This is a genomic window from Dyadobacter sp. 22481, from assembly GCF_052044875.1.
In the GTDB taxonomy this organism is placed as follows: domain Bacteria; phylum Bacteroidota; class Bacteroidia; order Cytophagales; family Spirosomataceae; genus Dyadobacter; species Dyadobacter endophyticus.
Window position 1 is genome coordinate 576,715 of the sequence record NZ_JBQENV010000003.1, and the last position, 57,671, is coordinate 634,385.

General features: G+C 47.7%; 48 protein-coding genes, 1 other RNA gene and 1 pseudogene (1 of these 50 running past the window's edge). 25 read left to right on the forward strand and 25 right to left on the reverse strand.

All coding sequences use genetic code 11. The annotated features are described in order from the left end of the window. Positions 1 to 484: 484 nt before the first annotated feature. Both ACTJJJ_RS21170 and ACTJJJ_RS21175 read right to left on the reverse strand, forming a co-directional pair. Positions 485 to 3,391: a S8 family serine peptidase gene (locus ACTJJJ_RS21170; RefSeq protein WP_440702961.1), complete on the reverse strand. Its 2,907-nt coding sequence runs from the start codon at positions 3,389 to 3,391 to the stop codon at positions 485 to 487. Positions 3,392 to 3,772: 381 nt separating this feature from the next. Next, positions 3,773 to 4,090: a hypothetical protein gene (locus tag ACTJJJ_RS21175; protein WP_440702962.1), complete on the reverse strand. Its 318-nt coding sequence runs from the start codon at positions 4,088 to 4,090 to the stop codon at positions 3,773 to 3,775. Between the two features lie 75 nt (positions 4,091 to 4,165). On the opposite strand from ACTJJJ_RS21175, the gene ACTJJJ_RS21180 reads away from it, so the two are divergent. Next, positions 4,166 to 5,244 (forward strand): IS3 family transposase gene (locus ACTJJJ_RS21180; protein WP_440702963.1). Its coding sequence is split into 2 segments (ribosomal slippage): positions 4,166 to 4,412 and positions 4,412 to 5,244, totalling 1,080 coding nucleotides; the frame shifts between segments, so codons are not numbered across the junction. 352 nt (positions 5,245 to 5,596) lie between these two features. On the opposite strand, the gene ACTJJJ_RS21185 is transcribed toward ACTJJJ_RS21180, so the two are convergent. Next, complete coding sequence (locus ACTJJJ_RS21185) at positions 5,597 to 6,049, reverse strand: hypothetical protein (protein ID WP_440702964.1); 453 nt, start codon at positions 6,047 to 6,049, stop codon at positions 5,597 to 5,599. Between the two features lie 117 nt (positions 6,050 to 6,166). Then, positions 6,167 to 12,163: an SBBP repeat-containing protein gene (locus ACTJJJ_RS21190; RefSeq protein ID WP_440702965.1), complete on the reverse strand. Its 5,997-nt coding sequence runs from the start codon at positions 12,161 to 12,163 to the stop codon at positions 6,167 to 6,169. Positions 12,164 to 12,801: 638 nt separating this feature from the next. On the opposite strand from ACTJJJ_RS21190, the gene ACTJJJ_RS21195 reads away from it, so the two are divergent. Then, positions 12,802 to 13,443 carry a response regulator transcription factor gene (locus tag ACTJJJ_RS21195; protein ID WP_440702966.1) on the forward strand — a complete coding sequence of 214 codons (642 nt, stop codon included), beginning with the start codon at positions 12,802 to 12,804 and terminating at the stop codon, positions 13,441 to 13,443. Here ACTJJJ_RS21195 and ACTJJJ_RS21200 read toward each other — a convergent pair. The 3 genes from ACTJJJ_RS21200 to ACTJJJ_RS21210 form a co-directional block, all read right to left on the reverse strand. Then, positions 13,412 to 16,579, reverse strand: coding sequence for a two-component regulator propeller domain-containing protein (locus tag ACTJJJ_RS21200; RefSeq protein WP_440703475.1), 3,168 nt, complete (start codon positions 16,577 to 16,579; stop codon positions 13,412 to 13,414). The two genes, ACTJJJ_RS21195 and ACTJJJ_RS21200, sit on opposite strands and share 32 nt — an antisense overlap. A gap of 273 nt (positions 16,580 to 16,852) precedes the next feature. Then, positions 16,853 to 17,041, reverse strand: coding sequence for a helix-turn-helix transcriptional regulator (locus tag ACTJJJ_RS21205; RefSeq protein ID WP_440702967.1), 189 nt, complete (start codon positions 17,039 to 17,041; stop codon positions 16,853 to 16,855). A 246-nt stretch (positions 17,042 to 17,287) separates the two neighbouring features. After that, entirely contained in the window at positions 17,288 to 17,686 is a 399-nt protein-coding gene (locus tag ACTJJJ_RS21210) for a hypothetical protein (protein WP_440702968.1), read from the reverse strand. Here ACTJJJ_RS21210 and ACTJJJ_RS21215 point away from each other — a divergent pair. From ACTJJJ_RS21215 to ACTJJJ_RS21245, 7 genes and pseudogenes are all read left to right on the forward strand, one after another. Then, entirely contained in the window at positions 17,672 to 17,872 is a 201-nt protein-coding gene (locus tag ACTJJJ_RS21215) for a hypothetical protein (protein ID WP_440702969.1), read from the forward strand. The two genes, ACTJJJ_RS21210 and ACTJJJ_RS21215, sit on opposite strands and share 15 nt — an antisense overlap. Positions 17,873 to 18,151: 279 nt before the next feature. Then, positions 18,152 to 18,370 carry an AraC family transcriptional regulator gene (locus ACTJJJ_RS21220; RefSeq protein ID WP_440702970.1) on the forward strand — a complete coding sequence of 73 codons (219 nt, stop codon included), beginning with the start codon at positions 18,152 to 18,154 and terminating at the stop codon, positions 18,368 to 18,370. Positions 18,371 to 18,728: 358 nt separating this feature from the next. Continuing rightward, a pseudogene (locus tag ACTJJJ_RS21225) lies at positions 18,729 to 19,006 on the forward strand (chromate resistance protein ChrB domain-containing protein); the annotation flags it as partial. 261 nt (positions 19,007 to 19,267) lie between these two features. Continuing rightward, a complete protein-coding gene (locus tag ACTJJJ_RS21230; RefSeq protein WP_440703476.1) occupies positions 19,268 to 19,507 on the forward strand; it encodes a helix-turn-helix domain-containing protein in 240 nt (79 codons plus the stop codon). An 84-nt stretch (positions 19,508 to 19,591) separates the two neighbouring features. Next, complete coding sequence (locus ACTJJJ_RS21235) at positions 19,592 to 20,578, forward strand: DUF1259 domain-containing protein (RefSeq protein ID WP_440702971.1); 987 nt, start codon at positions 19,592 to 19,594, stop codon at positions 20,576 to 20,578. A gap of 2 nt (positions 20,579 to 20,580) precedes the next feature. Then, entirely contained in the window at positions 20,581 to 21,027 is a 447-nt protein-coding gene (locus tag ACTJJJ_RS21240) for a chromate resistance protein ChrB domain-containing protein (protein WP_426293499.1), read from the forward strand. Continuing rightward, positions 21,015 to 22,202 (forward strand): chromate transporter, encoded by a 1,188-nt coding sequence (locus ACTJJJ_RS21245; protein WP_440702972.1) that lies wholly within the window; start codon positions 21,015 to 21,017, stop codon positions 22,200 to 22,202. Before ACTJJJ_RS21240 ends, ACTJJJ_RS21245 begins: the two co-directional genes overlap by 13 nt. Before the next feature lie 163 nt (positions 22,203 to 22,365). Here the strand turns inward: ACTJJJ_RS21245 and ACTJJJ_RS21250 are convergent, their stop codons facing one another. After that, on the reverse strand, positions 22,366 to 23,001 hold the full coding sequence (locus ACTJJJ_RS21250) for an FISUMP domain-containing protein (RefSeq protein ID WP_440702973.1): 636 nt from the start codon (positions 22,999 to 23,001) through the stop codon (positions 22,366 to 22,368). A 554-nt stretch (positions 23,002 to 23,555) separates the two neighbouring features. Here ACTJJJ_RS21250 and ACTJJJ_RS21255 point away from each other — a divergent pair. Genes ACTJJJ_RS21255 through ACTJJJ_RS21265 form a run of 3 tightly spaced genes read left to right on the forward strand, consistent with a single transcriptional unit; the run spans position 23,556 to position 25,578 of the window. Beyond that, positions 23,556 to 24,215 (forward strand): plasmid mobilization protein, encoded by a 660-nt coding sequence (locus tag ACTJJJ_RS21255; protein ID WP_440702974.1) that lies wholly within the window; start codon positions 23,556 to 23,558, stop codon positions 24,213 to 24,215. Further along, positions 24,212 to 25,057: a relaxase/mobilization nuclease domain-containing protein gene (locus ACTJJJ_RS21260; RefSeq protein WP_440702975.1), complete on the forward strand. Its 846-nt coding sequence runs from the start codon at positions 24,212 to 24,214 to the stop codon at positions 25,055 to 25,057. Before ACTJJJ_RS21255 ends, ACTJJJ_RS21260 begins: the two co-directional genes overlap by 4 nt. Positions 25,058 to 25,113: 56 nt before the next feature. After that, positions 25,114 to 25,578 carry a hypothetical protein gene (locus ACTJJJ_RS21265; RefSeq protein WP_440702976.1) on the forward strand — a complete coding sequence of 155 codons (465 nt, stop codon included), beginning with the start codon at positions 25,114 to 25,116 and terminating at the stop codon, positions 25,576 to 25,578. Between the two features lie 63 nt (positions 25,579 to 25,641). Here the strand turns inward: ACTJJJ_RS21265 and ACTJJJ_RS21270 are convergent, their stop codons facing one another. After that, the gene (locus ACTJJJ_RS21270; RefSeq protein WP_188935302.1) at positions 25,642 to 26,025 is read right to left on the reverse strand and encodes a helix-turn-helix domain-containing protein; all 384 of its coding nucleotides are present in this window, start codon (positions 26,023 to 26,025) and stop codon (positions 25,642 to 25,644) included. A 140-nt stretch (positions 26,026 to 26,165) separates the two neighbouring features. On the opposite strand from ACTJJJ_RS21270, the gene ACTJJJ_RS21275 reads away from it, so the two are divergent. Beyond that, positions 26,166 to 26,789 (forward strand): hypothetical protein, encoded by a 624-nt coding sequence (locus ACTJJJ_RS21275; RefSeq protein ID WP_188935308.1) that lies wholly within the window; start codon positions 26,166 to 26,168, stop codon positions 26,787 to 26,789. An 81-nt stretch (positions 26,790 to 26,870) separates the two neighbouring features. Here the strand turns inward: ACTJJJ_RS21275 and ACTJJJ_RS21280 are convergent, their stop codons facing one another. The 4 genes from ACTJJJ_RS21280 to ACTJJJ_RS21295 all read right to left on the reverse strand — a co-directional run bounded on the left by ACTJJJ_RS21280 (position 26,871) and on the right by ACTJJJ_RS21295 (position 31,537). Continuing rightward, positions 26,871 to 27,095 carry a hypothetical protein gene (locus tag ACTJJJ_RS21280; protein ID WP_440702977.1) on the reverse strand — a complete coding sequence of 75 codons (225 nt, stop codon included), beginning with the start codon at positions 27,093 to 27,095 and terminating at the stop codon, positions 26,871 to 26,873. Between the two features lie 149 nt (positions 27,096 to 27,244). After that, the gene (locus tag ACTJJJ_RS21285; RefSeq protein WP_426295698.1) at positions 27,245 to 28,465 is read right to left on the reverse strand and encodes a site-specific integrase; all 1,221 of its coding nucleotides are present in this window, start codon (positions 28,463 to 28,465) and stop codon (positions 27,245 to 27,247) included. 245 nt (positions 28,466 to 28,710) lie between these two features. Beyond that, positions 28,711 to 29,082, reverse strand: a transfer-messenger RNA (tmRNA) gene (ssrA, locus tag ACTJJJ_RS21290). A 163-nt stretch (positions 29,083 to 29,245) separates the two neighbouring features. After that, a complete protein-coding gene (locus tag ACTJJJ_RS21295) occupies positions 29,246 to 31,537 on the reverse strand; it encodes a TonB-dependent receptor (protein WP_440702978.1) in 2,292 nt (763 codons plus the stop codon). Between the two features lie 135 nt (positions 31,538 to 31,672). Here ACTJJJ_RS21295 and ACTJJJ_RS21300 point away from each other — a divergent pair, with 135 nt between their 5' ends. The 4 genes from ACTJJJ_RS21300 to hemF all read left to right on the forward strand — a co-directional run bounded on the left by ACTJJJ_RS21300 (position 31,673) and on the right by hemF (position 35,033). Then, positions 31,673 to 32,047, forward strand: a complete 375-nt coding sequence (locus ACTJJJ_RS21300) for a BlaI/MecI/CopY family transcriptional regulator (protein ID WP_188935428.1) — start codon at positions 31,673 to 31,675, stop codon at positions 32,045 to 32,047. Next, positions 32,040 to 33,509: a M56 family metallopeptidase gene (locus ACTJJJ_RS21305; protein WP_440702979.1), complete on the forward strand. Its 1,470-nt coding sequence runs from the start codon at positions 32,040 to 32,042 to the stop codon at positions 33,507 to 33,509. Before ACTJJJ_RS21300 ends, ACTJJJ_RS21305 begins: the two co-directional genes overlap by 8 nt. Before the next feature lie 73 nt (positions 33,510 to 33,582). Continuing rightward, the gene (locus tag ACTJJJ_RS21310) at positions 33,583 to 34,017 is read left to right on the forward strand and encodes a PepSY-like domain-containing protein (protein WP_426295701.1); all 435 of its coding nucleotides are present in this window, start codon (positions 33,583 to 33,585) and stop codon (positions 34,015 to 34,017) included. A gap of 104 nt (positions 34,018 to 34,121) precedes the next feature. Continuing rightward, a complete protein-coding gene (gene hemF / locus ACTJJJ_RS21315; RefSeq protein ID WP_440702980.1) occupies positions 34,122 to 35,033 on the forward strand; it encodes an oxygen-dependent coproporphyrinogen oxidase in 912 nt (303 codons plus the stop codon). On the opposite strand, the gene ACTJJJ_RS21320 is transcribed toward hemF, so the two are convergent. After that, positions 35,001 to 36,101 carry an o-succinylbenzoate synthase gene (locus tag ACTJJJ_RS21320; RefSeq protein WP_426295702.1) on the reverse strand — a complete coding sequence of 367 codons (1,101 nt, stop codon included), beginning with the start codon at positions 36,099 to 36,101 and terminating at the stop codon, positions 35,001 to 35,003. The genes hemF and ACTJJJ_RS21320 overlap by 33 nt on opposite strands. 67 nt (positions 36,102 to 36,168) lie before the next feature. Between ACTJJJ_RS21320 and lpxK the strand changes: the two genes are divergently transcribed. From lpxK to ACTJJJ_RS21340, 4 genes are read left to right on the forward strand one after another with little or no spacing between them, the layout of a single operon-like run. Further along, positions 36,169 to 37,209 carry a tetraacyldisaccharide 4'-kinase gene (gene lpxK / locus ACTJJJ_RS21325; protein ID WP_440702981.1) on the forward strand — a complete coding sequence of 347 codons (1,041 nt, stop codon included), beginning with the start codon at positions 36,169 to 36,171 and terminating at the stop codon, positions 37,207 to 37,209. A gap of 23 nt (positions 37,210 to 37,232) precedes the next feature. Next, positions 37,233 to 39,218: a putative porin gene (locus ACTJJJ_RS21330; protein ID WP_188935439.1), complete on the forward strand. Its 1,986-nt coding sequence runs from the start codon at positions 37,233 to 37,235 to the stop codon at positions 39,216 to 39,218. 19 nt (positions 39,219 to 39,237) lie between these two features. Next, positions 39,238 to 39,834 (forward strand): tRNA-(ms[2]io[6]A)-hydroxylase, encoded by a 597-nt coding sequence (locus ACTJJJ_RS21335; protein WP_440702982.1) that lies wholly within the window; start codon positions 39,238 to 39,240, stop codon positions 39,832 to 39,834. A gap of 17 nt (positions 39,835 to 39,851) precedes the next feature. Further along, entirely contained in the window at positions 39,852 to 42,758 is a 2,907-nt protein-coding gene (locus ACTJJJ_RS21340; protein ID WP_440702983.1) for a PD-(D/E)XK nuclease family protein, read from the forward strand. 296 nt (positions 42,759 to 43,054) lie between these two features. Here the strand turns inward: ACTJJJ_RS21340 and ACTJJJ_RS21345 are convergent, their stop codons facing one another. From ACTJJJ_RS21345 to ACTJJJ_RS21365, 5 genes are all read right to left on the reverse strand, one after another. Then, complete coding sequence (locus ACTJJJ_RS21345) at positions 43,055 to 43,534, reverse strand: hypothetical protein (protein ID WP_188935445.1); 480 nt, start codon at positions 43,532 to 43,534, stop codon at positions 43,055 to 43,057. Positions 43,535 to 43,653: 119 nt separating this feature from the next. Beyond that, positions 43,654 to 44,607 (reverse strand): threonine ammonia-lyase, encoded by a 954-nt coding sequence (locus ACTJJJ_RS21350; protein ID WP_440702984.1) that lies wholly within the window; start codon positions 44,605 to 44,607, stop codon positions 43,654 to 43,656. A 96-nt stretch (positions 44,608 to 44,703) separates the two neighbouring features. Next, positions 44,704 to 45,591, reverse strand: coding sequence for an OmpA family protein (locus tag ACTJJJ_RS21355; protein WP_188935449.1), 888 nt, complete (start codon positions 45,589 to 45,591; stop codon positions 44,704 to 44,706). A gap of 195 nt (positions 45,592 to 45,786) precedes the next feature. Continuing rightward, the gene (locus tag ACTJJJ_RS21360; RefSeq protein ID WP_229222755.1) at positions 45,787 to 46,536 is read right to left on the reverse strand and encodes a GLPGLI family protein; all 750 of its coding nucleotides are present in this window, start codon (positions 46,534 to 46,536) and stop codon (positions 45,787 to 45,789) included. Positions 46,537 to 46,554: 18 nt separating this feature from the next. Continuing rightward, a complete protein-coding gene (locus ACTJJJ_RS21365; protein WP_440702985.1) occupies positions 46,555 to 49,362 on the reverse strand; it encodes a TonB-dependent receptor domain-containing protein in 2,808 nt (935 codons plus the stop codon). Between the two features lie 282 nt (positions 49,363 to 49,644). Between ACTJJJ_RS21365 and ACTJJJ_RS21370 the strand changes: the two genes are divergently transcribed. Next, positions 49,645 to 50,154 (forward strand): metallophosphoesterase family protein, encoded by a 510-nt coding sequence (locus ACTJJJ_RS21370; protein WP_188935451.1) that lies wholly within the window; start codon positions 49,645 to 49,647, stop codon positions 50,152 to 50,154. Between the two features lie 21 nt (positions 50,155 to 50,175). Here ACTJJJ_RS21370 and ACTJJJ_RS21375 read toward each other — a convergent pair whose 3' ends face one another. From ACTJJJ_RS21375 to ACTJJJ_RS21385, 3 genes are read right to left on the reverse strand one after another with little or no spacing between them, the layout of a single operon-like run. Next, positions 50,176 to 51,399 carry a M20/M25/M40 family metallo-hydrolase gene (locus ACTJJJ_RS21375; RefSeq protein ID WP_440702986.1) on the reverse strand — a complete coding sequence of 408 codons (1,224 nt, stop codon included), beginning with the start codon at positions 51,397 to 51,399 and terminating at the stop codon, positions 50,176 to 50,178. Beyond that, positions 51,400 to 51,711: a MerR family transcriptional regulator gene (locus ACTJJJ_RS21380; protein ID WP_188935454.1), complete on the reverse strand. Its 312-nt coding sequence runs from the start codon at positions 51,709 to 51,711 to the stop codon at positions 51,400 to 51,402. A 40-nt stretch (positions 51,712 to 51,751) separates the two neighbouring features. Next, a complete protein-coding gene (locus tag ACTJJJ_RS21385) occupies positions 51,752 to 52,180 on the reverse strand; it encodes an SRPBCC domain-containing protein (RefSeq protein ID WP_426295709.1) in 429 nt (142 codons plus the stop codon). A gap of 181 nt (positions 52,181 to 52,361) precedes the next feature. On the opposite strand from ACTJJJ_RS21385, the gene ACTJJJ_RS21390 reads away from it, so the two are divergent. Further along, positions 52,362 to 53,513 (forward strand): acyltransferase family protein, encoded by a 1,152-nt coding sequence (locus tag ACTJJJ_RS21390; protein ID WP_440702987.1) that lies wholly within the window; start codon positions 52,362 to 52,364, stop codon positions 53,511 to 53,513. Position 53,514: 1 nt separating this feature from the next. Here ACTJJJ_RS21390 and ACTJJJ_RS21395 read toward each other — a convergent pair whose 3' ends face one another. Both ACTJJJ_RS21395 and ACTJJJ_RS21400 read right to left on the reverse strand, forming a co-directional pair. Continuing rightward, complete coding sequence (locus ACTJJJ_RS21395) at positions 53,515 to 54,630, reverse strand: alpha/beta hydrolase (RefSeq protein WP_440702988.1); 1,116 nt, start codon at positions 54,628 to 54,630, stop codon at positions 53,515 to 53,517. Positions 54,631 to 54,788: 158 nt separating this feature from the next. Next, positions 54,789 to 54,998: a hypothetical protein gene (locus ACTJJJ_RS21400; RefSeq protein WP_188935458.1), complete on the reverse strand. Its 210-nt coding sequence runs from the start codon at positions 54,996 to 54,998 to the stop codon at positions 54,789 to 54,791. 141 nt (positions 54,999 to 55,139) lie between these two features. Here ACTJJJ_RS21400 and ACTJJJ_RS21405 point away from each other — a divergent pair, with 141 nt between their 5' ends. Further along, positions 55,140 to 55,313: a hypothetical protein gene (locus ACTJJJ_RS21405; RefSeq protein WP_188935460.1), complete on the forward strand. Its 174-nt coding sequence runs from the start codon at positions 55,140 to 55,142 to the stop codon at positions 55,311 to 55,313. Between the two features lie 3 nt (positions 55,314 to 55,316). Here the strand turns inward: ACTJJJ_RS21405 and ACTJJJ_RS21410 are convergent, their stop codons facing one another. Continuing rightward, positions 55,317 to 55,781, reverse strand: coding sequence for a response regulator (locus ACTJJJ_RS21410; RefSeq protein WP_019940883.1), 465 nt, complete (start codon positions 55,779 to 55,781; stop codon positions 55,317 to 55,319). 387 nt (positions 55,782 to 56,168) lie between these two features. Here ACTJJJ_RS21410 and ACTJJJ_RS21415 point away from each other — a divergent pair, with 387 nt between their 5' ends. Beyond that, positions 56,169 to 57,671, forward strand: the 5' portion of a protein-coding gene (locus ACTJJJ_RS21415) for an Rv1355c family protein (RefSeq protein WP_440702989.1). It continues 780 nt past the right edge of the window; 1,503 of the gene's 2,283 nt are visible here — the first part of the coding sequence; its start codon is at positions 56,169 to 56,171; the stop codon falls past the right edge of the window.

A 57,671-nucleotide genomic window follows, 5' to 3' on the forward strand; every position in this document is an offset into this window, starting at 1 on the left:
AAGACCGGTTTGAGACTCGCTAACTGTTAATATTAAACAACAATGAAAATATTTTATAACACGAAGGTTAGAAATGTTTCTATTATATTGACGATAGTACATTTTATGGTGATGATTTTTACACCTGGTCTTAGGTGGAGCAATAATCCACAAGAATCCGGGTTTTGGCTAGCAGCTTTGAGCGCCATATTTTCCACGCTTGTAATAAACTGGATTTTGATTTTAGTCTTTACAAAGAAGATTAGTGAAAAGAATTCTTGAACGCAGCCTTTGCTTAATGTGTTCCACCATATATCACGAGTAATCCGGCATCTTTTCTATATCTCAGAATCCTAATAATTGCTTAGTTAACCTGAAGATACGCTCTCCTGTCCCATTTCTATAAGTTATCTATGTTAAATAGAAGTTACACTTTTTCCTTTAAATAACTTTGCAGCAACTTCCAGCTACTCTTCACGTGGGCGACCCACAATAATGTCAACGATTACCGACAGTAATCGAAAAACACTTGTGGTATAATCATGTCACCACCCCAAAGGTGACGATAAAATCCCGGCACTTTAACTGATCTTGAAAGGTTCTCATTCGTATTACATCTTATGGGAAATGACTGGATTGCCATCCAATCAACTATTTTATTTCCGGAAACATTCGTTAGCTCGAATTTAACCCAAGGATGAACTCTTGTATATGCACGATAACTTTCAAAGCGTACACTCATATGGATATTATCATCAGACGTTAAAACTAATGAACGATTTTTCATCGCCGCGGCATTACCAAAGGGATAGTCAAGCCAGGTCCATATTGTACGCTCAATCTCTTTTTGATTATTGCTCACCCAATTTGGGGAATGCGAAGCAACTGTAAGAATTTGATGTAATGGAAACAACTTATGCGATCGTGGTAACTTACTAATTGCGGGGCTAAAGAAGTCCGTATTGTGCCATTTTGTGTCCAAAAACCAGCCATCAAAGTTGCTTGGGCTCTGTAGCTGATAAAGATCTCTTGGTAAACCTCCCCCACCCTCATAATTCATTCCTCGGTAGTAATAACACTTTTCAAAGCTGAACGAATGGCCCCTACCAATTAAAGCGCCACTATAAGATTGCCTAGAAATCGTTGAAATCGAATAGCAATGTTTAAGCCGACAATCTCTGACAACACCGAACAAACCACCCAAGCTCGAAGCGCCATTTATCACTCCTTCTGAATATGAGTAAGAAACCAAACCCCCAAAAAGTATCCCCACAAGCCCGCCAAGCTCCTTATCTCCACTTATAGAAACATAGGAATAACATTCAGTTAAATTACCCTCGGCTCTTCCAGCAATCCCGCCAATCTCTTTGGCTCTTTCTCCTGCTTTTATTTCGGCCTGAACATGACAATTGAAAAAATTGGTTTTGAGAGCAGAACCTGTTATGCCGCCAATCTGAGACCCAGAAAGGTTACGATTCGTGTTTTCTTTTATTGTTCCTTCATAATAGCAGTTGGTGAATTGTCCCAAAGTGCTTTCACCCACTAAACCCCCAGTATCTGAACGGCCAGTCACAGTTCCCTCAACATGGACATCGTTGATCTGGCTACCTTGCATGGAAGCTGCTAAGACTCCGACTCTTCTACTCCCCTTAATGTTTGCCTCGGAAAATCGCAAGTGTTCAACTATCGCATTTGAACCGAGTTTTAGAAAAAGGCCACAAGGTAATTCAGTAAGCAATTCGAATCCCTTAATTGTGAATCCATCTCCATGGAGCACACCATTGAACGTCTTTGCAATTGTATGCTTGTCATTTGGATGCAAACTATTCCAATCTAAATTGTTCATAATCCTGAAGTGCGAATTCAAGTCCTCGTCTCTAATATCTATTAGTTGTTTCATAGTTGTAATACGAAACGCAGTCTGATATGTCTTTCCATCGATACCAGGGTCATTACTATTAGCGTATGGGTTCAGTGAACTTCGAAACCGTCCATTTACAATCTCGTCCTTATAAAAAACTCCGTTATGTTTTATTTCAGATGGCTGAAAAAGTGTTCTATATACGTTGAGACGCTGACCATCTAACACTCGATTTCTAAGCGTTCCCAATCTATCCGCACCATTGTCAAGTTTTCTGATGATGTCTAATAAAGCTATTTGCGGATCAATGCCTTTCAGCAGAGCAATAGTTGCCGTAACAAAAGGAGCAGACATGGAAGTACCACTTTTGTAGCCATAATTATAATTAGGCAAAGTTGAGTATATGTCATCTCCTGGTGCCGCTATGCGACACATTGAAGGGCTATAATTTGATGTATTAGAAAAATTGTCGAAACGGTCACTATTTGCGACCGCAATAACTTTGTTTAGTGTGGCAGGATAAACAGGATTCTGCATGATATCTAAACCATCATTACCAGCGGCAGCGACCAATGGTATGTCGGCATTTATAAGCTCTTCTACTGCATCTTTTAAGGTAATAGAATAATCGTATGATCCTAATGACATATTCACAACCTTTGCTCCCATTCTTTTAGCATATTTTAGCGCTTTAACGATCGCCAACGTCTCATGCTTAGAACCACCGGTCTTACACATCATTATTCGAGCATTTTGAGCCAGACCAGTGGCCCCCCCACCCTTCTGTTTGCGCGCTGATATGATCCCAGACACATGGGTTCCGTGCCCGTCGTCTTCGGGGCTAACATTTGCGCTATTATCTCGAAAATTCCAGGCGCTCACATCATCAATAAAACCGTTTAAATCGTCATCTTTTCCATTTGAAGGGATCTCGCCGTTATTGATCCATATGGCACCGTTAAATGCTTGATGATATAGGTTGATTCCTCCGTCCAGAACCGCTACTGTCACGTCGTTAAGTCTAGAACCTGAATACCTTAATGCACTTAACGTTTCCAACGCGTCAATGTCTGCATCAAATTTCCCGCTTACGCGATTTATCGATCCGTTAAATAGTGCCCATTCTTGGGCTTCGACTGAATACTGATATTGATTCGGCTGATTTCCTTGGTTAAACAATGAGTAATTGGGTTCCGCATATCTAAATAACCCCAAATTCATCAGCTGCTTAGCAAGCGTTTTCGATGAAACAATACCGGAACTGTCAAGGGCTAGAAGAAAGATCTTATCACTTAAGATACTATCCTTAATGATAAGCTTTCGTCCTAAGGTATTTAGTGAATCCAAAGAGGTAGTCAAATCGCGAATAGACTTTTGTTGCTGAAGCTGCACTATGAGTTCATTCGCCTCATAAGAGGACTGAATTGTCACGATCTTGCCAGTAGACCGCATAATATGTCTGACGAAATTCAGTGTTCGTTTTCCATTGGTGTAATCAACACTGCAGCCATCAAATGTGGATGAGAAATGCTGAATTTCACCCTCGGGCACATCTTTACAACTTATACATACTAGCAGAAGAAAGATTAAGAAGCGATCGGACAAATAGTAAAGGATGCACATGTGACTATTTCGAGGATAAAAGCGTTATGGAATTGTGACTTGATGACTAATTTCAAATAAACAAAAATTTCTGACAACTGTCCGCTGAGAAGTGCGTTCAAATCAAATCGATAGCTGTGTTGTATATCGGTCTACTAGCCCACATTTCGTACCACAGAACCTAACTCTACATGATTACAATGCATTGTAGTCCCCATCGCCCACAAAATATGATATTTGAAATGTTGGAGTAAAACATATGTAAGCTCTATTTTCATTTCAGGGTAACTAGGGTACTTAATCTTTTAATATCGTTAATTTCTGGCATAATTAGATTTCAATCTTCTCTTCAATCACTTTCAACCGTTGCAAAATCTCAGTAACCGCATTGGAAATATGCTGCACCTCCGAAACGCGCTCGGGCACATCCTTGGAAAAATAGCTGTGAAACTTCCAGATTTCCAGCACGTCTCCTGCGCTGACCTCGTAAGGCTTATATGCCCGGTTCAGTGATTCCAACAGCATTTTATTCCCTTCTGGTAAAACAGTGACCTTCTTAAATACAAAGTCCTGCTCGCCATCCAGGATCACGATGCACAGCGTGCCCGCCTTTAGGGCCGTCCAGTCCTCTACGTACCGGCAGATCACGTTGTCAGCTTCCCCTAAAAGTGATCGTTGAATAAATGGAGCTTTCCGATTATATTTTCATAAAAGGAGGGGAACATGAAAAAGAATCGATTCAGCGAGGCCCAGATCGTGGCCATTCTAAAGCAGCAGCAAAACGGGCAAACAGTTGTTCAGATTACCCGTGAGCATGGAATCAGCGAAGGTACTTTTTACAATTGGCGGCAACGATATGGTGGTATGGAGGTTTCAGAGTTGAAACGGATGAAGGATTTGGAAGAGGAAAACAGGCGGTTGAAAAAGATGTATGCGGAGTTGAGTTTGGAGCATGAAGTGGTAAAAGAGGCTTTGAAAAAAAAGTGGTAGGGCCTGCGCAGCGTCGTCAGCTTGCGCATTGGATTGTTAAAACAAAAGCTTTTAGCAAGCAGCGAGCTTGCCGATTAGCAGGATTAAGCCGACGGATGTTTGCTTATCAATCCAAGCGTCAACCCGATAATGAAGTTGAACAGGCCATTCAAGCTATTGCACACCGCCATCCTGGTTGGGGGTTTTGGAAGATTCGTTACAGACTGCGCCGACAAGGATATTCTTTCAATCATAAGCGGATTTGGCGTATTTATCGCTTATTAGGCTTGAATTTACCTAGGCGTAAGAAAAAGCGATTACCAGATCGGATTCGACAACCCTTGGCAAAGCCAACAGGGCTCAACCAAGTTTGGTCGCTTGACTTTATGTCTGACGTATTGAAAGATGGACGTCGTTTTCGTACCTTAAATGTATTGGATGATTACAATCGGCAAGCACTGGGGATAGATATTGACTTTTCCCTACCTGCAAAGCGGGTTGTCCGGCTTCTGGAACAGGCAATTGAAACACATGGCAAACCGAACTGCTTACGATGCGACAATGGACCTGAGTTTATCAGCATTGCGTTGACAGAATGGTGTGAATCAAATGAAATAGAACTGTGTTGGATACAGCCTGGCAAACAGACACAGAATGCGTACATCGAACGATTTAATGGCACTTTTCGTCGCGAGGTTCTTAATGCTTATTTATTCCGAAGTTTGCCACAAGTTCGAGAAGTGGTTGAACACTGGATTAACGACTACAATACTCAAAGACCACATCAAGCACTTGGCTTTTTAACACCAGATGAGTTTAAACAAACGGGATAGGCTCTATTCAACAATTGATCATCAAAGAGGGAATAACACAAGAAAATCTCCCTAAAGTTGTACCCCTACTCCTTTCGCACTTCAATACTTAACTTGAAAGTCAACATTCCCCCTTTGTTGTTCTTCAATCATGTCGATCGTTCGTGTTGTATTCCCCGTTTGGTAACTGATCTTTCGCGAGCAGTCAATACCCGGAAGCAGCTAAAACGGTCATTACACAGGTTAGCCGGTCTGGTTGGGTTAACTTGGTATATGGTTCTATCCATCGTTTGAACTTCATGTAGTAGAGTCGGCGACGCTTTCGCCGACCACTTTGCGTGACCTCAAATAAATACCTTGACCATCCATTTCTTTAATTAGTAATTTTGTGCTTGCCTCTTTTTGCAAACCACGCTTTCAGCAATTTTTGACTGGTTTCTTCACATATATAAATTTGATGCTTCAAGACACTTTGCACACAATCATATAGTTCGTCCGGAATCATATTTGTTGAAATAAACCCTAGGGCGCCTTGTCGGGAAAAGGAAATAATGGATTTGAGTACAACATGGTCGTAATAGATAATGATGGGAACGGCCGGATAAGCCTGGAAAATTTTTTCCTTGATATAAGCGCGGTTCATGACTGGCACTTTACGAAGTCCAAGAATTACCAGGTCCGGTTTGAAGTTACCAGTCAACTTGTCAAAAACCTGGCTTGAACTGGCAACCTGAATTTTAGACTGTTTTCCCAATGCTGTTTTCAATACAGCCAGAACGCCGATAAAGCTAAGCGAGAGGTCATGAACGATTAAAGCCTTGATCATTTTTCAAATTTGAATAGCGGGTTGATAGAGGGATAACCTACAAAGACACCTGCCCGCCAACCGGCCAAAATTGGCAAGCTGACGGGCAAGTGCATTTTTGCGTGCCTAGTTCACCTTTTATTTAATGTGAACCAACTTGTGGCTATAAAAGGATCCATCCACATGAGTAACAACCAATATATATGTTCCCTGTGGCAGGCTTTTCACATCGATCACCTCAGAGGTAATCCGGCCTGACTGGTATACATTCACACCAGCCAGATTGTTGATTTTGACCGATGCTACCTTTTTCCAGTCTGTCACTTTCAAGTTTACCTTGTCAGCTGCCGGATTAGGGAAGATGCTGGTTTCAAAAGCAACTTCAAAGCTCACCGAGCGGATACCGCTGTAAGTGAAAGTCAGGTCGCGGTCGATCATTTTCAGACGATAATAATTGTCTGAGCCCGCAGGGGTAAGATCTCTGAAGCTGTAATCAACAGTCGCTGCGCTTTCGCCCTGGGCATTGACCGTTCCGATCTTCTCCCATTTCTTGCCATTCAAACTGCGTTCCACTTCAAAACGGTCGCTATTGGATTCGGCAGTGGTCGTCCAGCTGAGCTGGGCTGCATGCTCAACCGCCTTGGCTTCAAAGCGCACCAAGGTAACCGGAAGCGGCTTGCCCCAACTGATCTTGTAGGTGGTAGGTGGCGATTGTACACCTGCCTGATCTTTATAGGCATATTCATAGGTGATATTGGTATAACCCAAGCCCGTGGCTTTGAATATCATCAGTGCAGGGTCATAGTTAGGGATCACCTGTCCTGTTTTGACCAGCACTCCGTTATACCATAGCTCACCACGGTCTGCCAAAGTGATGATTACCACCGTTTTGTCCTTGTTAGCCCCAGTCAAAATGCCATCCTCAGGGTCAGTGCCTGTCATCTGGGCGGGTGAGGAAGTACCCGCACCTGTGCTCACGAGCGTGCTGTTCAAAGGAATTTCTTGGTTTACGACAGGCTGGTCGATGATATAGATTTTGGGCTCGGCCAGAGGAGGCTGCTGGATACCGAAGTTCGCATCGGTAACATCCACGTTCCGTACCGTTACCGTGGTCAGGATACCATTTACACCTGCGTCGCTTCCCACGCCTGCACCCAGGTTTTCACCTGTGTTCATCCATCCTGCCGGAAGATTCGGAGTTGCCGATCCTGCCAGATTCTGGTGCAATGCGATGTTGTAGGTACCAGCAGCCGTCAACCCGAAGTCATAGCTCCCGTCGGCATTCACCGGAACCGTTTCCAGTACTGTTCCAATAGTATCCAAAAGCGACACATACAGGGTTGGTATCGGGGTCGGCACTGTCTTATTGACGGTCACATCTTTCAGCGCATTGGCATCATGAAAAACATTTCCCCTCAAAGCAACCGGTGGAAGGCATTCAGTGCCAGGGCGAACGGTTACCGGTACCGACAATGCCAGCTGGCATTGTGACTGTGTGTCGGTGATCACGACATTATAATTTTTGTTAGTGGATGTGGTCACCGTCGGAGTAGCCACGAATGCATTGGAAAGACCTGTGGAAGGACTCCATACATATTGGTAACTACCTGTCGAAATCACTGTCAACGGAAGCGCAGTAGCCACCCCGTCACAAACCGCAAGCGGCGTAGTGCTGGCCGAAATCGTGTTGGGTTTTACAACCACTACCACTTCTTTGAAGTTACTGCAGCCGGTTGTCAGGTTGGTCTGCGTCAGACGGTAAGTCTGAGTCTGCGCCGTTGTAACCGTTGTGGATGTACCTGTTGGATTACTTACTCCGATTGTTGGGCTCCATTGCCAGGTCGTATTGGGTGCCGGGGAGCCTACCAGGCTAAGTGTGGTACTGCCGCCAACGCAGATCGTTGTATTACCTGAGATGTTGAAAGCAGCAGGCGTGTTGACCGTCACGACGACTTGGTCGGTTCGAGGACAGCCGTTCAATGTTACCGTAACCGAATAGGTTGTCGTTACTGCCGGCTTCACGGTGGGCTGGGCCACGTTTGCCGCTCCGACGATGCCTGCACCGGTCCAGGCGTATGTGGCACCTGGTATAGCAGGGTTGCCAATCTGGGTAGCCTCACCGGAGCAGATAGCCGCGTCGCTGCCTGCTGACGCCGAGGTTGGGATCACATCCAGCTCATCAGTGAAACTACATCCGCTTGGTAATGTCACTACGACCGCGTAAGTGGTGTGCACGGTTACGTTGGCCGTCGGGTTAGCCGCAGTTGCGCTGCTTAGTCCCTGAGAAGGCGACCAAAGGTAGGTGGCTCCTGCGGGTGCTGCCGGGTTGCCGCCGGCACCAAAACCGATCGCTACCGGACCCGCTGCACAGGCATAAACATCCTTCAAAGCCACCTCAGGGATTTCATTGACTGTCACGGTGACCGCATCCATCATCGGGGCCGAACAGCCGGGGTAGCTTATCTGCAAATTATAAGTGGTAGTAGACGTAGGCGTGGCAACCGGATTGCTACAAGTCGTGCAGCTCAGCCCTGGACCAGTCCACAGATAAGAAGCGCCCGGTATAGGGTCTTTGCCAAGCTGTATTTCTTCCCCTTCACATATCGTTACCGAGCTGCCAGTGTATTCACCAGGGGTCAGATCGTTTTTAAGCGTCACCGAATCCATGGCCATACAACCCGAAGCAGGATCAGTTACCGTCAACCTGAAAACCTGGTTTCCGGTAGCCGAGAATTCAACTTGTGGCTGTGGCATAGTTGCATTGGTCCCATTGGTCCAGGCGGCACCAGAGGGTTGCCAGCTGTAAGTCCAGTTGGTATTTGCCGGTGCGGGAGCACCCAAGGTGACAGTTGCACCGTTACAGATCGCGCGGTCTATGCCCGCATCGGCTACAACCTGCGCAACTGTGACTTTAACCGTATCGATCATTTTGCAGCCAAACTGTGTGTCCTCAATCTCTACGATGTATTCCTGGTCTTCGGTCAGTGTAGCCATAGGGTTATTCACTGACGTGCTGCTCAAACCGGTAGAGGGTGTCCAGGTGTATTTAAAACCGCCACTTACAGGGCTGCCAATAGCAGTCGGGGTGTTGAAGCAAATGCTTTTATCATTGAGAACAATGGTCGGCTGGGTAGCACCGGCCGGATTCAGGTCAATAGATTCAGAGCACGTGAGCGAAGCATCGAACTTGTTGGTGATAGTCAAGGTAAGTGTAGCAGGACTGCTGGTCAATACATTAACTTCCTTGGCTGTCGGATTGTCGACCAGGTGGGCAGGAGACCATTGATAGTTCCATTCATCCGGATGGACGACGTTCTTTGGTGCCAGACGCAGCTGCTCGCCAGGGAACACCTTAGGGCATCCTTGGGATGAGATCGTCTCGATCTCCACATCGCAGCCATCTCCGCAGATATAAATATCTACATCCGAAAAGCAGGTGACGCCGTTAAGTGTTACCGAGCGGCGGAACTTAGTGGTACCTACATTGCTTTTCAGGTAAGCGTCTTCGCCCCCGTTGCGGGTGCTTAATATGACACCGTTACCGCTAACAATGCTCCATGTGTAAACTGCCTCAGGGCAGTTAGGGAAACCTTCATGGGTTACCCAGCGCGGTCCGCATTCGGTGTCGCCCGAATCGGCAGTTTCAGAGTTGATCACAGAAACTTTGACTTCGTCCACGAAAGCACAGCCACTCTTAACAGCTGTCACAGTGTAGTTGACTGAGCAAGGATCTATACCGGATGAACCGGCTGTGAATGTAGGTTTGGCAATGGCAGTATTGTTCAAAAACTGTCCTGGTGACCAGGTATAAGTATATGTGGCGTCGGTAGCAACCCCTAATACGGTATTTGAATTGACGCAAATGGTCTTATCGGGTCCACCAAAAGCCAATACGTTGCCTGGCGCAGTTACCGGGGTGATGGTTACGTCGTCCGTGGTCGTACAGGTAGTCCCATCTTTTTTAGTGGTCGTTACCGTCAAACGATATATTGTCACAGCTGCGGGATCAGCGATCGGTTGCGCGCAGGTAGTACAGCTTAGACTCGCAATGGGATCACCCGAAACACGTGTCCACGCATATTTGACAGACGGGCTTGCGACAGGCGCCGTTCCAATCTGTACGCCACCACTGCCCTGGCAGAATGATACGTTAGGACCTGCGTTGGCAACAGCAGGGACGATAGTCACCTGGTCTGTATCGATACAACCGGCCGCATCGGTTACTTTCAAGGTGTAGGTGGTCGCCTGGGTAACGGGTGTTGTCGTGTAATTAGCTGTACTGGCCACGAGCGTTCCGCCATTGGTGCTGCCCTGGTACCACTGATAAGTAAAGCTTCCTGAGCCTCCGGCCGCAGAACCGCTGAGAGCGACCGTGTTGGTGCCTGCTGCGCAGACAAACCACTGGGGGCCGTCGGCATTGGCAGATGGGGCCGTGTTGGTGCCGATCGTTACCGAAGCGACCGCAGAAGAATCCATCGTTTGAAACACGCCGCAGAACTTGGTTTCAGCCTTGATCAGACGTCTGTAAAAAAGGGATTCACTGGAAGCCAGCGGCTGCAGGTCTTTGAAGACTTCTCCCGGCATATCCTCCCAGGGCCCTGTGGCGCTGGTTGATTTCTGCCACTGATAACCGATGGTGGTATTGTAACCTGTAGGAGCTGTAATTCCCACCGCGCTACCCGTAATCACATTAGGTATTCCTAAGCTGCACGCCTGCTGTGTCAAAGGCGCGATTGTGCTTGAAGCCACGGCAAAATCAGGTGGTAAGGCGTTGCTGGTAAGCTTGAAAACATAGCCCCCCCAGTCGCCCGGAGTTGATGTAGTCGTCAAATTAAAAACACATGAGCTGGGATCAAAATCAACAGTCTGCTGGAAGTTGCCCGTTACGAGTACCTCCCCAGACACGTCTGCGGACAGATAATATGATAGATCTTCTCCAGCTCCACCAAAAGGCTTGGCCCATAGAACATCCCCCGCGGCATTCAGCCCGGCTGCAAACACATCTTTATCACCAGTGGCAGGCAAGGTAAACGAACCGAAGTTAGTGGCCGCTCCGTCATAATAACCAGTGGTGTACACATTGTTGTCCGGGCCAACTTTTAACTTATATACCCAGGTGCCGAGTTTCTTGGCCCACACCCTGGTGCCGCTGCTGTTTAGCTTGACCACTTTGTCCGTCCCTGTTCCAGCGGCGTACACATTTCCGTCGCTATCCACAGCAACTCCGCGGTATCTGCCCGGATCAGGAGCTGAATAGGACCACTGCGTCGTTCCGCTGGTATTGAGTTTGATTACAAACCCGCCGGCGCCCAGGGTCGCCATACCAGTGGTGTTTCCTGCTAAGGGCCCACCGATGTAAACATTTCCTGCGGCATCAACATCCACAGCGTCTACTGTATCAAAGCCAGTACTTCCGATTCTTCTGACCCATTGGAAAGCACCCGATGGGTTTAGTTTAGCAGCGAAGCCATCATTACCGCCAGCCGATGTCACGCTGAAAGTCGTACCCGGGCCAAAAGTCGATGTCCCCGAACCGATATAGCCAACAACAAACACGTTTCCGGCCGCATCTACATCGACATCGTAGCCAGATTCACTAGCACCACCACCCATACGCTGGGCCCATACGTAATTGCCATTGGTGTCCAGCTTTAAAATATAGCCGTCAGCACTACCTGCTGCCGAAGTCAGGTTATTAACCCCTGCGTTTGGATTGAAGTCTATTGTTTGACCAAATTCCCCAACTGCATAAATGTTACCCGCCGCATCGACTTTAATCGCATAAGCAGTCACAGAGCTTAGAGCAGCGCCAATTTGCTTTGCCCAGATAAAGTTGCCGTACTTGTCAAGCTTTACAAAGAATGCGCTTGCATTGAATATTCCTGCGGCTGATGGCGAAGTTAAATTGAACACGCCCGCCCCGGGGTTAAAATCTGCGGTCCCATTGAAATGCCCGCTCACATACACATTTCCGTTTGCATCCGTTCCGACACCGTAGGGGCGTACATCTGAGGTAGTATTGGCAGGTTGAAAAGCCTTAGCCCAATCCAGCCCCACATCCTGGGCTCTAACGCCAAAACCAGCCAGCATCAGCATGGCCAGCAGCATAGATTTTAAAAGTCTAATTGTTTTCATAAACCGTCGGGATTAGGTTAAAAATCAGTGAGTACGGCATCGTATAGCCTGCCTCCTCTAAGTGAATAGTGTTTTTTTTCATATTGGGATTTGTTTAAAAAAAATAACCGGTACTCTCATTTGGGGGATTCTGCATAGGCAACCAGGTTTAAATGGACAATGAGGTAGTGTGTGTATAGAAGGCCCCAGCGTGTGTGTAGTGTAAGGATCCGTGCAGAACCGGAAAGGACATAGCTATCCTGTTCTGCATTCCATGGCTAATGGAGCAGTTATGTGACTGATCTTCTTTGGTAGGTGTCGTCTAGTGCCGGATGGCGTCTATCCCTAGGGAAAAACCTAATCTATTTTCCATGGAAAGCAATTGAAACTGCCCTTAGGGGTAAGGGCCGGGAAAAAGCTGGTTAGGTAGTTGTTTTTCATAGCGTCGATATATGTGATCAAAGAGGTAACCATCTGGCAGGCCTGATGCTTACTGATGTAACCGCTAGTTTAAAATTGATGCCCGAACAAACCTACGCAGAGTTAAATGCAGAATTTATAGAGGTTTAAACTAATATTATAGAACTATCACTACAATTGTAGATGAATTCCATTAAGATAAAATACCTTTAATTGAACATTGAAAAAGCCTCTCAGAAGTGAAGAAAATATTGATTGTTGAAGACCATTTTATGGTAAGAATTAGCCTGAAAATCATGTTAAATGAGGTATATGGTCAGGCGGTCCCATTTGAGGCGGAGAATTTTGACGAAGTCTTACAGCTTATCGCGAGTCATCAGTTCGAATTGATTCTGCTCGACATTGATATTCCAGGCGGCAAAGGAACAGCCATGATCGCTCAGATAAGACAGCAACAACCAGAGGTTGTAATCCTGGTGTGTTCAGCAGCAGACGAAGAAAAATATGCCCTTGACTACATCGCCCAAGGCGCCAATGGATATTTATCCAAATCAGCTCCGAAAAACGAAGCGATGGCTGCCATAGCAACGGTTATGAAACGAAATAAATATGTTAGTCAGATCGTCCAGCAACAGCTGCTGGACGGCGTATCTAATGGCCGCAAAACCAATAGCCGCACACTCTTACTTAGGCAATTATCCTCGCGGGAAGATGAAATCATGAAACTGATGCTGGAGGGAAAATGGATCAAGGAAATTGCAGCGACCCTGGATCTGCGTGCCAACACGGTAAGTACCTATAAAGCCAGGATCTTCGAAAAGATGGGCGTGACCAACGTTTTCGAGTTGTTCAAAAAGGTGAATGCTGCCGAGAAGCCATAGACTTGTTCTGATCCCATATGGCCGGTGTTGGTTGTGGGAATCTAAGGGTAATCCGAGTTCCATGACGGCATTCCACAAGTAAATCGGCGCCGACAAGCGGAGCTAATTCCTTGACCATAACCAAGCCTATTCCGTGATAACTTTCCGGAATAGAATTGGATCCGGGTCTGGCAAACCAGTTCAGCAGTTCGGCGGGCATCCCTTTTCCTGAGTCTTCAATAATCAGATTTACGGCTTGATCCGCTAGTTGGGCGTATGCTTTGATCGTACCTTTATTAGTAAATTTATTAGCATTATCCACCAAATTATGGATGATGATATCCAATAATTGCGGACTCGTAAAAACAGTAACATCGTGCGGGATAGCGTTTACGAAAGTATTAGGACTATTTTTGATGGCTTTGCCATATAGCTGAAAATTCTTTTCTATCAGACCGAATAATGTTACATCTTCCTTTTTAATCTCCCGTTTGTAAACCTGGATTTTGACATATGCAAGCAGCTCTTCCAAAGAGCTTTTTATGTTATGCATGGCGTCTTCCACATTTTTCCCATAGACCAATGCGTGGTCATATTGCTGCTCTATAATCATTTTTCTCATTTCGCCGGCAACCACGATTGTGGATACAAGAGGTGTCCGGACATCATGTGCGATGGAGGCCATTAATCTGGACTGTAAATGCATTTGACTCAGCAATTCACTTTGTGATTCTTCGAGGCTATCCAAGGCTTCTTTCAAGGCCTTCGTACGATCGGAAACTTGACTTTCAAGTATAGCATTTCGCTTTTTAATAGATCTGAACCGGATTTGTACGACGGCAAATGCCAGCAACAGTGCTGCCAGGCCGCTTAGCAAATGAAACCACCAGGTTTCGTGCCACAGCGGCGGCACCATTATGGTTAAGGCTTTGTATTTATAATTGCCGGTTTTAAACCCATTTTTCTTCCGCACATGTAAAGTATAGTTTCCCTTGGTCAACAGTGATATATTGATTACGCCATCGCTATCTATATCCAGCCACTCTGATACCGACGGTGCCGCATTTCGCTTGGTTAATGCATAAGAAAAATTGACGTTATTGGGACTGCCAAAGTACGGCGTAGCAACATATAGCCTGAGTTGGATCTGATCCTGCCGGAAGGTGATCTTGTCTTCTGTAAAAAGAATTTTTTTTCCGTTGATTTCTGCACGGTCAATAACAATGGATTTGTCCGGAAGCTCTGCGGAGGTTTCCTCAGGTTTAAACCAGATAAGCCCATTCATCGACGGGAGCGACACATGTCCTGTGGGTAACCGGACTGCACAGGGTTGACAGCCACCGTTAAATTCATTTGATTTCAGCCCGTCTGCTTTCGAATAATAGTGATAATATAAATCTGCCGGCTTTATCGCATAGTTTAGCAGATCCTCTTTGAGAACTTGCAACAAACCTTTGTTGGTAGTAATCCAGAAAAAGCCCTTCCGGTCCTCGACGATACAATGTGCGCTGGACAAGTGCATTTGCTTGTCAAAAGGGAAATGAGTCAGCCGGTCATTAATCAACAGGAATAGTCCGTCTTTATAGGTGGTGATCCAAACTTTGTCATCGCCTTCCGAAATGTGTAAACTTCGGATATAGATATTTTCGAGCCCTTTAATGTAAAAGACTTTCCTGGTTTTTAGTGATACTTTATATAATCCCTTTTGTGTCGCAACCCACAGTATGTCAGTTGATTGTTGTTGTATGAATGAAATATTGAACAAGTGCCCAAAGAGAAACAGCCTGGGGGTCGGGGCAGGAGCATTTGGATCGACATAATACAGTCCTGCTGTCCTTGTCCCAATCCAGATTTTACCATCTTTTCCTTCGCAAAACGTACTTGCTTCGCCGGGTAACTGCCATTTCATTTCCGGCACTTTACCCGTTGCTTTAAAAAGATAGAGCACGCTGCGGTGTTTGCACCAGATCTTTCCGGTGCGGTCAACCAAAATGCTGGATTTGTCCCAAAACACGGTCTGGGTGATCTGTTCCAGCTGGCTTGTGGACACCTTACCACTTGTCGGATTGAGGCTAAATATGACGCCCTGAGCGGAAAGGATGCTGCTACTATTGAGCATAGCCTGGCTAGAATAAACATTGTCTGTCCCTTTGAAATTAGCTGTAAGTGCCTGAAACGGCTTCCTTTTCAGGATATACAATCCATTGACCGGACTACCTAAAAAAATCCTTTTTGTATTTGCATCATAGTATACGGCCTTGATTTTGTTAGCCTCAAAATCGAATCCGCCCAGGATCAGACGGGAAGTTAACCCGCCCTCAGCATTCTGATACAACGCGTAAAGGGAGTTGCCTAGCAAAATGAAAACCTGATTGGAGCAATTGTTCCAAAAAATCATGCATGATTTCTTCGCCGAGTATAAAGGATGGTTTAGAATATCTCCTGACAACGTAACCTGTTGTCCAAAAGTGGAGTCCTTACCGCTATACCGGATGAATACTCCGTTTTCCAGGTAATAGAGGTCGTTATCCAGCCGGAAAAAATTCCAAAAGCTCTTGTTGGGCAAAGAAGCGGATTTTACCTTCTTTTTTCGAATATAATAGTCAACATTTTTCTTGGTATAAATAAAATAGCGGTCCAGTCCGGTTGGTACCAGAAGAAAACGCCACGGGGCGATGTGGTCCACCGAAGGGCTGGGAAGTCCTTCGGTGACGTAGGGCATGTTTTTCCGGTCCGTAAAAGGTTGGGACAACAACTGCTTTTCATAGAAGCCCTCATCTATGATCGCCTGTCCGCGGGTTACATGGATGTAAGTTTTTTCGTTATTGATGGCAAAGAAGCCATTACTGGACGAAATTGGGTTTGGGTGAAAGGTATGAATACTTCTGTCCGTATAAGAACCACCAAAATTGTCGAAGACTGTAAAGTGCCTTCCGTCAAACCTGGCGAGCCCGCTTTCTGTGGCAAGCCAAATGTTACCTATGGAATCCGATACAATTGATTTGACGCTATTTTGAGGCAACCCGTTCTCATCTGTATAGTGTGTTATGTCGTATGACGCAAGAGAATCTGTATCTCTTTGTTTTGCCTTACAGAATGAGGTGCTGGGCAAAAGAAACATTACAAAAAAGAGCAAATGATAAAAATTCCTGTTCACCTCCAAAATTTCAGTGGATTAAGCATATCGGATATTTCTTGTAGCTCAAAATAGAAGCTATTTCCGGCCATAAACAAGCTATCGAAGTAATTTGTAGAACATTCCACTCATTACCGTGATGTTGTCAACGCTGGATGGATCCCGTGTTCGTTACTGTTGAGATTAATTGAAAATGTAGCGTGTTTATGAATCAGTCGGCGGTGATCCAGCGCAAGGACGGCTTAGTTTAAAAACTGGACTTATCAGTGCATTAACATCTTGAAATTCCGGTAGTTAATTCATAAGTAAAGTCATCTTTCTAAAAAATTCGAACATATTTCTCACACCAAGTTTTTGAAAGACGCGGCGCTTATAAACTGCAATTGTGCTTCGCTTAACCTCCAATACAGATGCTACCTGATCATAGGATTTGTTGTTTGCTAGCATTTGGACAACGATTCTTTCGGTACGTGAAAGCGTCACTTGCCGGATCTTGGGTTTAATTGCCGAAGGAGGAATTCTTGTATATCCCCACTGATATATCTGTTGCCAGCGGGTAGTACGACCTTACCATTCAGATCCAGAATACGCATGCTTACAATTTTGGTGAAATCCTTGACAAACAATTTGCCAATCACCGGGTTGGGATATGCTGCCCCTTTCTCTAATTTTCAAACTGAACGTTCCGGATACGGCTATACGCAAACGTGCCATCCAGGTCGATCATTTTCAAACGGTACAGGTTTTCGTTGGGCAAAGAACCCTTTTCCGCGTGCATATCTGTGTATGAATATGTTTGCTTGATGCTACTTTCGCCTTGACGCTGCCCAAGACAAACCACGCTTTAGCGTCCCGGCTTCGCTGAATTTCAAATCGGTCGCTGTTGGTCTTCTGCGTCGTTTCCCAACTTAATACTACCGTGCCTTCTGATTCTATGGCAGTAAACGAGATAAGCGTCACAGGTAGCGGCTTTTCGAATGGAATGAAATAATCTTCCACTTCACCATTAGAAGCAACTCCGTTTGCGTTGGCAGTAACCAGTCCATCGGTAGTAATCCGGAAAGTCATGACCATTATACCTGCCTGCTTCTGGAACAGGGTAAAATTGATATAATGCTCGATTTTCAACCCGTTACGGTTAAACCCAGGATGCTTTTTATCTCCTACCCAGGGCAGGTACACCAAGTAATATCATCTCTTGGAGGAGCAGGTTGGTATGTCTCGTTCGACAGCAGATTAATTGACGAGCCGATCAGGTCGACGCTGGATGAATCAGTGACCGAGGTACTGGCGGTGCTGCTCTCACAAACCTAAGACGCCTGGTTTAAAAAATCCATCGGTCTGATGTTACAATTGGAAGAATTAAACAAGGTGCTGATCTCAACCGGGTAGTTACGCACGCATTACTGAAAGCGTTTGTCTACGAGGCCATGATCATTTACCGTAAAACACAAAATCATTTGGCTGAGCGTCGGGGGCAACGTCAGTTCATTGTAGCAAAAGACTTCAAAAAGCTACTGAGGAACCATTATAAGACCTTGAAAAAACCTGCCGATTATGCCGATCAGTTAAATATATCAGTTAACTACCTGAATGCGTGCGTTAAGGCTGTCACCGCTAACTTCGTCTCAGATTAATCCATCGCGAGGTTATCGCCGAATCGCAGCGGCTATTATTTTACACAGATTGGGATATCAAGGAATTGCATTAAACCTGGGATTCGAGGACCAGAAGTATTTTAGCCGACTGTTTAAGAAGGTCGTAGGCGTCGGCCCAACTGTATTTAGAGACAAACAATTATCGATCGACTAGTCAATGATGATAAAGTACGATTAAAGGTGTTGCTAGCCAGGTTTATCAAACCATTATCGGTGCTGAGCGGCTGCAAAACCATCAAGTGATGGACGATATAATTTACACTTTAACGACCGATTAAAATTCTCAGAGTGCCCCATAGACAAAATCAATAACCGTCTCGGAACCTGAAACATTCATAGCGGAATCACACACCGTAATTGAGCACTTGCCTGCTGCGTTGACGTTTCAGTGTTTGCTTTGATCAAAAACTTATCTTTGACCAGGAATCGATTAAGAGAGACACATGAATTAGATAACCCGAGAACGCCCGAAGATCGACCGAATAGCATGTCCCTGGTTAATCAGAAGATTCATTGACCCGGATGCAGTTTTCTACTATGTGCCCCGTTTGACCAGGTACTTTCAAAATCCGCTGAGCTTGATGCAATCCCATTTGACATTCCCGGCGTCGAGTTCACGCACTACCAAGACCGCTGCACTTTCGATTGCCTGATCGAAAAGTATAACATTCAAGACCAAGCTGTGAAGGACATGGCACTGATCGTTCGCGGTGCTGATACCGACATGCATTCACTAGCGGCTCAAAGCTCGGGACTTTGGACGATTTCAGCCGGGTTGAGTTTTAACATCACTGATGATTTTGAGCTCCTCGAAAAGGGAATGCTGATCTACGACGCGCTTTACAGCTGGGCCAAACATTTACAAAAACTGAGGCACACGCAGACTCCAACTGAAAAGCTGTTGTTGGAAGTGTTCAATGCATACATACAGGAGAAGTCTTCGCAGCATGGCAAAGCACCTGAGTGGGCCAAGCAGTTGAAAGAGATCATTCAGGATCAGATTGATACTAATCTGAATTTGAGTTTGAAAGAAGTGGCGGCCGGACTTGACATGAACCCTGCATACGTATCAAGGGAGTTCTCTAAGTATTTCAGTGACATGTCCTTTGGAGATTACATCAGGAAGCTTCGCATTGAGAAGGCAATAGAGCTGCTTTCCAATACATCAAACAGTCTGGCAGAGATTGCTTACCTAACCGGTTTTTCTGATCAGAGCCATTTCAACCGCATCTTCAAGCAGCACACCGGGCAAAATCCGTCGGCTTTTCGAAAAACTTTGGCTAAAAAGTAAACTCTATACAAACGGGTTATTTCTGTTCTATTTTTTAGGTAATTGGTTTGATAGTATTGCATTGTCAACCACATTATTTCAAAAATGGAAAACCAAACAATGATTTCGAGAAGAGCATGGCTCGGTGCAACATCGATGGCGGCTACAGCTGGATTAACCGGGCTTTACAGCCCCACCGTTAGCAGCGCACCGGTAAAAACACCACCCTTGTCGGCCGAAGAGATAGCGGCAATAGAAAGCGCAATTGGCAAAAAAGGCACCTATAATGAAGCCCAGGCTGTCCATACGATCGCGCTGCCAAGAAATGATCTCAAAATCGCGATCAAATCCGAAAGCGTCCCGATTTCTTTTGGATTTGGCGGTTGGGTGTCCATCAAAAAGACGGTGGATGGAAAGTCGGCGGTCTTGATGAGCGACACCGTGCTGCTGCAAGAGGAAGTTAACCCGTTGATTTCTGCCGCACAGGCGGCTGGCCTGGAAGTCGGCGCAATCCATAACCACTTTTTCTACGAAGAGCCGCGTATATTTTACATGCACTTCCATGGTATGGGAAGTCCCGCTGAGCTTGCTAAAAAGTTTGCACTGACTATTCAGGATGCCAAAATTGCCCCGGCAAACCAGCCTGCTCCCTCAGCGCCTGCATCGCAAACGGCCAAAGAGATTTTCGATCTAAGCGCCTTGGACGGAATTGTCAAATATGCCGGAGTTGTAAACGGGCCGACTTACAAATATACGGTTGGCCGTCAGAACCTGACCGTCATGTCGATGGGCGCTGAAATGACTGCTGCGATTGGATTGAACTCGTGGGCAAGTTTTGCTGGCACAAAGGCCAATGCCCACATAGCTGGTGATATCGCTATGCTGGGTCATGAAGTGAATACGGTGATCAAAGTTCTGCGTGACCATAAGCTCGAAGTTGTGGCTGTTCACAACCACATGCTTGATGAAGAGCCACGAATGATATTTCTGCACTACTATGGAAAAGGTGCTGCGGACGAGCTTGCCAAAGGCTTCCGTGCCGCGTTGGATGTCCTTGGTAAAACGCCTCATGGCTCGCATTCCAACCACTGACAATGAAATGGATAACCCGCGAGCGGCCTAAAATAGATCGGATTGCCTGTCCCTGGCTGATCAAAAACTTTATTGATCCGGGTGCCGAGTTTTTATATGTTGCCAAAGACAAGGTATTTGAACTTGCTAGCCAACTCGACGCAATTCCCTATGACATTAGCGGTGCAGAGTACTCGCACTATGGCGACCAGTGTAGCTTCGATTACTTTGTTTCAAAGCATGGTATAACCGATCCATCGGTGCTTCAAATCGCCACTATTGTCCGGGCCGCTGATACTGACCGTTTCGAAATAGCACCGCAGGCCGCTGGCCTGTGGGCTATCTCAGCCGGTCTGTCCCATACGATTCAGGATGATCACCAGATGTTGGAAGTTGGCCTGAAAGTCTATGACGCGCTCTACGCGTGGGCAAGAGATCTTCAAAATGAAAAGCATATATGGAAACCTTGACACCCCCTAAAACAGCACAGTACAGCTTGATGGAGCTGACAAAGTATTTTCTTAGACTTGGTACACTTGGCTTTGGCGGCCCAGTAGCATTGATCGGATATATGCACCGTGATCTGGTGGAAGACCGCAAATGGATTTCCGAGGACGAATATCGCGAGGGTTTGGCGCTAGCGCAACTTGCACCAGGCCCGCTTGCCGCGCAGCTGGGCATCTATCTGGGCTATGTGCACTACGGAGTTTGGGGAGCTACGGTTGCCGGTCTGGCGTTTGTGCTTCCTTCATTTATAATGGTCGTGCTGCTGGGCATGGCGTATAAGCTGTACGGTGGGCTGGCATGGATGCAGTCTGTCTTTTACGGGGTCGGCTCAGCTGTGATTGGGATCATCACGTTGAGCTGCTACAAGCTCACTATTAAATCGGTCAGCAAATTGGAATCACAGGCCATCAAAAGCCGGTGGCTACTGTGGCTGTTCTTCATTGTGATGGCAGTCGTTACTGCTATAACCCAGCGGGAAGAAGTATGGCTATTCATTAGCCTCGGGCTTGTTTACATGATTATCAAAGCGCCTCCAAGATGGATCAAAAAGCCTACGACTTCACTGTCTGTGGTTCTGGTGGCTGCAACAGGTTTCTGGGATTTTGATGCGGGCAAGCTCTGGCAGCTTGGGGTATTTTTTATAGAGGCCGGTGCATTTGTTTTCGGTAGTGGGCTGGCCATTATTCCGTTCTTACAAGCGGGTGTTGTTGGCGAAATGGGTTGGCTAAACGAGCAGCAGTTCTTGGATTCGGTTGCTGTGGCCATGATCACACCTGGACCTGTGGTGATTACTGTCGGTTTTATTGGCTTTTTGGTGTCCGGGTTTGCAGGTGCGAGCGTAGCAGCACTTGGCGTATTCTTGCCATGTTTCGTATTTACGGTACTTCCTGCACCCTATTTCAAGAAAATATCAAAAAATGAAAGCATCAAAGCTTTTGTGGACGGGATTACCGCAGCCGTTGTAGGCGCGTTGGTCGGCTCGGTATTTGTCATCGCTACCCGCTCGATAGTAGACAGTACATCTGCTCTCATTGCATTAGCATCAATTCTCGGGTTAATTTATATTAAGAAGCTTCAAGAGCCTTACATTATTCTTGCAGCAGCCGTCATCGGTTATTGCCTTAAAACTTATTTGTAAAAGCATATTGCTCATGATTAGAAAATATTTACTGATACTCACTTTTCTTCTTTCTATTCCTGCAACCGCGCAAAAGCAGGTTAACAAACACAGCGGCGTTTGGCTTGGGTACTTTAATCAAACCAGGCTTAACAGTTTTTGCAAAAAGAGCTATGGGCTTATCTTAATCCTGGACCAAACGAACTGAGATTCCGACAGAAACTTGAACATCCCAACGGAACGCTTTTTTTAAATTTTGTTTATTGCTACTCGGAGGGCCGCCATAGTGAAAGTTCCACCCCCAGACTTTATCAACCGAATTAATAAGTGTGGACGTCCAAAAGTAGCCAAGAGTACCTTGGAACATATAACTACCGTCGGGTCTTCGGATACCTCCTGCAAGGGCATTAAACCCGCTAGTATTAGTGCCGTTACCGTCTTCACTCCAGCCTTTAATGCTTTTTAAAGCTTCACCTGCATTGTCCATGCCTCCAAATTGATCCACAAGCACAGTCCATTCGCTATCTGTTGGCAAATGCCACCCGCTAGGACAGGCTTTTTTCGCCGCATCCCAAGTGTAAAGCAATCCAAATTCGTTTCGATTATTCTCATTGTCATTATATGCATAGCTTCCTTCAACTTTGTAGTTCAGGTTTTGTGCCATCCAGGTAATGGTTTTGCCCGTCGAATCTTCTTTAAAGCTAATTGTTTTATAGTTTTGGCCGTCTCGTGAATCTGTAAAGGTGCCGGTAGATTGTGCAATCCCCACGTTTGTAAAAAACAGGATGGCGAGTACGGTAAAGACATGTTGTTTCATCATTGTTATTTCAGATTTTAGACTACGGGTAAATTGAATTAGAAATGTGGAAAGGGATGTTAGAGATTATCATACCGTATGCTACGGATTTTATGTTAAATGAGAAAACACAGAACAAGAGGCTACCGGCTGATCTATGAAAGTCACTAGTTGTGTGCAAGAAGACGACAAGTTAACCCAGGTCAGTATTATGTCCATGTCGCTGTTGGGGACAAAGTGGAAAAACAGATTTGGTAATTAAATAATCAAGAGACCGTCGTGATCTCAAAAAGAAGGCCCCCGGAGTAATCCGGTGGGCTTTCTTTGTAAAAGCATTTCGCGAGAACCAAAACAACTTCTGCTGCTTTCGAATGGATTCAAATTCTTTTAAACAATCCCGAATTTTTTAGAACGAAAGCAAACGCTTGCAAACGGTTACAAACATGGGCGGTGGTTTTCTCCCTAGCCAGCTATCGCCGGTACGTCGCAAAATGCGACTCCCCGGCGGGCTGGCCATGGGAAAACCCCTGGACCCCTGCTATTCGCCTATCGGCTCATAGCTAATCCTGTAAGACACAATGAAAAATCAAATCAAGAAAGGCAGACCACCTAAGGAGAAGGGCACTGCCAAACGGGAGCACTTTTCGGTCTGGGTAAGCTCGGATCAGAAAAACCAGATCAATCAGCTCATCGAAAAAAGCGGGCTTTCTGCCAGTCAGTTCTTTCTGACTTTGGCGCTGGATGTCCCATTCAAAAGACCCCAGAAAAGAACGCTGCCAAAGGCTACTGCCGAAACAATCCGGATTCTCGAGCAGCTGGCCGGAATTCTATCGCTCGCTATTTTAAAGACCAAAGACCATCAGATGCTCTCCGCGCAGTGGCAACAAAGCAGCCAGCGGGTACGGCTGCTTGCAGACCATATCACCCGCTGGGTTTTTGAAAGCTTCGAGATCCGCAGCTTTCAAAAGACGATTACTGACATCGAGGCATGGATTCAGTCCCTGCCCGATTATCTGGGCCATGTCCTCGGAGCCGGGGAAAGCAAAGAGCAAATCCTTCGGGAAGCTCAAGACATGTGCAGGTCGGCGCGCGAGCTGCTTTTAAAATATGAAAGCTACTACGCGGGGCCGCTAGAGGATCTTGCACCTGCCTGGAAGAACGAGGCGGCAGATATCGCCTCTGTCCCCTACGAAATTGAAAATGCCATCAAAGAATTCATCCAGCAAACCAGCAAATGATTGGAAAAGCAGGACTGGGCAGCTACGCCAAGGGAATTTTGGAGTACTGCTATTATCAGAAAGGTCAGCAGACCACGGCAAGCGAGCAAAGTAAGCAGCAAAGCGTCAGGGGGGAACTTGTTTACATTCAGAACCTTGCCCTTAAAACCGCTCCTGATGGGACGCTGGATCTGGACTATCTTGCCCGGCAGTACACAGACAACCACTCTAAAAATAAGAAGCTTACCAAATACGTCTGGCATCAGTCGTTCAGCTTTTCACCCGGCGAAAAGCCCGGCAATGACAAGATCATGCGGATCTGCAGAGAATTTGCCAAGGAGTTTGGCTTCGAGCAGAACCAAATGGTTGTCTTTAAACACGAGGACTCAGCCAACGAGCACTTTCATATTATCGCCAACCGCATCAATTATAACGGAAAGAATACGGCCGATCATTTTAAAAACTATGCGCGGACCGGAAAGTTCTGCCGCAGGATGGAACATGAGCTGAGTCTTGTGCCGACCCGTGATATGCGGATCAACCGCGCGCTGGGCCAGCAGATTCATTTAGCGGACAAGGCGAATTTGAAGCTTAAATCTCTAATTGATCATTTGATGCCCCAGATCAATTCGATCCAGGAATTGAAAGAACACTTACTTGGGCACGGATACAAGACCTATATCGGGCGGGGCATTGCATTTTTTCATATGCAGAGCAAAATAAAGATAAAGGGTTCTGATATCGGCAGGGATTACTCGCTGGGCCTGCTGGAAAACCGGATTGGTTTTAACGCGACGACAACCCAGAATCCGGAGCTTAAAAAGAGGAAAAGGAAGCGGAAAGGCTTAGGGCTTCATTTGTAAATGATAGGCTAAACCAAACCGTTGCCTTATTTTAGCCTAAAATAACCCATAACACCATGAAGCTAAAAGCAATTAAGTTCTTTTCCCCAGAGGAAAATCTACCTAAGACCCAGCAGGCCAAGGCTGCGCCGCTGCCAGCTGGCTACATTTCTAATTCCGGCAAGCTAGTTTTCCCGGCTGTCGCATTACGAGATCTGGGAATTGACCCTGAGTCTACAAATTTCAAAATCGGTACCCAGGATGGAAAGCGAAAAATCAAATCCTTATATCTTGTTCCGGCTGCAAGTTCGGATCAAACCTTTTCCTTTGAGAAAAGTGGCAGGGGCCATGTAATTCCGTTGGCTGTCATATTGAAAAGGGGAGGCCTCAATTTCGAGGGTGAAAAACTGATCTTCAAGATCTCTACTTTTGATTTTGACAAGGCTACCAAAGGCTATGAGCTGACCATTGAAAGCGAAACGCCAAAACCGGAGTACACCGGAAAACCGCGTGGCAGAAAGCCTCGCGTACAGACGGCGTAGTATTCGCTTTATCGCAAAATATCTCCCAAATGAAAAAGCCGCAGGATCGCGGCTTTTTTGCGATTACTTATTTTTTAGAAGTTCTATTTTTTCTCGCTCGCTCTGCAAAAGACGTTCGTATAATTCAATCACCTTGTCCAGTGGGTTAAAATTGCAAACGTTGTATGAGCCTATCGGCCCCTGGTTTATACTGTTGTCGCTGAAATTGTTAAAGTAATTGAAGACTGCTTCTTCACTAAAATTCTTAATTCCTTCTGGGGTCACTCCAAGAATTTCTGCAATCTGCTCCAGTATCTGATCTTCCACCGTTTCGCTCTGCTCGATTTTCGATACGGTTTGCTGGCTGACGTTCAGTTCGTGCGCGACATACTCCTGCTTAAGACCACGTAATTCACGGATACGTGAGATCTTGTGACCGATATGGTCGGGTTTTGTTGCTGTGCTCATGGTTACAAATAAAGTAAATATCGCAATGAAGGTCAACCCAAAGTCCGGAAGTATTATACAAGCCGTGCGTAGTCGGATACAACCGCCCATGGTTCGCTACGTCAGACCTGATTGGCTCTTTGCTTCTAAAAGCTTGGATCATGGAAAATTTAGGTATCAATGCATCGCAGCCATCACAAAACTATAACGGCGAAGTAGCAGCAGCACTTCAAGAGATCTTGGTGTTCTTTCAACCTGGGGATCTGGAATACTTGCGTGTGGATTTGTGGCATTGGTTGAAGGCGGTGACGGGTGAAAGGCCATTCCTTTTCCGTGGAGAGCCATCAACGGTTATCTCCCTGTATAAGCAGTTGTCCAAAATGATGGATACCGGAAGGCTGATCCTTGATACGACAGGGGCGCTTGGGGATGATAAGCAGCCCAACAATTTTCCACCATTTAGCGAAGAGCAGATTGCGAACGATTTCCAATATATGCGAGAGATCAAGCAGCTGGCAGCTAAATACGGAGGGACGATAAGAAGATTGTCGCTCTTGGAAGCTGAACGACCTGTGCTTGCAATTAGACGCTTTTTTAATGCTTACAGCCAGGATGAATGGAATCAGATTCTGGAAGACTGGGTCGAGTATGGTTTAAGCAAGATGAGTATCTGCGAGGCGACGGGAGAATGCAATGAGGTCTTCCAGTATGAGCTACTCGAAGCACTCATTGAAGCTTTTTCCATAATCTTGAAAGCGGAGCAAAAGGCCTTGCCGCAAAGGTGAAAGCTACGCAGCGACTTTCGATGCGTAGCCTTGATGTTTCTTGACTGTACCGCTTAAAATATCCACGTCCAAGCAGGCCTTTTACCACTGCACCGAAAGCATCTGATAGCCCTTGGTCTTCAAGGTGGCAAAAGACAAAACACCTGCAAGTTGTTCCGAGATCAGGATCGTGCCAGCGGTCGCTTTGGGAAGCGTTTTTTTCCTGGGCCTTTTGAACGGTATTCTCAGCGCCGGTGTCAGAAAAACCTGGCTGGCTGAAAGCCCACTTTTCTCGATGAGCCCACTCACTTGTCGCTTCTGATCCATTCCTGCCCAGCTTATTGTGTGACACAATGGAAAAGCCGCCATTATTCCGTAAGCTTTGAGCGACTTTCAGTAGTCATCCATAAATCGGGACACTTATTTAGCTGCTGTTATGACGAGTTTGCTTGCCAAATGTTAACTTGATTTAATTCCTATTTTCTCGCCAACACCTCGCTCAATGCTTTCATATCTTCGCCGACCTTTTTGTCAATTATTTTTGCGTAGTGCTGGGTTGTCCGTATGTTCCTATGTCCAAGCATCTTAGAGACGCTCTCCATTGACACCCCATTTGCCAAGGTGACCGTCGTAGCGAAAGTATGTCTAGCGAGGTGAAATGTTATATTCTTATCAATATGGCACAGATCTCCTATCTCCTTCAAATATGAATTCATCTTCTGATTTGACAGTACAGGTAAAAGCTGGTCAGCTAGTGTGCACTGCGAGTGATCTTTGTATTTATCTAGAATTTCCGCTGCGGGTGCCAGAAGGGGAACGCGCGAGGCGGTGTCTGTTTTCTGTCGTTTTATAGTAATCCAACGACTATTGTCCGTTCCTACAATTACTTCTCTTCGTTTGAGCTTGTGGACATCCGCATATGAAAGACCCGTGTAGCAACAAAACACAAAAATGTCCCGAACCTGATCCAAACGACTGGTCGGCATCTTTTTCACAACTACCTTGTTTAACTCTGCCTCCGTCAGCACCTCGCGATCAACCTCATGCTTACCCATTTTAAACGACTCAAATGGGTCTTTAAGCAGCCACCCTCGTTTCACACAGGACAAAACAATCTTCTTGAAATTGGCTAGGTATTTCATGGTCGTGTTGTGGTTGCATTTTCGTTGACTTTTTAGCCAAAACTCATAATCTTCGATAAACTGGAAATCTAGGCGGGTGATTTCAATGTCCTCAAGTTGGTATCGCCAGCGAATAAACTCGCGAGTATGAGTCATGGATGTCACATATCGTTTATGGGTGTTGTGTGAAAATTCGCTACCGACTAGCGCACTCAGCCTATCGTTGTGTTCCTGAAACAATTGTATAATCATCCTTTTATCCTGCTTCGCCCCACTTAGTTCGGCCTTTATTTGCTCAGACGTTACCTCAACTCCCTTCGAAACAAGCTCACGATAGATATCGTAAACCTTGCCTTGTAGTATGTCCAGATATGTATTCAATTTCCTGATTTCTTCCTTATTACCAGACGCCCGTCCCGACGATGGATTCCAACGAGCAGGTTCGCACTCCGATTTCACAGCAATTTCGGTGCGTCTCCCGTCAATCGTAATGCGCATGTATACTGGCAATTTTCCTTTTGATTTGCCAGATCTCTTTTTCAAGTAAAAGAGTAAACCAAAGCTTTTTGTCAACATAACATTCATGATTTGAGATTAAAGAAACACTTCATGTCGGCAAAAATCAAGATGTCTACCACACAAACAGGCTTTAAATCAGATAGTTACGACAATTTTGGTGAGCACTATATTAACTTCAAAATTGCTCACCGAAATGCTCACCAGAACTTTGAGAACTTTTGAAAGTTTTGGCAGGGCCGCAAAACGAAAAAAGTCTGTAAATCAGCGATTTACAGACTTTTGATAGCTTTTGGTATTGCTTTTCGTGGAGATGCGGGGAGTCGAACCCCGGTCCAGAACAGGGAAAACCTGCGCCTTCTACATGCTTATCCGTGATTAGATTTTCGAGCCAGACAAGGTGCACGGCGGACCCGCGTCTAAGCCTTAGATACTAGGGTCTCGTTGGTTTTACGCATCAATATACCAACCAGCGCTGCGGTTCGACACCTCTGGACCCACCCGGCAGCACGTGAGGTGGAGAGATGATGGCATTTGGTTAATCCTCCGGATTAAGCAGCCATGGCGTAAGTAGATTCGCCAGTTATTGTTTGAGAATATTATTTACGGGAGGTACTCTCAACTCCCGACATGCTTACACACAAGCCCTCAGCCCGCTGTCAATTCCAGTCACCCCCATTTTGGTAGCGCAGTCTCGGACAAAGCCAAAGTTTGATTGCAAATAAGGTTACGTTTTAAAAACCAGGAAAGTTCGCCTGAATTTTAAAATTTGTGAGCCCCTAAAATCAAGCCCCTGAAAAAGAACTATTTGCCGAGAAAAATATTCAATCATTCAAAATTCTAAAACTCCCACCGGTAACTCAGCACCGGAATCAGTCCCAGCTGTTTTTGTCTGACTATCTTCTGCTGATAAGCATCGTAATAGCTGAATGCCTCATTTCTTGTTCCGGACACATTTTGCAAGTCGAGCGCGAGCGTTGTACTGTATGATGTCCTGCTCTTTTTGAGGTAAATCCGCAGATCCGGACGGAAATAATCTTTCAATTTCGACGCGAATGGATCGCCGGACTGGTACATGGTCTGCTGACTTGTTTTCGATGCTTCAAGGTCAATCGGTGTCTCGCGGAACCCGCCTAGCCAGAGTATTTTGGTATTGATACCCCAAAGGCGTGAGCCGGATTTAAACTCTTTTCCTCCCGTAAAGCTGAATGTATGCCCACCGTCGAAGCGCCCCTTTTTCCGCTCGCCATTCATAACATAGGTGGCACTATACAATGAGCCGGAAACCATCATGTAAAAATCCTGGCTCAATAGCTTCTGGTACGTAGCTTCCAGGCCGTAGTTGCGTCCCTTACCATCACTACCGAGGCTCTCGCCTACTCTCGTTTCAATGAGGTTCAAAGCAGAAAAACCCGAACTATTGGCCGGCACGTCGAAATGCTCCTGCCAGTAGGCCTCTATTTTCAGGCTGTTGTTCCTTCGAAAATTGCGTTGGTAGCTGACTACAAAATGATGCGCTTTGGCAGGCCGCAGATTGGGGTTTCCCGAAAAGCGGGTTGTGGAATAACTCGCGGCATAAAGTTGGGTAAGCGGTAACTGGCTGTGAAGGCCGTACGAGAAACTTAACTTTTGGTTTTCGGCCAGCTGCCAGCGCAATGCAGCCCGCGGTTCGAGCGTACGATGTGTTTGGGCACGCCAGAGGTCCACTTTACTAATGGTAGCGTTCAATCCGAGCTCGCCGACGACGCCGGGAGCGATCGGCAATGTCCATTCGGCAAACGGCTGAAAGAGCTTCGATTTTATTTCCTCATAATTGTACAGCGGTGCCAGGCGGTCGTACTGGAACGTAAAATAGCCTCCAACTTTCAGCTTTCCGCCGCCTGTAAACCGGTAGTTGAGTACCATATTACCATTGATCTTAACCTTATTAAGCGAATCATCTTCAATAGGATACGAATATTCAGGAACATTGGTATCACCTTTATAAAATGCTCGCGAGGTTTGTAGTCCCGACATGACAAACGCAGTATTCAATACAGCGCGGCCACCGATAGGAAGTGCATGCGTAACCCCCGCAGCCCCCATTTTGTTCTTATAAATGATATTATGAGAATCCTTGTAGAACTCCCACTTGGTAGAGTCTGGCTCTGCTTTGAAAGTGTTGCTGCTGATTCCACCCGACCCGAAAACAGTAATTTTGCCGCCTTTTTTCATCGGGAAATGCAGATTGAACGAGAGATCCTGAAAACGAATGTCCTCCCCTCCGAAATTGACACCCATCGAACCCAGCAGACCAGTGAACGAGTAGCGGTAATTGGCCAGGTACGACGCCCTCGATTTCTTTGAAAAAGGCCCCTCCGCAGCAACGTCCAGCCCTATTAGCCCTGCCTGTGCCGTAAACTCATGCCGCTCATCATTTCCCTTTCTCAGGCGCATGTCCATCACGCCCGAGATCGCATTCCCATACTGTGCGGGGAAAGCGCCGTTCAGAAAGTATGATGTCGCCAGCAATTGGGTACTAAGGATATTCACGCCTCCACCAGCAGACATCGGGCGGTCGCTGAATGTCCCGGCATTCGACAAATGGTTCGGATTCACGATTTCCACGCCTTCGAGCCGCCATTGCATGCTGTTGGGCGAGTTCCCGCGTATGACGAGCCCGTTGGCCTGGTCGTTGGCGGCGGCAACACCCGCAAAGGAGGTCGCTACACGCGCGGGATCGAGGTAAGTGGCCGCGTAACGCAGGGTTTGCTCGGCGGTAATGGCTTGCACGCTGTTGAATGCCGGCGGCCTACTGCCTGATACGGTCGCTTCCTGCAATTGCCTGCCGCTGGCACCGAGCCGCACTTCCTGCACATTTTCTTTTCCCGATTCGAGCAGTATTTCCGATATCACCAAAGTCTGATAGCCTACATATGAGACCGTCAGCACATGCCTTCCCACTTCCACACCCTCGAAGCGGAACGCACCCGATTCGTCGGTAATGCCGCCTTTCCCGTCGAGCTGCACCGTCGCCTGCGCCAGCGGCAAGCCAGAGTCGGCATCCTTCACACTCCCGCGCACAATGGATGTCAATTCCTGCGCATAAATAAAACTGGTGGAAAGCAGGAAAAGTAAGAGTGTACGGATCATAAGATTGTTAATTGACATTCAAAACTATCAGTTACAAAAATAGGCCGGATCGTTGCATCGAATATTTTTATTTTTCAATTTTTATTCTACATTTGTAGAGTATACTATATTTTTGTAGAGCAAAGAACCACGGTCATGTCACTCACCAAAGCCGAAGAACAACTCATGGAATACCTCTGGCAAAAAGAGAAGGTCTTCATGAAAGATCTGATTGAATGCTTTCCTGATCCGAAGCCCGCCACCACAACGGTCGCTACACTGCTTAAAAGAATGCAGGACAAGGGGTTTGTAGCATATACCCTGTTTGGCAATTCACGCGAATACTATCCGCTGGTGGAAAAGAAGGACTACTTCTCGAAGCATGTGAATGGTATCATCAAAAACTTCTTCAACGACTCCGTTGCTCAGTTCGGCTCGTTCTTCGCGCGCGATACGAGCATGAGCACCCGTGAGCTGGAAGAATTACGGAACATCATCGACGAAGAAATCAAACGCAAACAAAATGGTTAGCTATCTCATCAAATCCATCGTGTGCTCGGGGCTTTTGCTCGTGGTGTACCATTTCATTCTCGAACGTGAGAAAATGCTGCGGTTCAACCGGTTTTATTTGCTGCTGGCGATGGTATTCGCTTTGCTCGTCCCGCTTGCCACGATTGATATGTCCTCGCAAGTAGTCGAAGAGCTGGCTCCGGACAATATAGTCAACGTGCCGACCGTGCATACCGCAGCGGTTAACGCGCCACTCCCGGTTTTACAATATGACAAGCCTGTTATCCCCGATTACCTGCCCTGGCTGGCCTATGGGATAATCAGCACGGTTCTGCTCTTGCGGATCGGCATTCAAATTCTGACTGTTCTACGGTCCAAATCCGGCCGCAGGATAATTCCTTTCGAAACGGCGAAACTGGTGTTGATGCCCGACGACACACCGACTTACAGTTTTTTCAACTTCATTTTCATCTCGCAGAAAGCATTTGACTTTGAGGCTGTTCCAAAAGAAATTCTCGCACACGAGCTCGCGCATTCGAAGCAAGCGCATTCGATTGATATCCTCTTTACGGAACTACTGCTTGCATTCTGCTGGTTCAACCCGCTGTTCCTGCTTTACCGCCGCGCCATCCGGCTAAACCATGAATACCTCGCCGACGACGCGGTGCTAGCTGGCCCTACCGGCGTCGGGGAATATCAGTTGCTTTTGCTCAACACCCTTCTCTCGCATCGTACCACCACACTTGCAAGTTCCTTCAATTATCCTGTCACTAAAAAACGATTAGCCATGATGACTACGAAGATTAATCTACGCAATCAGTTTATTAAAAAGGCATTGGTTGCATTGCTGCTACCGGTGCTAGCATTTGCGCTGGCGGAAAAGACTTACTCGCAACAACCTGCAACGGAAACCATCCCTAAGTCGGAAAAAGGAGTGAATAATGCACCTGTTACAGGCAATGCGGCCGTTTCGGAGGAAGAAATGAAAGATTTCCTGGCGTTGGTCGAGAAGCATACCCGGCATACCAAAAGTCGAAAAGGACGAATCGATCCGATTGTGAGTATGAGCCCGGAGCAAGAAAATCAGCTTTACGCCACCTATGAACGGATGAGTGATGTACAAAAAGAACGGATAAAGGCGAACAATATCGCCATTTTCAGAATGGATGTACCAGTCAAAAAGGCCCCGGAGCCGGACATGTTCGAGAACTGGAAAAAACCGCACATTTTCGGGATCTGGCTCAATGGCACGCACGTGCCGAATACAGTACTAAACAAATATAATACTACGGACATCGCTGAATACACCCTGCATAGGCTAGTTGGAAAAGGACTCGTAGGCAAGGGTTACAAGTATCAACTGGAACTAACGACAAACGACGAGTTCGACAGAACCATTGAACAGCGCATGAATAACCGTATTGTGCTCGCGAGGGTTACCTGGTTCGATCCGCCAAAAGTGAAAGCCGGAACAAAAAAATAGCAGCAAGAATAGGGGAAATGCGCCGCCCGGTTGTCAGAAACAAAATGAACACTCAATTTAACTGACAACAATTATGAAAAAACTGGCTTCATTTCTGGCCCTTCTGCTATTTGTGGCGACGGCCTGTGATAACGAAAAAGTAGTGGACGAAACGAAACTGCCGGTCAATGCACAGGATTATATCGAAGCCCATTTCCCGAATGCGCGCATCTCGCAGGTAGTTAGGGACCGCGACGATCTCGAAACGAGCTACGACGTGATTCTTGATAATCAGGTAAAACTTGAATTTGACAAAAAAGGGGATTGTTACAGCATTGAAAGCCGCCGGACCGAAAAGCTCCCCGACACGGTGATCCCACTCAAAGTCCTTGAATACGTGCAGGAACATTATCCCGACGCGTTCATCACGGATTGGGAAAAAGACAAAACCGATCAGGAGATCCGGCTATCGGACAGCAAGGAGCTGGTATTCAACCTCGCGGGCACGTTTCTTCGCATTGATGACTAGATAGATCTATTGAATTCAAAAAGCAGGATAACTCGCCCTGCTTTTTTTATGTCCCGACAGTGCTATTTATCGTACTTTTGCGGCTTGTAGCATGACTCCCGACTATGAAAGTTGAAGATATAGAATCCTTTTTTAAAGATTTACAAGACCGTATTTGTGCTGCCATCGAAACTAGGGACGGCGGAGCAAGTTTCCATGAAGATCTCTGGCAGCACCATTCCGGCGGCGGCGGCCGCACGAGACTAATCCAGAACGGCGCCGTGATCGAAAAGGGTGGTGTGAATTTTTCGAGTGTTAAAGGCGAGGTTCATCCCAGGCTACGGGCGCAAATGAACCTGAGCGAAAACGAAAGCCATCAGTTTACAGCCACGGGCGTGTCCATCGTGATGCACCCGCACAACCCGCACGTACCTATTATACATATGAACGTGCGCTATTTCGAGCTCGACAATGGCACCTGCTGGTTCGGCGGCGGGATCGACCTCACACCGCATTACGTGGTCGAGGAAGACGCCCGTGCATTTCACCAGACCTTGAAAGCCGCCTGCGACAAGCACCACGCCGAGTTTTACCCTAAATTCAAAACCTGGGCCGATGATTACTTCTTCATCCAGCACCGCAACGAAACACGGGGAGTAGGCGGTATTTTCTTCGATTACCTCAAACCGGACGAGCCCGGCAACGGGCAGGGGCTCTCCAAAACGCAGCTTTTCGAATTTGTAAAAGAAGTGGGTGAAAATTTCGCCCCTGTTTACACCGCATTCATGCAGAAATATGCAGATAAGCCTTTTACCGAAGATCAAAAACAATGGCAATACCTGCGCCGGGGACGCTATGTGGAGTTCAATCTGGTGTGGGATCGCGGCACGAAGTTCGGGCTTGAAACCAATGGCCGGACGGAATCGATCCTGATGAGTTTGCCACCTCAGGCCAACTGGGAATATAATTTCATTCCGGAGCCTGGTTCGGCGGAAGCGGAAACCCTAGGCTGGCTCCGCAAGGGCGTGGCCTGGTAATGTCCAGGCAACTTCCTTCTTGTAATATAAATGTCCGTTTTCAACCGTCAGCGGCGAATCGAAGTTGTTAGTGTAAAGCTGGCCGGTACCCAGTCCCTGCGGCAATGGATTGTTAAATTTGGCCGCATACTGCGCAATGGCGTTCAATCCGATGTTGGATTCCAATGCGGAGGTAATCCACCAGCCTATATGCAGCCTATTGGCGATCTCGATCCATTCGCTTGTGGCCGTAAAGCCGCCCAGCAAAGTAGGTTTGAGAATAATAAAAGGCGGCGCCAGTTTTTTGAGCAAGGCAAACTTGTCGCGGTAATTGGTAATGCCTATCAATTCTTCATCCAAAGCAACCGGTACAGGAGAGGATGCACAAAGATCAGCCATCAACTCGTGCTGCCCGGCTTTCACAGGCTGCTCGATAGAATGCAGGTCGAATGCGCTTAGTCGGGAAAGTCTTTCCTTTGCATTATCCGCCGTAAATGCTCCATTGGCATCCACGCGCAAAGTAATCGTGCCTTTATCAAATCTTTGCCGAATGGCTTCGAGGATCCGGCATTCCTGCTCAAAATCGATCGCCCCTACCTTCATTTTTAGGGTAGTGAAACCCAGCGAAAGCTTCTCTTCCACCTGCGCCAGCATGTTTTCGTAAGAGCCCATCCAGATCAGCCCGTTCATCAGAATGCCTTCCCCATTATTAGAAAAAGCATTTTTGAAAAGGACCCGCTGACCGCCATTCATGATATCGAGCAACGCCATTTCGATGCCGGCGCGAACAGAAGGCAGGTTTTCAGGAATCAATTGTTCAAGAATAATACCCAGGTTGAATGGAAATACATCCAGATCCAGTTCATTGAAAATCCCACATACATCCGCCAGCCGCGCCTCGAAATCCGGGACATCGTCGACGCTCAAACCGGGTAACGGCCCGCATTCGCCGTAACCGGCCACACCAGGCTTCTCCGAGTCGGTTACGATGATGATCCAGGAAGTTTTTTGTGTAAGTACCCCGCGAGAGGTGCCCGCTTCCTTGCGAAAATGAAGCGTATGTGGCTTATACACAATTTTTAACGGCATGATTTTGTGGTGTCAGATTTTAAAAGGGGCACAATATTAGACAAAATTTACGTAATTATGCACCAGGATGAAAGAGCTGCCCTGGATAAAAAATGCATTCCTGCCCCTCTCGTGGATTTACGGTGCCATTACCGACGTGCGCAACTTTCTTTTCGACAAAGGCATCCTCCATTCCGAAAAAGTACCGCAAAAAGTAGTCGTCGTAGGCAACCTCACCGTCGGCGGAACGGGCAAAACGCCGGTTATAGAATACCTTACCCGCTTACTTTCGAAACAAATACCGACTGCGATCCTCAGCCGTGGTTATGGGCGGCAGACGAGCGGCTTTGTCGAAGCAGATGGTAATGCCTCAGCAACAACTATTGGCGACGAGCCTTTTCAGTTTTATACCAAATTCGGCCAGAGAGCAATTGTTGCCGTGTGCGAAAAACGCGTGGAGGGTGCTTTGAAAATCCATGAAAGACATCCGGACGTCGAGCTACTCCTGCTCGACGATGCATTCCAGCACCGAGCCATTCTCCGCGACATTAATATCCTGCTGAATGACTACAACAGGCCGTTTTATCAGGATTACCCCTTCCCTGCCGGCCGTCTGCGCGAGCGACGCCATGGTGCCGGGCGAGCCGATGCCGTGATCGTAACCAAATGCCCGGCAATGCTCACTGTTTTGGAAAAAGAAAATATTATTGAAAATATCCATCGCTATACCCGCGCTGCTGTACCGGTTTTCTTCGCGACCACCCGCTACGACGTCCCGCAGTCCTACGAAGGCGGGCCTATTGAGTTAAAGAATGTTAAAATGGCAGCCGGAATCGCAAATCCGCAACCATTCGCCGCATATTTGACCACCCAGTTCAGCGTTACAGATCAGAAGGTTTTTCCGGATCATCACAATTACACGCCAAGTGACGTCGAAGACCTGATTAAGAACCTAAAAAACGATACTTTTGTGGTCACGACTGAAAAGGATATGGTCAAATTAAAACCGTTGGTTGTCTCGAAAGGCTGCGCAGCACGTTTTGCGTACGTTCCGGTTTCCGTGGATTTCGGAGATGCAGAAGGGGCTTTCACACAATGGGTCACATCACAGACCGACAACCGGTTTTAAAACGGCAGAACGAGTTTCCCTCTATGAGAATTGTTTTATATAGCTTCCTGTGTGTTTTATGCAGCTTCCTCCTAACCATACCGACAGCCAGCGGCCAGGTGAAGCTTCCGGGCAACATAAGGATGCCAAGCGGCGGCGGAGGCGGGGGCGGTTCACGGGGGGGCGGAGGACAGTCGATCCTCGACGATAGCACCAAGAACGTCTACGGCCCGCAAACGACCCTGCATTTTTACGAGCACGATATTCTCTACAACAAGGATTCGGTACGCTACCTGGTGGACACCGGCCTGACCAACTTCCACCGCTGGATGCCCATGGACAAGGCCTGGGGCAAGCTCGCGGACCTGGGCAACCACGTGACGGCATCGCGCAACCTGCTTTTTCAGCCACGGGAAGACATCGGAACACAGCTCGGCCTCCGGTCTTATGACGCCTATGCGATTAAACAGGACGAAGTCGCTTACGTCGATACCAAATCGCAGCATACCGAGCTGGATTTTATGTCGGGCCCGAAAAAAACCTCGCTCGGAACGTTCGCTTATACCCAGAACGTCCATTCGCGGTTCAATTTCGGAATGCGGGCAACGCGCCTGACGTCCAACAAGATCTATGGTTTTGCCAATACCATCGGCTCAGCGGCGTTGCTCGGCCGGAACTGGACTTTTCTGGCACATACCAGCTTCTTTTCCAAAAACAAAAAATACCTCATCCTGGCACATTACCGGCACATGAATATGAAGGTATCGGAACAGGGCGGCGTGATCCCCAATGTCGACGAAGCGGGTGTGGTAGATAAATATTCCTACGACGGTGCCGCGAAGATCAGCGACAATGCCAACTCCTGGGAGCGCCGCCACGTTTTCCACGTTTACCAGCAATACCGGCTCCTCAACGGATTCCAGGTTTTCCAGCAAGCCGATTTCCAGAGTACCATCGACCATTATACCGACCTGAGTTTGACGCGTGGTCGTCAAAAAGGCATTTATCCGGCAACCAAATTTGATACCAGCCAGACCCGCCAGGACATTTATTACAAGCTTTTCGACAATAAAGTAGGTATTAAGGGGTTTTACGAAGGTTTCAATTACCGGGCTTACATCCGGCAGCGCTTTTACAGCATGCGGGGCGGCGCACAGTCGGTTAACGAAACGGGCGCTCCTTTTGCAACATACCGAACGGGGCTGAAATTCGACAATATCATAGGCGCCTGGCTGGGTTATTACCTGAAAGATTCGGTGCAGTACCTTACCGCGGAAGCCGATTTGAATCTGGGCAAGAATGTCGAATACCGCCTCAAAGCCGAGTTGAATACGCGTTGGGGGAAAGCCGGTTTCCAGAGCATTCAAACAGCCCCCGATCTGCTGGTACAGCGCTACCTGAACAACCATTTCGACTGGCGTAACAATTTCGACCCTACCAAGGTCCAGACGATCTTCGCGTCGCTGGTCCTGAAAACGAAAAAGATCGAGTTTGTACCCGAAGCGCAGATACACCAGATCAACGACTATATTTATTATGACACAGCCGCGGTGCCACGTCAGCTCAATGCAGGTTTCAGATTGCTGCGCGTTGGTTTCAATTCCGGCATTCATTTGAACCGGTGGAATTTCACCACGATGGGATACCTCACGCTAAACGATAATAAGGACGTGATGCGCATTCCGACGGTATTCGCGAGCGGAGAAGTCACCTTTGATTTTGTATATGCCAAAGTGCTTTTCATCCAGCTCGGACTGGCGGCGCGTTACCGCTCCTCATACCTGGCTGATGCTTATATGCCCGTTACCCAACAATTCCATTTACAGAATAATACAAGACTAAATGAGAATGTTGTGGTGGATGGCTTCGCCAATGTGCGGATCAAGCGGGTAAGGTTATTCTTTAAAATGTCTTATCTTAACCAGGGCGGCAACTTCGGCCTTTTCCCGAAAGGTTATTATGTGACGCCCGATTACCTGGGTCTTGCAAGGTCATTTTCGTTCGGGATCAATTGGCCGCTGTTCGACTAGGACAAACTTTTTGACCAATATGGCAACATCACTCACGACGCTCGGGCTGGAACTCCCGACAGATCCCCGCTGGACCGACATTGCTGCCATGCAGATCGGCGATGTATTGATAGACCACGCCTATTGCGAGCAAAAAGCCGCTTCCAGCTGCATCTCCCTGATCGTCCATTATCCTGAAAAAGCACTGCTCGTAGAAACCCTGACACCCATCGTAACCGAAGAATGGGGACACTTTCAAAGGGTTTTGAAGGAATTGAAGAAAAGAAATATCCCGTTGGGCCGGCAGCGTAAAGATGAGTACGTGAACCAACTCATGCAGCTCGCTACCAAAGGCGATACCAACAAAATGTTCCTGGACAGGCTGCTGATCTGCGGATTGATCGAAGCACGGAGCTGCGAACGTTTCAAGCTGCTTTCGGAAAACCTGGAAGATGAATCACTGCAAAAGTTCTACCGCGAACTGATGATTTCGGAAGCCGGGCATTACCGCACATTTCTTGAACTGGCCGAAACTTACGTTCCGGTCGAAAAAGTAAGGGCGCGCTGGAAAGAACTCCTGCACGCCGAAGCCGAGATCATGCAATCGCTCTCACCACGCGGCGACCGCATTCACTGACATATCCCGCATTTCCGATGCCATCATTCCTGAACCTCGTCGCCAAACGCATTCTGGCCAACCATACCTCGCTCGACCACGTGCAAATAGTGGTGCCGACGCGGCGGGCAGCCTTTTTTCTGATGCAGGAATTGGCCGGGGAAACCACCGAGGCACTTATGAGCCCTGGTATCATGGCGATCGACGACTTTGTGGAAAGCATTTGCAGCCTTGAAATCGAGGACCCGGTACACCTGCTGTTCGATCTGTACGAAACCTTCCGGGAGATCGACCCGGATGTGCAATTCGACCGTTTTATGGGCTGGGCGTCGGTACTGCTGGCCGACCTGGACAAGATTGACCAGTACCTCGTCAAAACGGATTTTCTTTTTGAATACCTCTCGGAGGCGCACGCGCTCTCGCGCTGGCAGGAGAGCCTGCCGGAGGGCAAATCGCTGCAAGGCGAAGGCGGTTCGAAACAGTATTTCTCTCTTTTTGAGAATATCAACAAGGTATACCAATCTTTCAGGCAGCGGTTGCTTGCGAAAGGCAAAGCCTACCGCGGAATGGCCTATCGGGAGCTGGCCGAAGACATTAACAACCTGGTGGAAGGCTGGACGGAGAACGAACGCATTTATTTTGCGGGTTTCAATGCGTTCACGACTTCGGAGCGAACGATCGTCACGGCATTGATCAAAGCCAAAAAGGCTGAGGTCCTGTGGGATTCCGACCGCTATTATATGTCGGAAAATACTGTTGTGGAAGCCGGCAAGAGCCTTCGCGACTACCAGCGGAGCAAGGAATTCGGGGAATGGAACTGGACGGGCGACGATTTGCTTTCAACTGAAAAACACATTACCATTTACGGCGTGCCCAATGCGACCCTGCAAACGAAAGTAGCGGGCGAGCTTTATCAGCGCATGAAGCGCTTCGATCCGGACGACGCGCCTATCCCTACCGCCATTGTCCTCGCCGACGAGAACCTGCTGCTTCCGATGCTCTACTCCCTCGACGAAGCCGTGCGTGACCTAAACGTCACAATGGGCCTGTCCATGCGGAATTCGCTGCTTTACACCTTGGTAGACGGCATTTTCGAATTGCAGCAGAATGTGGTCGAGTTTCGGAGCAAGAGCGGCAAAATGATCCGGATCCCGAAATTCGGGCACAAATCCATTGATAAAATCCTGAATCACCCGTTTGTCAGGCATTACGAGTACGTAGCCCTTACGCCACTGGCCGACGGACAGACGATCATACAGCGAACGCTCCGGGAAATTACCGAAGGCAACCAGGTGTTCCTCAGCTCGGAGGAATTGGTTGTATTGGGCGACAACCACCCATTGTTTCAGATCCTTTTCACGCATTGGCAGAAAAACAATGCCCAGCAGGTGATCCGCTCGTTTTACCAGCTCATCGAGTTGCTGCGGGAGGTTTATAAGGATTACAAGAATGCACTCGAAACCGAATACCTCTATCTTTTTTACACATTACTCAAACAATTCGAACAGACGATCGAAGAACGGGCGGAGCTGATCACGCTGCGGACGCTGAAATCCTTTATGTTCGAGCTGATCCGCCAGACGCGCATTCCATTCAGCGGGGAGCCGATCAGCAACCTGCAAATCATGGGGATGCTCGAAACCCGCGCGCTGGACTTCGAACGGATCATTATATTGTCTGTCAATGAAGGCATTATACCGCAGGCAAAGCGGCAGAACTCGCTGATCCCCTTCGACGCGGCGCAGGCCGTGGGGCTGCCTACCCACCAGCATCAGGAAGCCGTAATGTCCTACCATTTCTACCGGTTGCTGCAACGCGCATCCGAGGTTCATATTCTTTACACCAGCACCAACGACGCACCTGGCGGAGGTGAGAAAAGCCGTTTTGTACGGCAGATCGAGTATGAGCTGGCCCAATACAATCCGCTCATCCGGATTGAGAACAAAACCGTCGTTTTTGAAGCCCGGCAACAACAGGAGCTGGAAGAAGTGGTACATAAAGACGATGCGCTTATCGCCGCCATCCGTGCCTATCTCGACGGCAAGGGCATTTACCCGACGCACCTCAACGAGTTCATCCGCTGCTCGATGCAGTTTTACCTCAAACACATTGCGGGTGTGAAGGAAAAAGAGGAAGTGGAAGAAGAGCTGGGCATGGACAAAATCGGCACCTGGCTGCACGCCTCGCTAGAACGCCTTGACCTTGAATTTTTCCTGCTCGACAACGACCCATCCGAAGAACAGATCACGACCGTGCTCCGCGAGGAGTTTGACCGGCTCTTCAAAGGTTATGTCACAGACCTGGGGCTAAACCGCATTTATTATCAGATCGGCGAGCAGCAGATACTTACCTTTCTTCGCCACCATATGGCGCAACAACCACGCAGGAAGATATTGGCGGCCGAACAGCCGCTGCACACGCGGATTCAGCTCGTGTTGCAGGGCTCGTACACTCCCGTGCGCCTGGGCGGGAAGATCGACCGCATCGAACTTGGTGAGGACGGTACGTTATATGTGATGGATTACAAAACCGGCAGCGTGGAGCTGACTGGCAAACAAAAACTCGCCGATCCGGTGGCCCGTGAAGAAGTGATCCGCTTTGATCCCGACCGGAAAATGGGCTATGTACGCCAGCTATGGATTTATGAGTACCTCATGTATCGCCGCATGAAAGAGGAGAAAGGGCTGAGCTTACGCGGTAACACCTACAATTTTGGCGACTACGCCGTCAAATCGGGCTTTTACTCCTTCCGAGACCCGAAAAACCTCATCTCCAACCCGCTGGAACTGACCGAGCAGCTGGCGCCGGAAGAGTTCATCGAAAAATCGGAAGTGATATTGACCGATATCCTCAATGTAATGCTCGACCCAGCTGTTCCGTTCCGCAAAACCGACGACCTCACTACCTGCAAATTTTGTGATTTTACCGGGATCTGTGGGCGGTGATTTGCTGCTCGAAAAATACCCTTGAAGCCTTGCAACCATTGCCCGAACAAAGCGATCTTTTAAAAAAATCGTTTACGGTATGATCGTTGTAGCAAAGTTATCCCTCTTCATTATCTGGCTAATGGCCTTTGTCGTAACCTGCCTTGTAATAGGCGTTACATTCCCGGTTATTGTCTTGTTCGACAAGTTTCAAATGCATTGCAAAGAAGTATCCCAATAATATCAAATCGAATGCCTCTCAAAAAATAAAGGCGGATGAGATCACTCATCCGCCTTTTTGCTGGATACTAATCCGATTATTTCTTCTTGAATTCCAGGTATTGCTCAAAGTCATTTACACCGCTGCTCGATTCTGAAAATTTGATGGTGATGTTTATTTGCGGCACGCCGCCACCGTTTACGAGCCTCGTACCGATGCCGCTGATCCGCTGGTTTAAAGCGCCCCCAATGGTTTGGGTTACATCCACTTTCTCGTTGATTTCAAAAGTATCCTGTGCTGTTGCCTTCACCGCCACCAGCGGGTATTGCTGCGTGATCGGGATCCGTGTACCTGATAACACAATCTCCGAGTCCTTGGTATAATTAATGCTCAGCTGGTTTTTTGACTCGGTAGTAATATCCCATTTATGATGGCTCGTAACTCCTGCATCCACTGTGGTAGTTTCATAAACACCCACGATGTCCTTTGCATAATCCACTTCCGGCTCCGGGTCTTTCTTGTCGTCTTTGCAAGCGCCCATCAGAACTACCAGACAGCAAAAAATCAGCTTTTTCATACTTCAATTTTAAGAGTAAACAATTTTCAAATATAAACACGCATCCTAATTTTCCTACTATAACGGCACCACCCCTGGATACGCATACCGAGGCGATAATTTATTCATTTCAAACTTTTTCAAAACGGCAAGCGGCCCAAATCGACATTACCTCCCGAAATAATGATACCTACTCTTTTGCTTTCAAAAACGGCCCTGTTTTTTAAAACCGCCGCAGTAGATACCGCACCGGAGGGCTCAACCACAATTTTCATGCGTTCCCACAAATACCGCATCGCCTGGACGATCTCCTCGTCGGAAACCGTAAAAATGTCGGCCACCTCCGATTTGATAATCGCGAAGGTCTTGTCACCCAGGTGCGTCAGCAGGCCATCAGCGATGGTATTAATGTAAGGAGCTTTTTCGATTCTATCGCCTCTGAATGATAATACTGCATCTGCCGCCCCCTCGGGCTCGCCTGCGTAGACCTTCGTGTCCGGAGAAAAGTATTTGGCCGACAACGCCGTTCCGCTTAATAAGCCGCCCCCACCTACCGGCGCCACGATCGCATCAAACACCACACCTGCGTCCTCGATCAGTTCTTTCGCAGCAGTAGCCTGGCCTGCGATCACTTCATAATTGTTGAATGGGTGTATAAAAGTCGCGCCAGTGCGTGCGACGATCTCGTCGACCGTCCGCTGCCGGTCTTCCGGTGTGTTTTTGCAAAAAGTAATGGTCGCTCCGTAACCTTCCACGGCCGCTATCTTCACTTTCGGCGAATTTTCGGGCATGACGATGTAACATTTGGCCCCTACTTTCTCGGCCGAAAACGCGATCGCTTGGGCATGGTTGCCCGACGAATGCGTGATAACGCCGTTCGCGAGCTGCTCGGCCGATAGCGAAAGCACCGCATTAAGCCCGCCCCTCGCCTTGAATGCTCCTATCTTTTGCAGGTTTTCGCATTTGAAATACAATTCCGCGCCGGAAACGCTGTTCAGGAATTGCGAAGTCATAATGGGTGTGTGATGAATGTAGGGCTTAACCAGCCCGTGGGCTGCCTCAATGGTCTCTCTGGTAGGTACAGTTCCTGTCATAGGGGTGTATATTATGAAAATTGTTCCTGCTATAAAAAGAAAAAGGGCCCGTCATGTTACCGACGGGCCCTCATCTGAAAAATTTCTCAGTTAACCTTATTTACCAGCATTTGGTGTGTAAAGGTTGAAGAACTGATCGAGTTTCGGTGTAATGATGATCTCCGTACGACGGTTCAGGCTGCGGTTCGGCGCTGAATCGTTAGCCACTTTGGGGAGATATTCTCCACGGCCGCCAGCGATCATACGAACCGGCTCAACACCGTATTTCTTTTGCAGGGTACGTGCGACAGAAGTTGCACGCAACACCGAAAGGTCCCAGTTATCAGCCACTTTGTCCGTCGCGATAGGTACATTATCCGTGTGACCTTCGATCAGGATTTCGATTTCTTTGTAGTCGTTCAGGATTTTCGCCACTTTGGAAAGTACGGTTTCAGCTGCTGTGTTGATAACCGAGCTTCCCGATTTGAACAACATCTTGTCGGAAAGGGAAACGTAAACCACGCCTTTCTTTACTTCGATCTGAACATCTTCGTCGCTTACATCAGCCAATGAACGTTTCAGGTTCAATACCAGCGCCATGTTCAAAGAATCTTTGTGCTGGATGCTCTTGTTGAGGTCGCGGATCTGTGTACCTTGCTGGTCCATCATCGCGAGTGATTTCTTGATGCTTTCCGAACCTTCTTTCGAGATTACCGAAAGGTCCGACATGCGGTCAAGAAGGTTGTTGTTGTTCTTTTTAAGGAAGTCAACTTGTTCTTCCAGCTCTTTCAATTTTGCATTTTTGCTGGTCAGTTCGTCATTCTTTGCCTTCAAATCATTATTCAAGCCAGCAGTTCTGCTATCACAATCATTCAGGTCGGCTCTTGCTTTGTCCAGTTGGATTTGGATCTCATTGGCTTGCTTCTGTGCGGAAAGAAGTTTTTTCTTGCTTGCACATGAGCCCAGTACAAAGAGCATGGCAACGGCTAAAAGCGTTTGTTTCATAATCGTCTTAGGGTTGTTAAAAATAGATAAACACTGTTAAGTAAAACATTTGGTACTACACTGATCGCTATCAATAATCGAGCCAAAACTTAAAAAGTCATCACTCGGGGTGCATTCAAAACGCGAAAGTACAAAAAAAGGGAACAATGTCGTACCGACATTTTCCCTTTTTCACAATGTAATATAGTATTTTACCTAATAAGGCATTGACCAGAATGGATTCCTGCGCGCCTTGATACTGTCGCGAATGTGCGCCGTCACCAGTTCCTCGTATTGCTTATTGTTCAGTTTGCGCCCTTTTACCTTCTTGGGAAGGTTAATATCCTCTGCCGGAACCGGTTTCATTTTAATATCAATGGCACTGATCACGATATCGCCGTCATTGATATCCAGTTCGAGGATCATACCCGGTAAGCCGGTGTACATTTCCGGTCCGCCCGATACCGGCAGATCATTCGCAAACCATGCAGTGATCTTCTGGTCCTTGATGGTATCCTGCGTAACGGCCATCATACACATACGCCCCGCTACCTCCTTGATCTTGTTCATTACTTTCCAGCTGGGCGCTTTCAGCGAGTCCTCGACGATGTAAGTCCTGCCCAGCATGCCGATAATATCCGTTTTGGTCTCCTTCTCGAAGTTCCGGTAAATCTGGTAATCTTTCTCCGACCATGACCAGCCGTGTTCGTTCTCAACCACTTTCGGGTAAGTGTAAACGCTCTGTTTTTCATTGAAATACAGGGTCATTTTTTGTTTGTACTCGTCGTCCTTACCCCAGGTCTGCTTCATCCGGTCTTTTTCTTCATTGCTGAGGAATGTCAAACGGGAATTGATCTTCGTCCAGTGGTATACCCTTTCGTAGGTGATCTCCCCTTCCAATTGTTGTGCGAATAATGGCGCGGAGGAAATTGCCATCATCAATATTAATATTCTGATTGTTCTCATGACCTGGTTTATAAGTATTTAAAAGAATCCATTACCACGTTTTACCGAAGCCGTCATACCTCTCATATTATAGGTAAAGCTCAGCATGAAATACCGCGACAATGTAGCCACACGACGTTCCGAGTAATAATTCTGGTTCGCATTCTGGCTGATACCCAGGTTTCTCTTGAAAACGTCGTTGGCTGTCAGACGTATCTCGCCTTTTTTGCTTTTCAGGATCAATTTATAAACTGAAAGGTTCAGGATCGGCACTTGTTGGTTAAAGCCAAACTGGTCGTTTTTATAACTCCGGTAGTTGAGACGGCCACTGAAATAGACTTCTTTGGGCATCTTGATATTCATCTCCGCATTATAGTTCGCATTGACGATCTTCTGGTTCTGATTGGTATTGATCGAATACTTTGTATCGCTGATATTCCAGTTTGCACTGGTATAAAGCGTGAACACCTCGCTTGGCGTCAGGTCCAGCCGCGCACCGAAGTTGTACCCATCCGTTTTCGTTTCATTTTTGACGTTGTTAATATAAGTCAGGTTATTACTGAAATTAATACCTGTATTTACGCCAAATGTCGCCTTCGTTTTCTTCAGCGGGAACCCGAACCCGATGTAGCTACCGTAATTGTCCCCGCCGCTCACGTTCATGGGTTTGGTAGTCGTTACGAGATCCTGGCTGATCGTCCGGTTGTACACGATCTGGTCCTCATTGTAGTTATAGAAGACGTTAATGTACAAGTTGGTGAAACTCGCCGGATTGAACATCTGGAATCCACCATACACATTGTGGGTCGTCTGCGGGATCAGGTCCGGATTACCTTCCACGATGTAAAGCGGATTGCTGTTATCCACGATCGGCTGCAAGTCGGTAATAGACGGCTCACGCACGTTCAGGCCATATTCCGCATAGAGGTACTTGTTGTTTTTGAGGCTGTAATTCAATGAAACGTTCGGTACCAGTTTCTTGAACGTCCGGTCTACCCGGGTCATGTTCGTCTGTGATTCATCGAGAGCGAACTTGCCTCTCAGCTCGAATTGCACGCCCGCGAGCCCCAATGCGAGGTTCAACCCCTTGTGTGAATAACGCACACTCGTTCCAAGCCGGTTAAAGGTGAAGTCATTGGTATAATAGCGCGTCAGGAACGGGTTCACTTTGTCCACAGTCCCTTCTACGTCGAACACATCCCTGTCGACCTTGTCTTTCCGCATACTGTAATTATAGAACGTCTCCCAGAAAAACTTCTTCGCAAAAGGCTCCACGTATGACAAGCTACCTTTGAAATTCCCGCGGGTACTCTCGGTTTGCTGTAACTGGTTGATCACGCTATTCTTGGTAGAATCCTGCAAGAACAGGTTCACCGAGTTCTGGCGGCGGTCCTCATCCGAATTATTGATATTGTAACCTACACTGGCCGCGAAGTTCCGCCCCTTTTTCTTGAACTTGTGACGGTATAGCAGCAGGTTGGCCATTGCAAACGAGTTGTAATCGCTCAGGTTCTTGACGTCCGACCGGTTGGTAAGCATATTCTCGTTGCGATATGACCTCGTTTCGCTTGAATACTCATTATCCCCGGCATTGATCCGCGAGTTACTGATCAGAATGAGCGTGTTAAGCGAATCGATATTATGCTCAAACCGGAATGCCGGGCGATGGTTTCCAGTAAATCCGAGCGTTTTGTTTTTACCGTCGGTTAAATAAGAATCATTGTCTGTCAGGAAGTTCTCCGAGCTGGTTTGTACGTCTGTGATCGCGCGGGTCGAGTTGTAAAAATAGCTGGTGCTCAGCTTCGTCTTCTTGGTATCGAAGTTGTAATTGGCCCCGCCTGCCCAGTTTTTGGTAAAACCTTCGGAACCCTGGCCACCCCAGTTGGGCTGGATCGTAATGTCGTCGCCACCATAGTAACGCCCGCTGCTAAAACCGAAATCACCGTCGTCGCCCCAATTGAACGACTGGCTGCCTTTGAAGTCCTGGTAATCGTTCCGCGCAATGCCCGACTGGTTGGTATTATTTCCAAAACCCAGCACTGCAAACTGCTGCTTATCATCGAAACGGTTGTAACTCACCTTCCCTTCGAGCCGCGAGTCCGTTCCGACACCCGCCACCGCCTTACCGAAGCCTCCCTTTTTGTGGCTGTCTTTCAATTCGAGGTTCATGGTCTTTTCGCGCTTGCCGTCGTCAACCCCCGTGGCCTTGGCCTGCTCTGTTTTTCCATTAAAAACCTGGACTTTATTGATCGCCTCCGCGGGCAGGTTCTTGGTAGCCATCTTCGGATCGTCTCCAAAAAAGCGCTTACCGTCTACCGTTACACGTTTGATCTCTTCGCCCTGCGCCCGGATGTTACCGTCGCCATCCACCTGCACGCCCGGTAGCTTGCGCAGCAGATCCTCCACCGACGAGCCCGGTGGTACTTTAAATGCTTTCGCATCGAATTCCACCGTATCGCCCCGTATACTTAGCGGCGCCCGGGCCGTTTTAATAACCACTTCATATAATTCCTTTTGCAAGACCTTCATTTTAGCCTTGCCAATATCCACAACATCCTGATTCTTAGGATCTATTATTTCCTGATACGGAACATAACCCACGTAGGATACCTTGAAAATGTAGGTAATGCGTTTGAGGTTCTTCATTTCGAATGAACCGTCTTTGCTAGTCCTTCCGAAGTTGACGAGCGAGGAGTCTTTCGGTAACAGCAACATGATCGTCGCTTCGGGCAATACCGCTCCGGAAGTATCCGTCACGGTTCCTTTTAATGTAAATCGCCCTCCGGTCTGCGCGTGCGCAGCGAGCATGGGAAGGCATAACCATAACAGAAGTAGGATTTTTTTCAAGGCTAGTTTTTGGTGGTTATATGAGTAGAGGTTTTGTAACTGAGGTATTACATTTTTGCAATTATATGGAAAGCAAATCAAGTTTACAACTAAAAATATAGTTAAAAGCTGGTTTTATAAAGATTTGAGAAATATTTAACTTTTATTAAGAGTAACAACTGTGAAAGTACTTAGTTTGGTATATATAAGTTACTTTAATCCGATAAATTTTTTGTTAAATTATTCGCGGCTGGATTTCATTGACCATATTTGCCCTTTAGTTGTTATTGTTTTAGTGTTGAAATGAAAAGTATCGGAGTAATATCGGACACACACGGCTACCTGGATGAACGCGTTTTCGATCATTTTGCCAACTGCGACGAAATATGGCATGCAGGCGATATCGGCTCGACGGAGATCGTGAGCCAGTTACAGGCGTTTAAGCCAACCCGTATTGTTTTTGGGAATATCGATACCCCGCAGGTGCGCGCGATCACGCACGAAAACCTGCATTTTGAAGTGGAAGGCTTCCGGGTGTGGATTACGCATATAGGCGGTGCCCCGCCGCGCTACAATCCACAGGTGATGCCTACATTGAAATCGAATACCCCCGACATTTTCGTTTGTGGCCACTCCCACATTCTCCGGGTGATCCGCGATAAGACTTTGAATAACATGCTGTACATCAACCCCGGCGCGGCTGGGCGTGAAGGGTTCCACAAGTACCGTACATTGCTTCGTTTCAACCTCCATGAAGGCCTCATCAGCCAAATGGAAGCCATCGAGCTGGGCAAACGCGGAGCTTTGGTTTGACAGCAGACCGGCGGTCGGCGGTCAAAACGTCACCTTCACCGTCTTCGTTTCCGAACCGCGCTGCAATACCGCTTCTACGGTCTGGCCCTTTTCGTGCTTACCGAGGATTTCCATGTAGTCGTAAATCGTCCCGATGGGCTCGCCTCCCAGCTTGGTAATAACATCACCTGCCAGAATACCAGCCTTTTCGGCCGGGCGGGCTTTCGACACACCGTCGATCTTTAGGCCTTTGCCGGTATAGCTGTAATCCGGCATTACGCCGAGGGTTACTTTGAAATTGCTGGTGGTAGTCGCCGAATGCGGGTTACCAGCCGTCAGGAACTCAGGCTCCGTGGTTTCCTTATCGAGGCCGTCGAGTAGTTCGGAAATTAACATTAATATGCTGGCTTCGCCTTCGTAATTGATCTTTTCGGGATCATCGGAAATTTTGTGATAATCGCCGTGCCCGCCGGTGAAAAACTGCACCACCGGGATGTTTTTGAGGTAAAACGAGGTATGGTCCGAAGCTCCTACACCGGATGAATCAACAGTGTATTTCAATTTCTGCTGTTTGGCCAGCTCCGGGATCAGCTTGCCCCACACCTTGCTCGTACCCCAGCCCGACACGATAATGCCTTTCTGTGCATCCAGCCGCCCGATCATATCCATATTGATCATGGCCGAAAAGGTATTCAGCGGAAGCGTGGGCTTTTCAACATAATGCTTAGAACCCAGAAGGCCCAGCTCTTCCCCTGAAAATGTAATAAACAGGTAGTTGTGCTTTTCCTTCACATTATTCCCGGCGAAATAACGCGCCAGTTCCAGCACGCCGGCAGTTCCGGAGGCGTTATCGTCAGCCCCGTTATGAATTTTGTTCTTGCTGTCGGGCGAAAGCGAACTTCCCTGGAACCCCTTGCCTAAATGGTCGTAATGCGCGCCGATCACAATGGTTTTGGGTGCGCCATTATCCAAAAAACCGACCACGTTCCGGCCCGTCAGGTCATGTGCTTCCCCATCGATTCCGACAGATACTCCGAACGGCTGAAAATAGCCTTTTGTTCCCGCAGGTTTCAACCCGATCTGCCTGAACGCCGAAGCGATATAATTAGCGGCCCGCACTTCTCCAAGGCTGGCAGTCCCCCGCCCTTCAAGGTCATCGGATGCCAGAAATTCAATATGTTTCCGAATTGGTGCAGTCTGAAACCGCTGACCGAAAGTTTGCGAAGCGCAGGCGAGCGCGAGTAGGGCTGAAAAAGCGTATTTCATTTATAATACCTCCTGAATATCCGTTAAAAACTTCCTGACCCGCATCAGGCGCTGGATGAGCAATTGTGCTTCTTCCTTACGGCGCAGCTGTTCCCGCGTGCCTTTGATGGTACGGCCCTGCTTGTCGCGCTGGTGCATAATCTTGCGGATGATCTCAATGTCGCGTTCGGTGTAACGCCTGCGGTTGCGCGAATCGCGTTTGGGGTTCAGTTGCGGAAATTTCTTCTCCCAGAAGCGTAATGCGGAAGGCTCGCATCCCACCATTTCAGCAACCTCGTTGGTGTCGTAATATAATTTGGTATTGGGTTCCATAACTTTGAAGCGGTTATTACAAAGATAATCGCGCCCGCTGTTAAACCCGGTTTTCCGACAAATTTTTGATTTTTTCGAGCGCGGTCGTCGCAAACTCCTCCGAGGATGCATAATAGTCCCGCCCATCCGGCAACACCGAAAAATCGCCTATCTCCAAATCCAGCATGGTCCCGCTCTCTTCCTCCGTGAGCCGGTAACGGTAACTGATATCATACTGGGAGGGCGGCTGCTCCCATTTCGAAACGTAAAGCGAGAAAACAAGCAGCTCGTTGGGCTCGTATCCGGTAACGGTTAGCCGCGTCATCCCCGACCAATCGATCACTTTGCCGTGTTCAAGATAATAGTCTTCAAAATCCTGGGGCAGATCGTCCCACTGCCGGATATATTTAGGCGCAATCAACACTTCCCACACCTTCGCCACAGGTGCTTCTATCATTATTTTTTTGCTGACTATAAGCTCCTGTGCCATAAAACGATGTTTAGCTTTCCATTTTTTGTTTGGCAAAAAACTGTGCCGCATTAGGTATCCAGTAATATACTTATTGCAAGAAAAGACACACTTTTGATTATCTTTCCCTCCTCTGACACGGTTTTCCCTGTTTCTGTGTCACTTATAATAACATACTATTAACTCAACATTTCTCATCGGTATGGGACAAAAGCAAGACCCGGGCCGCGTTATTCGTGAATCGAAATTAAATAGTATTCAGGTACTGCGGGGCATCGCCGCATTGTACGTCACAATCTACCATTTAAAAGATGTAATGCCCAAAGATGCCGCTTTCAGGAAGGAATTTGAATTTATATTCGGATCGGGCCCGGCCGGTGTAAGCCTCTTTTTCGTGATCAGCGGTTTCATTATGGTTTTCATCACCAGTAATACCGTGCTCTCGGGAAGGAACATTCTGCGCTTCATAGCCAAACGGCTGATCCGCATCTGGCCCGCCTACACGGTCGTTACCCTGGGCTATTGCCTGCTCCATAGCCGGCTCGCACCCAATCCCGAATGGCCTTCCGAGCTATTGCGCAGCCTTCTGTTTATTCCCCTGGGCAATACCCCACCTCCTTTTTACGGCTACGCAGTGCTGAATGTCGGATGGAGCCTCAACTACGAGATCTACTTTTATCTCCTGATAGCGGTTTCCATGCTGTTCTCGCGCTTGCGCTGGTATGCATTCTTCCTAATGATCGCCGTTACGCTGGTGGGTATCCCAACCTATTACGGTGTTTTTACATTGAAAGCGGATAAAATGACCGACCTGGGCTCTCCCTACCTAAATATGGTGACTAACCCGATCATCTGGAACTTTGTATACGGCGTGTTCCTCGGCCTGGTCTATTACAACCGCGCATTGCACGACGGTATCCGCACATTTCTTTCCTGGAATATGGTGGCCCCGACCCTCCTTTGCCTCGCAATATGGCAATTTCTTTCAGGGTTCCTGGGTGGCTTCGGCCCCTTTGAATGGGGACTTGGCTCAGTGGCTATTTTTGCCGTGTTCGTATTTCATTATCAGGAACGTATTCAGAAATTCCCGCCGTGGCTGGTCCGCCTGGGTGATATGTCGTTCTCCGTGTACCTGCTGCACGTGCCTGTCGTTGTGGGCCTGGGCTTTCTGTTCCGCAAGCTGGGTTTCCCGGTTTATGGAGAAGGCACGGCCATGTTTTTCCTATCGGTAGCGGTGACGCTCATTGTTTCGCGCCTTTCCTACGAATACCTCGAAGTGCGGCTGACCTCCTATCTCGGCCAATTGTTGCTTGCCCGCGAAAGAGTTGCAGTAAAAGAGCCCGTCAGCCGCTAAGCTATTTGAGTCCGACGTCTTCAACGGTTTTGTAGGCGTCGTTCGTGATCTGTCGCGGGTTCCTCGACCAGAGCCGTTTCATGAAACCGGCGTAGCGGCCAATCACATATTCCTCGGGATAGCTCAGGTGATGGCCTTCCAGGTTTTCGTAATTGAGTTCAAATGGTGTTTTAAACTTCTTTAACTGATCCGCAGCCATTTTCGCCCCTTCCATAGGTAGGTAGGTAGGGCACGAAAGAAAGGTACCTCTATAATAGGGAAGCACATTATCCCCGATCCGCTGAAAAAAGACGGTCGGCATGGCGTTTGACGCATTGATATACCCGTCGTTGAATATCCCGTAACCCATCTGTGTGAGCAGCGCCCGCACGCGGAAAGGGCTGTCTTCGGCTTTCGGATCGAGGCGGCCCAATGCCTTGGTGATACCCGGCGCGAGCGCTTCAAAATCGGCTTCGTTCATATATACCAATGCAGTGACCGTAATGGCCCCCGCACTGCTGCCTGCCAGCATAATTTGCCGCGTATCGATACCGAATTCCTCGGCACGGTCCACAAAATAGTGGATAGCGGCATACGTATCCTGCACGGCCCGGTACACGGCGCGCACGGCCTCCTGGCTATTTCCTCCGCAGGCATACGTTTCGCTGGCGCCGTTGAACCCCAGCCGGTAGTTGATCGCCGCCGCCGCATAGCCGCGTTGGGCAAGCCCGCGGGCTTTCCCCATTTCGTTGCCCAAATCCCCGAAAAGGAATGCCCCTTCGTGGACCATTAGTACAAAAGGACGGAATCGCAGGGTGTCATCTCCGGGAGCAACAAACTCGTAGTTCAAATCCGTGATGCGGCCCTGGTAGTCGGCCGCTTTGGTAAAAATGCCCTTACTGGATTTCAGTTTGGCCTCGTCAAAAATCTTGCTGTTGCCAAACCGGGCGGTATTGGCGAGCGACGAGTCGGGATTCTTGGCCGGGATCGTGTCGATGATCACGGTATCGGGCTTATTAGGCACCGTCGTGTCGGGACCTTCGCCATCGATCGGTTTTGGAACCGGAGCCGGGTAACGACAGCTCACCAACATCCCGATCAGTATAACCAGACCATATGCCCAGTAAAGTTGCTTCACATTCGTAGGATTAATAATACTTGAACCGGCTTTTCAGAACATGGTAACGGAAGAAAGCCGGGCATTGAGGCCCGGCTTTCCTGATTCTTTACGGGGCTATTTGTACGCGAAATTAACCTGTTTTCGCAATACATGTAACCTAATGCAACCCCGATGAGTCAATTATTTATATTTTTCTTGATAGCGCTTGAATCAGTGCCCGTGCCCTGATCCGGCTGATGGTAGAAATACCCCTCGGTTTTGTTCTTTTTGGTGGCGTCCGCTTGCTCCTTTTCGGAATTGCCCGTCTGCATTCGTTTACCACACGAGATCACGAACAGGAACAGGGCGACCCCGGTAATAACGCCTATGGCTATGATCTTTTTCATGATTACTACCCGTTTAGTTTGCTGATTTGGAAAAACGGTTCTTTCACAAAAAAGATACCAGCACAAACCGTCCCTGACGACGCAGCAATGCTTCTGGTACGATTTTTACAAATGCGTGGTAGTCACCCACTATAAAAAGTCATGGATATCATCATCTTTCTCAAAGCAATAGGCAATCTCCTTTTCGCGGCAATACTGTTGCTGGCAGTGGCGTTTTCGTCGGCGTTCTCTGTTTTAACCTACATGTTCCGTGGCTCCCGGCTATCGGCAGCCGGAATCAAAAACCTTGTGAGGAAGAAATACACGTCGCGCTAGCCCCTACGAAAGCAGGTTTTGCCGTAGAAGAAATTCCAGCTGGCCGTTCACATCGATCAGCTTTTCGATCAGCTCCTTATTTTCTTCCCGGAGGTGGAATATTTCGTAGGCATTTTTAATAATGATGCGCAGTTGCTGCTCGTCCCAGGGCTTATTGAGGTAGTAGTAGATGTGCCCCTTGTTCACGGCGTCGATCACCGCGGTAATATCTGTGTAACCCGTGAGCAGGATCCGAACGGGGTCGGAATAATCCTTTAAAACTTCGATCAGAAAATCCACACCCGTCATTTCAGGCATACGCTGGTCGGTAATGATCACGTGCACGACGTTGTGTTTCAGGAGTTCGAGCCCTTCGCGTCCTGATGTGGCAATTAAAATATTGAAATCTCTTCTGAAAGCGGCCTTGAATGAGTTGAGGTTGTTGATTTCATCATCTACATACAGTACGCTTATTTTTCCTTTTTCCATCCTGAATACTTGGTGCTTGGCGGGGACAGAACTCCTTCTACCACCGAACTAATTGATAATATTATAATATTAATTCTATATTCGCATCAACAGCCACAGCACATTCGACAAATTTTTTACGCGATGCATTTGCGCAAGCTTCTGCTAATAAGAGAATTTTACGAACAAACGTCCAAATATTTCCCCCCCAATGTACCGGAGGTTAGTTTTACAAAAATAAATTCAGCAATTTGTGTAATTATTGAAGCGAGTAAAAATGCGTAATATACGAGATTCAGCGTATGCGATAGCCGGTTCGGTGAATTTTATACGAAGATCGGCACAATTTTGTGATTTGTTAAATCCGGCCACGGCCCATTGAAGGACAGGCTTCACAATTATTCTAAAATGCACCATAACATAGAGATCAACTATATCTACAAACCGGTTTTCATCTCCAAAGAGCGCTACGCAGATAAAGCAAATTTCCTCTCCTTCATTGAAGAATATCGCGGCAAGACCATCCTGGATTTATTTGCTTCGCAGAAACAGGAACTCATCCGAATCCGACATCCCAAAAAGCGGCTCACCAGCGCGGAAACCGAACAAAAATACCATGAATGGGTCGGCAACAAAGACGTTGAAACAGAGGGCATTTGGGTGTATTACCCTTGGTCGGAACGACTCCTTCATTTGGTCGATGAAAATGAATTCGTTGAGCTCCGGACCAGCCGCAACCAATACAAAATCACCCCCGCCGAGCAGCAGCACCTATCCAAACGGGCGATAGGCATCATCGGCCTGTCGGTTGGCCATTCGGTGGCGCTAAGCATTGCTACGGAGCGAGCCTGCGGCAAGCTGAAACTCGCTGATTTTGATACAATTGAACTGAGTAACCTCAATCGTATACGTACGGGCCTTCACAACATCGGAGTCAACAAATGCATTGTGACGGCGCGAGAGATCGCCGAGATAGACCCCTTTCTCGATATCGAGTGCTTTCCGGAGGGTATTACCAAGGAAAACCTCGACGGTTTTCTGCTCGACGGCGGAAAACTGGATATTCTCGTCGACGAATGCGACGATATTGCCCTGAAAATAAATGCGCGAATCCGGGCCGCACAACTGGGCATCCCGGTGGTCATGGAAACGAGCGACCGCGGGATGCTCGATGTCGAAAGATTCGATAATGAACCCGAACGGCCTATTTTCCACGGCTATCTGCAAGGCCTCCCACTGGATAAATTCGAACATATTTCCGAAGAAGACAGGCTACCGCTTGTGTTACGCATCGTGAATGCGATCAACGGGTCCAAAAGGGGGAAGGTTTCGCTGGTCGAAATCGGCCAGAGCATTGGCACCTGGCCGCAGCTGGCCAGTGCCGTGACGCTCGGCGGCGGCGTAGTAACGGACGTTTGCCGGCGCATTCTCCTCAACCAGTTTCATGAGTCGGGCAGGTATTATATTGATTTGGAAGAGCTTGTTGCCGACAAAGCAGAGAAACCGCAAGGGGCACTACGAAACAATCCGCATGCTCCTTTTGACCTTTCAGAGGCTGTTCGTATAGCTGATTCGTTATCGCAAAAACAAACTGAGACAATTCCGGAAGGTATTCTGGCAGATATTGTGAATGCTGCCTGTCAGGCACCTTCGACCGGGAACGACCAGCCCTGGAAATGGCTTTATCGTCACGGCAGGCTATTTCTCTTCCACGACCGGTTCCGGTCGTTTTCTTTCGGTGATTTCGACCAGATCGCTTCGAACATTTCCTTCGGAGCTTCCTACGAGAACATATTATTAAAAGCCAATGAAGCCGGACTCGGCGTAAATGCTGAAATTTTCCCCCTTGGCGAGGAATCGCCCCTCATCGCCGCGATCGATTTCCAGGGCAACGGCAACGGTGCCGAACCT

What these genes read in the sequence shown, in the direction of transcription:
- ACTJJJ_RS21185 (WP_440702964.1), bottom strand. Translation starts at nt 6,049, where the DNA reads ATGATCAAGGCTTTAATCGTTCATGACCTCTCGCTTAGCTTTATCGGC.
- ACTJJJ_RS21190 (WP_440702965.1), bottom strand. Translation starts at nt 12,163, where the DNA reads ATGAAAACAATTAGACTTTTAAAATCTATGCTGCTGGCCATGCTGATG.
- ACTJJJ_RS21215 (WP_440702969.1), top strand. Translation starts at nt 17,672, where the DNA reads ATGCTCGATTTTCAACCCGTTACGGTTAAACCCAGGATGCTTTTTATC.
- ACTJJJ_RS21220 (WP_440702970.1), top strand. Translation starts at nt 18,152, where the DNA reads ATGCGTGCGTTAAGGCTGTCACCGCTAACTTCGTCTCAGATTAATCCA.
- ACTJJJ_RS21230 (WP_440703476.1), top strand. Translation starts at nt 19,268, where the DNA reads ATGAACCCTGCATACGTATCAAGGGAGTTCTCTAAGTATTTCAGTGAC.
- ACTJJJ_RS21235 (WP_440702971.1), top strand. Translation starts at nt 19,592, where the DNA reads ATGGAAAACCAAACAATGATTTCGAGAAGAGCATGGCTCGGTGCAACA.
- ACTJJJ_RS21240 (WP_426293499.1), top strand. Translation starts at nt 20,581, where the DNA reads ATGAAATGGATAACCCGCGAGCGGCCTAAAATAGATCGGATTGCCTGT.
- ACTJJJ_RS21245 (WP_440702972.1), top strand. Translation starts at nt 21,015, where the DNA reads ATGGAAACCTTGACACCCCCTAAAACAGCACAGTACAGCTTGATGGAG.
- ACTJJJ_RS21250 (WP_440702973.1), bottom strand. Translation starts at nt 23,001, where the DNA reads ATGATGAAACAACATGTCTTTACCGTACTCGCCATCCTGTTTTTTACA.
- ACTJJJ_RS21255 (WP_440702974.1), top strand. Translation starts at nt 23,556, where the DNA reads ATGAAAAATCAAATCAAGAAAGGCAGACCACCTAAGGAGAAGGGCACT.
- ACTJJJ_RS21260 (WP_440702975.1), top strand. Translation starts at nt 24,212, where the DNA reads ATGATTGGAAAAGCAGGACTGGGCAGCTACGCCAAGGGAATTTTGGAG.
- ACTJJJ_RS21265 (WP_440702976.1), top strand. Translation starts at nt 25,114, where the DNA reads ATGAAGCTAAAAGCAATTAAGTTCTTTTCCCCAGAGGAAAATCTACCT.
- ACTJJJ_RS21270 (WP_188935302.1), bottom strand. Translation starts at nt 26,025, where the DNA reads ATGAGCACAGCAACAAAACCCGACCATATCGGTCACAAGATCTCACGT.
- ACTJJJ_RS21275 (WP_188935308.1), top strand. Translation starts at nt 26,166, where the DNA reads ATGGAAAATTTAGGTATCAATGCATCGCAGCCATCACAAAACTATAAC.
- ACTJJJ_RS21280 (WP_440702977.1), bottom strand. Translation starts at nt 27,095, where the DNA reads ATGGATCAGAAGCGACAAGTGAGTGGGCTCATCGAGAAAAGTGGGCTT.
- ACTJJJ_RS21285 (WP_426295698.1), bottom strand. Translation starts at nt 28,465, where the DNA reads ATGTTGACAAAAAGCTTTGGTTTACTCTTTTACTTGAAAAAGAGATCT.
- ACTJJJ_RS21295 (WP_440702978.1), bottom strand. Translation starts at nt 31,537, where the DNA reads ATGATCCGTACACTCTTACTTTTCCTGCTTTCCACCAGTTTTATTTAT.
- ACTJJJ_RS21300 (WP_188935428.1), top strand. Translation starts at nt 31,673, where the DNA reads ATGTCACTCACCAAAGCCGAAGAACAACTCATGGAATACCTCTGGCAA.
- ACTJJJ_RS21305 (WP_440702979.1), top strand. Translation starts at nt 32,040, where the DNA reads ATGGTTAGCTATCTCATCAAATCCATCGTGTGCTCGGGGCTTTTGCTC.
- ACTJJJ_RS21310 (WP_426295701.1), top strand. Translation starts at nt 33,583, where the DNA reads ATGAAAAAACTGGCTTCATTTCTGGCCCTTCTGCTATTTGTGGCGACG.
- hemF (WP_440702980.1), top strand. Translation starts at nt 34,122, where the DNA reads ATGAAAGTTGAAGATATAGAATCCTTTTTTAAAGATTTACAAGACCGT.
- ACTJJJ_RS21320 (WP_426295702.1), bottom strand. Translation starts at nt 36,101, where the DNA reads ATGCCGTTAAAAATTGTGTATAAGCCACATACGCTTCATTTTCGCAAG.
- lpxK (WP_440702981.1), top strand. Translation starts at nt 36,169, where the DNA reads ATGAAAGAGCTGCCCTGGATAAAAAATGCATTCCTGCCCCTCTCGTGG.
- ACTJJJ_RS21330 (WP_188935439.1), top strand. Translation starts at nt 37,233, where the DNA reads ATGAGAATTGTTTTATATAGCTTCCTGTGTGTTTTATGCAGCTTCCTC.
- ACTJJJ_RS21335 (WP_440702982.1), top strand. Translation starts at nt 39,238, where the DNA reads ATGGCAACATCACTCACGACGCTCGGGCTGGAACTCCCGACAGATCCC.
- ACTJJJ_RS21340 (WP_440702983.1), top strand. Translation starts at nt 39,852, where the DNA reads ATGCCATCATTCCTGAACCTCGTCGCCAAACGCATTCTGGCCAACCAT.
- ACTJJJ_RS21345 (WP_188935445.1), bottom strand. Translation starts at nt 43,534, where the DNA reads ATGAAAAAGCTGATTTTTTGCTGTCTGGTAGTTCTGATGGGCGCTTGC.
- ACTJJJ_RS21350 (WP_440702984.1), bottom strand. Translation starts at nt 44,607, where the DNA reads ATGACAGGAACTGTACCTACCAGAGAGACCATTGAGGCAGCCCACGGG.
- ACTJJJ_RS21355 (WP_188935449.1), bottom strand. Translation starts at nt 45,591, where the DNA reads ATGAAACAAACGCTTTTAGCCGTTGCCATGCTCTTTGTACTGGGCTCA.
- ACTJJJ_RS21360 (WP_229222755.1), bottom strand. Translation starts at nt 46,536, where the DNA reads ATGAGAACAATCAGAATATTAATATTGATGATGGCAATTTCCTCCGCG.
- ACTJJJ_RS21370 (WP_188935451.1), top strand. Translation starts at nt 49,645, where the DNA reads ATGAAAAGTATCGGAGTAATATCGGACACACACGGCTACCTGGATGAA.
- ACTJJJ_RS21375 (WP_440702986.1), bottom strand. Translation starts at nt 51,399, where the DNA reads ATGAAATACGCTTTTTCAGCCCTACTCGCGCTCGCCTGCGCTTCGCAA.
- ACTJJJ_RS21380 (WP_188935454.1), bottom strand. Translation starts at nt 51,711, where the DNA reads ATGGAACCCAATACCAAATTATATTACGACACCAACGAGGTTGCTGAA.
- ACTJJJ_RS21385 (WP_426295709.1), bottom strand. Translation starts at nt 52,180, where the DNA reads ATGGCACAGGAGCTTATAGTCAGCAAAAAAATAATGATAGAAGCACCT.
- ACTJJJ_RS21390 (WP_440702987.1), top strand. Translation starts at nt 52,362, where the DNA reads ATGGGACAAAAGCAAGACCCGGGCCGCGTTATTCGTGAATCGAAATTA.
- ACTJJJ_RS21400 (WP_188935458.1), bottom strand. Translation starts at nt 54,998, where the DNA reads ATGAAAAAGATCATAGCCATAGGCGTTATTACCGGGGTCGCCCTGTTC.
- ACTJJJ_RS21405 (WP_188935460.1), top strand. Translation starts at nt 55,140, where the DNA reads ATGGATATCATCATCTTTCTCAAAGCAATAGGCAATCTCCTTTTCGCG.
- ACTJJJ_RS21410 (WP_019940883.1), bottom strand. Translation starts at nt 55,781, where the DNA reads ATGGAAAAAGGAAAAATAAGCGTACTGTATGTAGATGATGAAATCAAC.